The organism is Niastella sp. sgz303648 (genome assembly GCF_059587045.1).
This window is the reverse complement of the sequence record NZ_JCAPSW010000016.1, coordinates 57,672-115,342: the sequence shown is the minus strand read 5'-3', so window position 1 is coordinate 115,342 and position 57,671 is coordinate 57,672. Positions and strand designations below refer to the sequence as shown.

Here is a 57,671-nt window from a genome sequence, read left to right as displayed (position 1 = left end):
AAATGATGTGCTACTGGTAAAGCCCGGCGAAAAAATACCAGTCGACGGCACTGTAGTATATGGCGAATCGTATGTTGACGAAAGCATGATCACGGGTGAACCGGTACCTGTTTTAAAGAAAAACGGTGAGTCGGTTTTTGCTGGTACTATTAACCAGAAGGGCAGCTTTCATTTCAGGGCCGATAAAGTAGGTGCTGATACGTTGCTGGCACAGATCATTAAAATGGTGCAGGAAGCGCAGGGCAGTAAGGCGCCCGTGCAAAAACTGGTTGATAAAATTGCCGGCATTTTTGTTCCGGTGGTGATTGGTATTGCCTTGCTAACATTCATCATGTGGATGATTTCAGGTGCTGATAATGCGTTTACCCACGCCTTGCTTACATCGGTTACGGTGCTGGTAATAGCCTGTCCATGTGCGCTGGGCCTGGCTACGCCTACAGCTATTATGGTTGGGGTAGGAAAGGGCGCTGAAAATAATATTCTTATAAAAGATGCAGAAAGTCTTGAACTGGCACATAAGGTGAATGCCATCATATTAGATAAAACAGGTACCATAACAGAAGGCAAACCGGTTGTAACCGATATAGTTTGGAATGTGAAAGAAGAGGAGCAACCCTTATTAAAGGCAATTTTATATGCGCTCGAACAGCAATCAGAACATCCGCTGGCCGCAGCGATAGTGAATCATCTGAACAACAGGGGTGCTGCAAACCTGAGTCTGCAGTCGTTTGAAAGCATTACCGGTAAAGGTGTGAAAGGAATGTTTAACGGCAGCCTTTTTTGGGTAGGCAATAAAACTTTAATGGATGAAAACAATGTCAACATCAACAGACAATTAGCTGCAAAAGCGTCGTTGTTGCAGGAAGATGCAAAAACAGTGATCTGGTTTGCAGCAGGCAACAGTGTACTGGCCATTATTGCCATTGCCGATAAAATAAAAGAAACATCCCGTACAGCCATTGAAACCCTGCAGCGAAACGGCATTGAGGTATACATGCTTACGGGCGACAATAAACATACCGCTGCCGCTGTAGCGCGAAAAGTTGGTATAAAAAACTATAAGGCCGAAGTAATGCCATCGTACAAAGCTGCTTTTGCCAAACAATTACAACAAGCCGGCAAAGTGGTTGCCATGGTAGGAGATGGCATCAACGATTCACAGGCGCTTGCACAGGCCGATGTAAGTATTGCCATGGGTAAAGGATCGGATATTGCTATGGATGTGGCTAAAATGACGCTCATAACTTCTGATTTAAACAGCATACCAAAAGCATTAAAGCTTTCGCAGAAAACAGTAAGAGCCATTCGTCAGAATCTTTTCTGGGCCTTTATTTATAATGTTATTGGTATTCCCATTGCGGCAGGTATTTTATACCCTGTAAACGGCTTTTTGTTAGATCCTATGATCGCAGGTGCGGCTATGGCTTTGAGTTCGGTTTCGGTGGTGAGTAATAGCTTGCGGTTAAAGGTGGCAAAATTGTAATGAACAATGTAATCATTTTAAGTGTATTATTACCGCTTGTAAAGAACGGGCGTTTAGTAATCAGAACCCTATAAAATGAATATCAGAAAAAACAGCTATGTATGGCGTACCCGCCAGGTGATTTGGGAAACCAGCGATACGGTGACGATTGTATTTGATACAGATCTGCCATTTGACTATGAACCGGGACAATTTGTAAATGTAAGCGTGCCGGTGAACGGAGAAAAAGTAACCCGTTCTTACTCATTGTCTTCATTGCCAACAGATGCATATCCCGCCATTACTGTAAAACGGGTAAGCGGCGGCCGTATGAGCAATCACATTTTAGATAATGCGCAGCAAATACCTGAGTGGGAGATTGAGGGGCCGCATGGTTCCTTTGTTCCTTTAATAACTACCTATCAATGCAGGCATATTGTATTGCTTGCTGGTGGCAGCGGAATAACACCCTTGTTTTCTATAGCGCGTTCAGTTTTAGAGCGATCACCCGATACGATGGTTACATTAATTTATTCGGTCCGCACAAAAAACGATATTATATTCAGATCTGCGATTGCAAATTGGCAACTGCAGTATAAAAGCAGGTTACATGTTGTATATGCAGTTTCTCAACCTGCACAGGCCGGTGATCCGTTGCCGGAGCCGTTTATTAAAGGCAGGATGAACAGTTTAACTGCCCGGAAACTGATGAAACAATACGTTCAGGACCCGGCGTCGGGTGTGCAATATTTTATATGCGGCCCGGTGGAACTCATGAACATGTACAGGGAACTGTTGACATCTATGCAAATAGCTGCGGATAACATTTTTATGGAATGGTTTGCAGCCCGGGAGCAGCCAAACGAAGTGATATTGCCCAATAGTGAGCAGGAAGTATTACTGCATTATTATGAACAAACCAACCTGCTTGAAGTAAAGCCCGGTCAGTCGATTTTAGCCGCTGCGCTGGAAGACAGAATACCATTGCCTTATTCCTGCAAGAGCGGAACCTGTGGTAAGTGTGTGGCAAAGCTGTTTTCCGGAGAGGTAATCATGGTCAATAATTATTCATTAAGAAAAGAGGATGTCGATAACCGGTTCATTCTTTTATGTCAGAGTTATCCGTTAAACAATGAAGTAACGGTTGAAATTGGCATATAAATTATGTAAAACACACCCTTAATTGTATAACAGTACCACCGTTACCTGACTGTAATTTTACAACAGTAAATAAACAATATTCAAAAAGAATCAGTCATGGAAACAGTACAATTTAAAACGAACATTAAATGTTCTGGATGTGTTGCCGGTGTTACGCCTGCATTAAATGAAGTTGCGGGGGAAGATAATTGGGAAGTTAATTTACAGTCACCCGATAAATTATTAACGGTATCAACAGAAAAGGCCGATGAAGAGCAGATTAAACAGGCCATTGAAAAGGCGGGTTATCGCGCTGAAATAATAAAACACTAAGGGTTTTGATATGAGTAGGGTGGGCCAACTGCCAGTTGATGGATGGCTCACCCTTTGCATAAAGAACTGCTGTTAAAACTGTAATTCCTTCTTCAATGCATCAGCCCGAAAACCCGCCACGTGTGTAGTATCCTTCATACTTTTTTTAAAAAAGATCGCTAAGAATAATATTGATCCGGGAGCGGTGATCATCCAGGGAGAACCGAGCATTAATATGGGAATTGAAAAATGCGGATAAACATATACAAAGGTAATTACAGGAACCATGAATCCATTGGCCAAAAAGAACCAGCGGGGCCATTTTTCAAAACCTTGTTTCGCAAATACAAAAGCGCCCAGGAAAGTCGACAGGCCCATTAAAATATACCCAAGTCCATCGAGCGTCCAAAACAATGAGTGTTCTGTCATCAACAGCACTTTTATGTCCTGCGTTTCTCCCCCTAACTTCTGTGGAATAACAACCTCCAGTTGCACAACGTAAACAAGCGTTACATATACCGTATACATGATCGCCAGCAGGAGTGCCGAATGGCTCCATATCTTTTTTTCGGCTGGTGCCGAATAATGAAGCGCCAGCAACGCCAGCATAAAAGGTATGGCTATACAAAGAGAAAATCCGTATATCGTGATTTCATCCCACGGAAAACCAATTACGCCTGCTATTTGAAGAAGTTGGGCCACACAATATCCAACTGCCGCAATGAACGCAATAACAGCTGAATAAAAACCAAATTTTGCAGTAATGGTGTTCATAGTAACCTCCTTTCATTTTAAGAAAATCACCATTAAAATCAACCATAGAAGTTATTTATTATTTAATTGCTGTACAATGATAACGGGCAGCAGGGGCAGTGATTTTTATCAAATCCGAAAATGCAGGTACGATGCGCGGATGGGAATAATGCAAGCGAACGATTAAAGTGTCAGGTAATTTTAGGAAGGGGCACTTAGCGTAATTTCATTATCGTATCGAAGAATTAAGCGATGATTTTGAAGAATTAAATGAGCGCAAAATTCTTTAAATCTACAATTTGATCCTTGAAATGGGTCATTTGAAGAATTGAATCATCGTTTAAAGATTCAAATCGGCGATTTTAATTATTAAATGGCTGATTTAATCCTTGAAATCGATCATTTGAAGAATGAAGCCACCGATTAAAGATTCAAATCGGCGATTTGAGATTAAAAATTGGTGATTTATAATTTAAATAGCTTTATTGAAGAATTAAATGACCGATTTAATCCTTTAAATCATCAATTTGAAGAAATAAATGGGGGCTAAAAGCTTCAAATGCCGTAATTAAAGGTTTAAATGATCAATTTGAAGAATTAAATGATGGCAAAGAGCCTCAAATGACATATTTAAAAGATTAAATAACCGATTTGAAGACGTAGGCCCCGAAGCCCTAATACAATTGAATACTTATTTTGTGAAGCACAGAAAGTCGCAAAAATCCTGGTCTATCATTGATTTGTAAATGTATTATCTGAGGTCTGAAGTCAGAAGCCTGATGTCAGCTATTGATGCTCTTCTGACTTCAGACCTCTGACCTCCGACTTCTGACTTCCGACTTCGGGCTTACTTCAACTTTCCCAGTGCCGCCACAATACGCTCATTGGTTTCTTCATCACTCAATTCCTGCGGATTAAATTTTTCGCCGATCACTTTTTCGTATAATTCAATATATCGTTGCGAAATGGTATTTACCCATTCGTCGCTCATTTCGGGAACGGTTTGCCCTTCTTTTCCCATAAAATTGTTGGCAATAAGCCATTCGCGCACAAATTCCTTACTCAGCTGTTTCTGGCGTTCGCCGGTTTTTTGCCTTTCTTCGAACCCATCGGCATAAAAATACCGGCTCGAATCGGGGGTATGAATTTCATCCATCAGGTAAATATCGTCGCCGATCTTTCCAAACTCATATTTGGTATCAACTAATATTAATCCCTGTTTGGCGGCAATTTCTTTTCCGCGGGCGAATAATTTCAGCGCATAGGCTGCCAGTATAGCCCATTCGCTTTCCGTTGCCAGCCCTGAAGCAATAATGGCTTCTTTTGAAATATCTTCATCATGACCTTCTTCGGCCTTAGTGCTGGGCGTTATGATGGGGGTGGGGAATAAATCGTTTTCTTTCATACCTTCGGGCAAGGGTACGCCGCATAATTCGCGTTTACCGCTGGCGTAAGTACGCCACGCATGCCCTGTTAAATTGCCGCGAACAACCATTTCGATTTTAAACGGCACACATTTTTTCCCGATTGATACGTTCGGCGCCGGAACATCGGTTAACCAATTGGCGCAAATGTCGCTTGTGGCGTTCAGCATATAAGCAGCAATCTGATTTAATACTTGTCCTTTATAAGGGATGGGGCGGGGAAGTATTACGTCGAATGCTGAAATGCGGTTACTGGCCACCATTACCAGCCATTGATCGGCAATGGTATACACATCACGTACTTTACCTTTATAGAACCTCGTTTGCTGTGGAAATTGAAAGGATTTCATGGGCCGAAGTTACCAGAGCTGCGAAAAACTAAGAAAAAAAAGAATTCCCGAAATATCAACAAAATCAATAAGATGTGATTAAATAAAATTTTCTGTTCAAAATTACAAGTCGTATTTTGCTCTATAACCATAAAAACTCCATGCTATGAGTAATTGCTCTCGTTGCCTGGCAGCTTTATCCTTTCTATTATTGTTAACTATTGCTGCCAGCGCTCAAACCACTGTTTCGGGTTCTATTCGAAATAGTGTTTCCAAAGAAACCGTACCCTCTGTTTCAATTACTATTAAGGGAACGGGTACAGGAACCTTCACCGATGAAAAAGGGAATTTTAAATTAACGACCTCACATCCGCTTCCTTTCACACTTGTTATTACGTCTATCGGATTTACAACACAGGAAGTTGCTGTAAACAGTTCGGGTCAATCGCTGCAAATCGATTTTGTACCGGGTTCCAGCCTGGGCACAGAAGTGGTAGTCTCTGCCAGCCGCGTGCCGGAAAGGATACTGGAGTCGCCGGTTTCTATTGAACGGATGAATGTGGGCGCTATCCGCGCAGCGGCGGCGCCTAATTATTACGATCAGGTGGCCAACCTGAAAGGGGTTGACCTTACCACATCGAGTTTAACTTTCAGAACGATCAGCACACGGGGTTTTAACGGTAGTGGTAACCTGCGCTTCAACCAGCTGGTTGATGGTATAGACAACCAGGCGCCGGGTTTAAATTTTTCAGTGGGTAATATCGTTGGTATGACGGAGCTGGATGTTGATAACCTTGAGTTGCTGCAGGGCGCTTCATCTGCGTTGTATGGTTCGGGTGGTATGAATGGTACATTACTTATGACCAGCAAAAGTCCTTTTAAATATCAGGGCTTAAGCGCACAGGTAAAGTATGGGCTTATGCATTTCAATGATCCCAATAAAGACAATGCCACACCTTATTACGATGTTAGTTTGCGTTATGCCAAAAAGGTCGGCGAACGCTTTGCCTTTAAATTTTCGGGACAATTTGTTAAAGCCGATGACTGGCAGGCCGCCGATTACCGCAACCTGCAACGTAATAATGTGTTCAGTTCATTAAAAGGTGGCGACCGTACATCTGACCCGAATTATGATGGCGTGAATGTGTTTGGTGATGAAGCCAGCGCCAGTATGTACGCTTTTGCTCAGGCTGTACGAGCCACTGTTGCTGCCGGCGGTCCTTCAAGTACAGCTGCTTTGGCCGGACTTGACCAACAGATTCAACTGGGTTGGAATGCTCAGCAAATTGCTGCCTATTGGGCAAGTGCAAGCCCCGCATTTGCACAGGCTCTGCCTTTTCTGATGCCAACCAGCACTGTTAACGGCAACCCTTACAAGGGCACCTTTAATTCGCAACTCGGGCAAAATGTAAGCCGTACGGGATATAATGAAAATACCCTCGTTAATTATAATACCTACAATGTAAAACTATCGGGCGGATTATATTATAAACTTAGCGATGATGTTGAAGCCTCTTTGGTGGGATACTGGGGCACCGGTACAACGGTATATACAGGGGCCGACCGATACAGCATCAAAAACCTGCAAATGGGTCAATATAAGCTGGAGTTTAAAGCCAAAAACTGGTTCCTCAGGGCTTATACCATTCAGGAAAATTCAGGCGATGCCTATACGGCAACTACCGCTGCTGTAGCCATTAACAGAACCTGGAAAAGCGATCAAAACTGGTTTCAGCAATATGCCGGAACCTATGGCGCCGCCGTATTGGGAATACTGCCTCTGGCCGGTGGCGGAGGCTTTCAGCCTGCTTACAGCGATGCCAACGCACATGCTGCAGCGCGGACTGTTGCAGATCAGAATCGGCTTTTACCAGGCTCGGCAGGCTTTAACCATGCTTTCGATTCTGTAACAAATGTTTCTATCAGTAAAGGCGGGGCCAAATTCGAAGATGCTACCGATTTGTGGCACTTTGAAGGCCAATATAATTTAACCGATTATGTAAAGTTTGCCGAAGTGCTGGTGGGCGCTAATTTCCGCCGGTATGTACTGAAGTCGCATGGTACCATATTCGCCGATACCAGCGGCGCTATTGGCATTAATGAATATGGCGGCTATTTGCAGGTACAGAAATGGGTTATTGCCGATCGGTTAAAGTTAACCGTTTCGGGCCGCTACGATAAAAACGAAAACTTCAATGGACGCTTTACGCCACGTGCTACAGCATTAATAAAAGTGGCTAAAGACAACAGCATTCGCTTATCTTTTCAACAGGCTTATCGCTTCCCTTCTACACAGGACCAATGGATCAACCTGAGAACGCCGGCCAGTATACTTATCGGCGGGTTGCCTGATTTTTATACATTCTACAAATTTGGCACAAGCCCTGCTTATACTGCCGAAAGCATAGTGGCCTATCGTACTTCGGTAATTAATGGTACACCCAATCCCTCGTTGTTGAAAGTGGCCGATTTTGGTAAACTGAAACCCGAGATTGCCAATTCATACGAAATAGGATATCGCGGTCTCGCTACGAAAGACCTGCTGATCGACGGTTATGTGTACTACAGTCTTTATAAAGACTTCCTGGGTCGTAAAGCGGTGGGCCGGGGCGCAAGCGCCGATCCTACCAAAACCTATACTGAGCTTGCAAGTCCGTTTACTACTACCAACTACTCGTTTATCTCCAATTCTGAAAATACGGTTAAAGCCATTGGCTGGGGCATCAGCGCCAACTATCGTTTAATAAAAGGGTATGAAGTAGGTGTTAACGTTTCGGGTGATAAATTACGTGATGTTGATTCGGGTTTGGTTACCTTTTTCAACACGCCTAAAGTACGTTTCAATATAACGTTTGGCAATGAGCGCGTAAACGGTTCAAACTGGGGCTTTAATATTCTGTATCGCTGGCAGGATAAAATGTATTGGGAAGGCACCTTTGGTACCGGTGAAGTTAATTCATTCGGAACCCTTGATGCGCAGGTTAGCTACCGGCTGCAAAAAGTTAAAAGTCTTATCAAGATCGGCGCCACCAATTTGCTCAATAAGTATTATACCAGCGCCTTTGGTAATCCCAGCGTAGGCGGCTTGTTTTACGTGAGCTTAGGCTATAATGTTTTTTAATAGTATTTTGATGTTTGTTTTTTGCAGAAATGCCACACCGTTAAAGTGTGGCATTTCTGTTATTTTAATTCTGCAACCACCGGTTGCAAAATTTAACTAAGGAGTTGGAGTTACGACTTCAACATCATATCCTTGATCATCTGCACACATTCCAGGTGCTGCCCGGTAAAACAATCCTGCCAGGCAAGACCCATTTGTTTCAGGTCGAAATGTTTTAATATGGTGCCAACGGAGCCCTGTTGTCCGTTCTCTTCCTGTTTGTACCCGAGAATATATATCGAATCGGCCAGTTCTACAGCCAGCTCAATATCGTGCGTGCTGAAGATGATCGTATTCAGCTCATTGCTTTCGTTGATCATCTGAAAAGCCTTTTTAACGTTCACGATGTTGCCGATATCGAGGCCCGAAAAGGGTTCATCCAAAACCATATAATGACCTGAGCTGAGCAATTGTTCAAGGATAGCTGTACGTTGCCGTTGACCGCCCGATAAAAAATCCGGGTACTGGTCTTTACAGGCATCAAGGCCCCAGTCGCTCAGGTATTGCATGATCTTTTCATGCTTTTCCTGTTTCGATAAAGTGGTTTTGCGTAAGGCAAACAGCAACGTGTTGTAAACTGTTTTATGCCTGAACAGGGTATACTTCTGGTTTACAAAACCCACATCGCCTTCCTGTACCTGCTTGGCCGGTTGCTGGCCATTGGTTACGGGTTTCGATAAATCGGGGATCAGCACACGGCCGGTGGCTGGTTTTTCCAAACCGGTCAGCGCCCTGAACAAGGTCGATTTTCCGCGGCCCGATCTGCCCAGAAATGCAATGATCTGTCCCTGTTGCCGGTTAGGGCGCACGGTATCTTTCTCATTAAAATTTATATCGCGAATAATCTCTTTATCGCCATAGGAAACGCTCAGGTTCTCTACATGCAAAATGATGCCCTTTTGATCATATGCCAATGCCGTAGTTGCCATTTATTAAAAGGTTGAGTACTTGAATAATGATTTACGGGTTGCGCGCAACAGCCAGTCGAGCAGCAGCCCTACCATCAGAATCACTAACTGAAGCGCTACAATGCGGCCGTGGTTCATGAATTTGTCGCTGTTCTTGATCAGCACGCCCAGGCCACCTGCTGCTACCAGTATCGATTCAACGGTAACCAGCATCATCCAGGTCATGGCCAGGTTCTGGCGCAGTACATCGATCACATAATCGAGCCGCCCCTTTATGATCACTTCCCACAATACTTCCCAGCGGCTGCATTTGAGCGAACGGGCATGATCAATTTCTTCGGCAGGCACATCTTTGAGCACCGCCAGCAGCGAAGTAATAAAATATAAACTCATGAATATAACCAGCACGCTTACCTGCATGGTGCGGGCATTGCTTACCAGCATGGCTAAATAAAAGGTAATACCGGTAAGCGGCAGGTAACGTAATTTACTCAGGGTGTTGGCAAGGGGTTGTAAAGCGGGCAGGGGAGAGCTATATACGAGTATTAAGGATACAATTATTGAAAAAACAGTGGCCTGAAAGCACAACGCCAGCGAACTGCCGATATGTACCACCAGTCCTTCCTGATACAATGAAAGAAATCCGTCCCATACCTGACCCGGTGTAGGAAATAAATGTTTGGTGCCTGAAGTTGTAATTACCCAATAAGCTATGAGTAAAGCGATCCAAACAGCGAATATGATATATCGCTCTGTTTTGGCAATTGTTTCAAATGGCCTGAACCAGTTTTTCGGATTCATTTAAGGTTTTTTTAAATGAAAAATTAAAAATGAAGAATGAAGAATGAAAAAGTAAGAAAACCATATTCCGGAGTTCCCTACTTTCTCATTTCTCATTTTTTATTTTACATTTTTAATTTCTATTTCAGCAGCGTAATCACCACCCGGCGGTTTTGCGCTTTTCCGGCTGGTGTGCTGTTATCGGCTACTGGCTCATCCTGCCCTTTTCCATCAATTTTCTGGAAACGTGTTGCAGGAATGCCTTTCTGTATCAGGAAATTCTTCACTGCTTCGGCACGGGCAGTTGATAAGGCATAATTGCTTTCCTGTGTGCCCGAATTATCGGTATGACCAACCAGCTCCAGTTTCGAATCTTCGGCCTGTATCAACAGATTATAGATTTGCTCCAGCACATCTTTTGCTTCGGGGCGGATGCTTGCGCGGCCAACATCAAAATTAATGCGCCATTCGCCTGATGCCATTACACTGGTTGCTTTTTTCGAATAGTCGGTGGTATAGGTAGTACCGGCATCGATGTCGGTAACCAGCTTCAGGAACGAAGTATTCACCGCTTCTTCAAAAGGTACAATACGCTTTACATTCTGATTAAAGCCGCCGGGGTTCAGTTCTTTCAGGTAACGCGATACCTGGTCGTATACGGCTTTATAGCGGTTGGTTCCGTCGGTTATACCATAATACTGATTACAATCGGCGAGGTTGAATACACGCGAACCTCCCATGTTATACGAAATACCGTTCTTTTCGCCTTTCTGTCCTTTGAACATATCGTACCAGTACTGGCCGTTTTCCTGTTTAAAGTTTTCGGCTGCTGCATCGCCTGCTTTTTTGCGCCAGGTATCGTACTGCTTCATTTGGTTAGTGGCCTGGAAGGTGGCTTTAAAAATATTACTTACCAGGTCTTTGTTGGCTTCGGCCCATTGCTTCAGAACAATTACCGCAACCGACATCTGGTTATTGAACTCTTTGGTAGATACCACATCTGTTAACCCGCTGAGCGCATCAAATATCATTTTGTCGCCGGGAGTCCACGTAGCGCAACCGTCAATTTTCTTATTAATGGTTTTGCCTGTGAGCTTTCCGTTCTTTACTTCTTTCAGCGGAACAGCATAACCCTGGCTTTGTGATTTGATAAGGGCTTTTGCCGATTCAATGTAATCATCGTTTTCGGCAGGCAGGAAGTTCACGGCCTCGGCATCATAAGTAGCCGGATCGGGATTTACTTTCAAACCATTGGCAAATGCATAATTCACGGCTACAACCCAGTCGCCATCGCCGATCACTGTGGCAATCAAAGCGCCTTTCATGCTCTGCGGATTCATTTTCCAGCTTGGGGGGCCGATCACTTTGTCTTCGCCATAGCTAAGACCGATTGATCCGATCACCTGCAACTGGTATTTGCCGGCGCCGTATTTATCGTTCAACGCCTGTTGGGCCGAACTGATATAAAACGGACAACCATCACCCATGATCATAATGGCGGCTACACCTTCTTTGGGGGTGTTATTGCCTTTGTCGAACTCATCAATAAATTTCATTTGCTGGTTACGCAATTCCGTTAACCAGTCCTGGCGAATCAGTTCAAGATTAACGCCGTTTTTTTCCATCAGAGAACCTTTGGTAGTTTTTGAACCGCCATTGGCTACAATGATGCCCGATTGTGCGTTCCACGCATAACCGGCTATGCGTATCAGTGGTTTTGAGGCCACATCCGAAGAGGCTTCTGTTTGCGGCAAAGGCATTTCGGCCGATGTAGAAACGTTGTTTACATCTTTGTCAGACACATCCAGTTTGTCGAGTTTTTTGGATTCGTCTACCCGCAAACCAGGGCTCAAAAAGTATACAGCACTACCTATAGCACCGGCTACCAGTAATGTGATCAGGGCCTTTGAAAAAAAGGTGAGGTTACTCCATTTCATGGGTTGTTCAAATGTTGGTTAAATTAATTGAAAATATCCCCGAAGCCTTTGCTTTCGATCTTATCTTCCTGTGATAATTTGTAATTAGGGTTGCTGTATTTCTTCGATTCGGGAATTGTATAATTATCTGTTTTGATCTGGTCGGCCAGTTTGTCGAGCTTCGAATACAGTTCATCGCTATCCATTGAATATTGGCTGGTGAGCGAATCAAGGTCGAGCAGGTTTTCGCGGGTATTGGCCAGATCCATTTCAATGGTATTGGTCACTACATCGAGCGCATATTCCAGTTCCCATCCTTTGGTAAACAGCATGGCCGATTTTGCCTGTTCGGTGGCGTCGCGGGCCGCCTGTGCAAAGGCGTATTCTTTTTTCAGCATATCGATGCTCACTTCAAAATCGGCGATCTTTATTTCCATGGCCGTGTCTACCATATTCAGCTTGCGATCTAACTTGCCAATCACATGGGCCCTGCTGCCGTATTTGCGCACCAGACCGGTGCTTTGGTTCAGCATTTGGCTAACGCGTTGCGCTTCGCTCAGCGTTTTCATGATGTTGGTTTGCAGATCAACGTACTCATCAGAATCTTTGGCGGCTTCACCCATTCTTACTTCAATTTCCTGCATTTTGGTTTTGGTAGCTTCGGCTTTCGACTGCAGCACCAGTACTTTATCCTGGTATTCCTTGGCTTCTTTTTCGGCCTTTATCGATTCGCTTTCCATATTCGATTTAATGGCCTTGATCTTTGCTTTGGCTTCTTTAAAACGCATACGGTTTTGAACCATCTTTTCTTTTTGCTCTTCCAGTTCGCCAAACGGATCGTATTTGATCAGCAGCTTATGAAAGGCTCTTGCTACTTTTTTCAGCGCTTTAATGATCACCGGCAACATGATGAAAAAAGCGATCACCAGCACGGCTGCTGCAATGGCGCCCAATACCTGACCTACCCACGTAAATACAATGGGCAGAATGTATTGGTATAACCCCCATGCAATAGTGCCGAGCAATACAAGAGCTATTACAGCAGCGATTCCTTTTTCACCTTTGCGCCAGTTTTTAGGATTGAATGTGATCTGGCTTTGTTCGAAATGCTTGAGTATAGGAAGTTCAAGCACCTTGCTTGATTCGGTTGGCATTCTTATTAATTTAAAAATTGATTAAATTCTCTTTTTACTCTTTTGAGTCCCGCTTGCGGGACTTCTCTTTTTAGCTAAGAGTGTAAAGGAGTAAAAAAAGAAAAAAGAGATATTTGTTTTTTTAAAGTTCATTGTTTATACAGGCAATCGAAAATTTTAAATAAAATCAGCTCTTTTTTTCTCCTTTTCTCTTTTATGCTCTTAGCGCCACTGCATAAGGGCGCTGGCGCCCGTTAGGCTTTAATGTATTTCAGTATTCCTTCTTTGATTGTATTGAGCTTGTCGATGCTTATTTTGCGTGCCATGTCGTTGGCCTGTAATTTTTCGCGTATGGCTTTTTCCTGGGGATAAAAACCTTCATCTGTTTTGGCAAGCACTCCTCTTTTTTGATTCACCTCGGCTTCGAGCTGCTGCAATTCGGCACGTAGCTGCGTTATACGCGCTGCTGCTGCATCTATATCGCGTTGCAGTTTATCTTTATCGCCATTCTTTTTTTCCTGAAGCGAATTCAGCTTTTGCTGCCCCTGGCTTACATACTGGCCATGTACTTCATTTATTTTGCTGATATAAAATTCTGCATCGGTCATCAGCTTTTGGGGGGTGATGGTTTTGTCGAGCGACTTCGCCATCTGGTAAGCTAAATGATAGGTATTCTCGTTTACTGATGCAATGCTGCTGATGGCTTTGTAAAATTCGTAGAAGTCGTAGCCAGGCATGTTAATGGAGTCGAGGCCCGATTCATATACGTCAAGTACTTCTTTTACTACAGGGTCGATAGACGGCTGTGGAGCGGTACCCGAACCGGTTAACGTGACGGGGGTATCACTTGCGGGAAATGAAAAAGATTCTGTAGTATCTTTTTTTTCTTTTTTCTCAGTTTCGGATTCGATATCCTTTACGAAAAGGCTTTTCCAATTTTTCATAACGGGACGATCAGGGTTTCCTTAACCTGCTTAAAAGGATTACAATTGGGGTTTACTCAATTGTAATTTGGTTGTTTAATAAAAATAATACCAATGGCTGTTAATAAGTGCTACACTTATTAACAGCATTTTTCCCAATTAAATTATCGCCTTTTCCTGGTTAATTTTGCAACTTAAATATATGGCAAATATACGGGATGCGTGCTCAAAACGCATTGAATTATGGTTTATTGTAATGTGTCTGAGTTCTAAGTGGTAAGTTCTAAGTGGTAAAGTAATGCCGGGCTCATGAATTCCCTGAAAATCACCAACTACCTGTTACTTTAGGTTACTTAATACTTATAACTTATTACTTACTACTTTACTCCATACTCGCCGCTACCAGCTCTGCCACATCCAGCACTTTTACACTGTCTTCTTTTTCTTCGGCTTTTACACCATCGGTAAGCATGGTATTGCAAAACGGACAGGCTGCTGCCACAATGCGCGCATTGGTATCAATTGCTTCGTGAATACGTTCGTGGTTTATGCGGCGGGTGCCTTTTTCTTCTTCTTTAAACATTTGCGCTCCACCGGCGCCACAGCACAATCCCTTGCTGCCGCAGCGTTTCATTTCAACCAGCTCGGCATCCAGCGCTTCGAGCACTTTACGCGGCGCTTCATAAATGCCGTTGGCGCGGCCAAGGTAACAGCTGTCGTGATAGGTAATGCGCTGGCCTTTAAACGAGCCGCCATCTTTTAACCTGATCTTTCCTTCATTGATCAGCTGCTGCAAAAATGTAGTGTGATGTATTACCTCATAGTTACCGCCCAGTTCGGCGTATTCGTTCTTTAAAATATTGAAGCAATGCGGACAGGCGGTAACGATTTTTTTAATACCGTAATTATTCAGTGTTTGAATATTCTGATAGGCCATCATCTGGAACATAAATTCGTTGCCTGCCCTGCGGGCCGGGTCGCCGGTGCATAGTTCTTCTTTTCCCAGAATGGCAAAATTGATCCCTACTTTTTGAAGAATAGTGGCAAAAGCTTTCGTAATTTTTTGCGCCCGCTGATCGAAACTGCCCGAACAACCTACCCAAAATAAAATTTCCGGTGAAGTGCCGGCGGCAGTCATTTCAGCAACGGTTTGTATTTGCATGTGGTATACCGGTTTACTGGCCTCAAATGTAATAATTAAATAGGTTGGCATCTGTCTCAAAAAAAATAATATCTTGCCCAACTGCTCAACCAACAAATTATGAATAAGAAACTACTGATCGGTATTCCCTTATTCTGCTTTATCCTGGCTGCCCGGGCACAGAAAAAAGCAGATACAGAACCGGTGCCACCCTCCGTTGTGAAACCGGCCCCAACGGGCAACACTGTACGCCTGGCGCTCGATTCATCTGTTACTACTTCAAATGCCATCGTCATAAAAGGACAGCGCGTTCCCTATAATGTCATTGCCGGTTCGATACCGGTTTGGGACGAAAACGGCAAACCGCTGGCCGGCGTGTTTTATACCTACTACGAACGAGCTGATGTAAAGGACCGTGCAACCCGGCCGTTGGTTATTTCATTCAACGGCGGACCCGGCACTTCATCGGTTTGGATGGAGATCGGTTATACGGGGCCGAGAATTTTACAAATAGACGATGAAGGATATCCCATACAACCATATGGATTGAGAGATAATCCGCATTCAATACTCGATGTGGCAGATATTGTTTATGTTGACCCGGTGAACACCGGTTTTTCGCGAATGGCCGATAAGGATATTCCGGCTTCTACATTCTTCGGTGTTAATGCCGATATCAAATACCTCGCAGGATGGATCAGCACATTTGTAAGCCGTTATAAACGCTGGGCATCGCCTAAATTTCTGATTGGCGAAAGTTATGGTACCACCCGCGTATCGGGCCTGGCGCTTGAATTACAAAACAACCAGTGGATGTACCTCAACGGCGTGATACTTGTTTCGCCCACCGAACTGGGAATTGATCGCAGCGGCCCGGTAGATGCAGCGCTTAACTTACCTTATTATGCTGCTACAGCCTGGTATCATAAAAAATTACCGGCCGATTTACAAAGCAAAGATCTTAGTGCTGTATTGCCCGAAGTAGAAACCTTTACGGTGAACGAACTGATACCTGCATTGTCGAAAGGGGGTAGTTTAAGCGAGGCCGACAGAAAAGCTACCGCCGATAAAATTGCCCGTTACAGCAGTTTATCATCGCAGTTTATTTTGCAAAACAATCTCGATGTAACGCCACAGGCTTTCTGGAAAGAATTATTGCGCGATAAGGGTTTTACTGTTGGCCGTTTAGATAGCCGTTATCTTGGTATCGATCGCAAAGATGCAGGGCAAACACCCGATTACAATGCCGAACTCACCTCATGGCTGCATGCGTTTACGCCTGCCATGAATATTTATCTGCGCGATGAGCTGAAATATAAAACCGATCTTAAATACAATATGTTTGGTCCTGTGTATCCCTGGGACCGTTCGAATGATAATACCGGTGAAAATTTACGGCAGGCAATGGCGCAAAATCCGTACTTGCATGTGCTGGTGCAATCGGGTTATTTTGATGGCGCCTGCCAGTATTTTAATGCCAAATACAGTTTGTGGCAACTGGATGCCGGTGGTAAATTGAAAGGCCGTTTATCGTGGGAAGGCTACCGCAGCGGACATATGATGTACCTGCGTAAAGAAGATCTGGCCACTGCCAACCAGCACCTGCGCGAATTTATTCAGAATGCGATTCCGGCGTCGGGTCAACCGGCGAAGTATTAGATATAGTTTCGGGTTTGTGGTTTGTAGTTTGTGGTTCTTTCAATCGAACAGGCCTTTGCTGTTTAAGGCACTACGCGGTTTAAACAGGAAATGCTATATTTAAAGAAGGCCCGATTATAATAAACAATGATCAAATCGCGGCAGCAACCACAAACCATAAACCACAAACTACAAACCAATATGTTCAGCCATTAGTTTTCTGCGCATCTTTTCAATGCCGTGGCGTAAATTCTTTTTTGCGTCGCCAATGATCACATCTCTGTTGGGGTTTAGTTTTATCGTAGCATATTTATCCGACCACAGCCCTATGCAAAGGATCACCGGCAACAGGTCGATGCCTTTTTCGGTAAGACTATAAATGATCTTTTGCTTGTGCGAATTGTCTTTATCTTTCTTTATTATTTTTTCTTTTTCCAGCATCGAAAGCCTGTCGGCCAGAACATTGGTGGCTATGCCTTCGGCTGAACTTAAAAATTCATTGTAATACCGTTTGCCGAAGAACATAAGGTCGCGGATGATAAGAAGTGTCCACTTATCGCCGAATATCTCGATGCCAAAATTCAGGGGGCAATTTGAGCGCATGCGTTATCGGTTTAAAATTCTTTTTTAATGAGTTTCATGTATTCATAGTACCGCCAGGCGCAATCTGTCGGTAGAAAAAATCATTGTTTTTTATCGCCCGCCAACTGGCGGGCGAAACCTTCATCCACCTCACACGTCCGGTTACGTCCGGGACGGTTTACCTGATTTATCATCTTTCTACCGGCATCACGTCCCTGACGGGAGAAATCCTTTCATGTTATTATCAACCGCTTGCAAAAATAAAGCAGTTTTCTGTATATTTGCAACTGCTTGCAATTTGCAAGTTGTGAATTAATATTATATGAACAGAGTAGTCATAACCGGCATGGGCGCCTTAACGCCTATAGGCAATGATGTTGAATCGTTTAAAAAAAGTTTATTGGCAGGAGTGAGCGGAGCGGCGCCCATTACCCGTTTCAATGCAGGTCGTTTCAGAACGAAGTTTGCCTGTGAGCTGAAAGATTTTAATGCGGCCGGTTTGCTCGACAAAAATGAACTGCGCAAAACTGATCTGTTCACTCAGTATGCATTGGTGGCGGCTGATCAGGCCATCAAAGATTCGGGCATTGATTTTTCGACTATGGATCCTTTCGATACCGGGGTTATATGGGGTTCGGGTCAGGGTGGTATGCAAACATTCGAAGAGCAGGTGACTGAGTATGTGCAGAATGATCGCAATCCGCGGTTCAATCCTTTTTTTGTTCCTAAACTGATTGTGAACATGGCTTCGGGTATGATATCCATTAAATACCGTTTAATGGGCATCAATTATACAACGGTATCGGCCTGCGCTACATCCAACACGGCCATTATGGATGCGCTCACTTATATAAGGCTGGGTAAAGCTAAAGTCATGATCACCGGTGGTTCCGAAGCGCCGATAACCGAAGCATCTGTTGGAGGTTTTTGTGCCATGAAAGCGATGTCGGTACGAAATGATGATCCTGCTACAGCGTCACGCCCGTTCGATGTTAATCGCGATGGATTTGTAATGGGCGAGGGGGCAGGCGCCCTGGTGCTGGAAGATTATGAACATGCCCGCAGGCGTGGCGCCCGTATTTATGCCGAAGTAGCCGGCGCTGCTATGACGGCCGATGCCTGGCATATGACCGCTACTCATCCCGAAGGCCTGGGCGCTCTTCATGCCATGAGGCTGGCTCTGAAAGATGCCGCTTTGAATACCAGTGATGTTGATTACGTGAATGTACATGCTACGTCGACACCGGTGGGTGATTTAAGTGAAATGGCAGCCGTCAGCAAATTGTTTGGCAACGATCTGCAATCGGTTCAAATAAGCGCCACCAAATCAATGACCGGACATTTACTGGGAGCAGCGGGTGCTATTGAGGCCATTGCATGTGTATTGAGCATAAACGAAGGCGTTATTCCTCCAACCATCAACACCCAACAACCCGATCCGCAATTACCGGCAGGCGTTCGCATTATATTGAAGCATGCGGTAGAAAAAAATGTACAGGTGGCAATGAGTAATACATTCGGTTTTGGGGGACATAATGGGATAGTAGTTTTTAAAAAAATTTAGTTTGTGGTTTGTAGTTTGAAGTTTGTGGTTCTTAAAATTCTGTTAGCGCAATTATAAATTAGCTCTCAAAGTTTTTAAAAATTAAAGAGTGCTTGCTTATATAATGATTGATCAAATCGCGACAGCAACCACAAACCACAAACCTCAAACCAGAAACAAATTCATATCAATCGATTGCACAATTTTAGTTTTTCAAATCATCAGTATGGTTTAATTTTTCGGCTTCGTTTAATATAAAATTGAAGCGGCCTTATTGTATGAATTCTCTAACAGTTCCTTTTTTGAGCAGCGTTGATCAGCATTCAGGTATGCACGAAATTTCTGTTGTGCTCGATAAAGTTCCCATTCAAAAATTGTTGTTTGCTCCATGGGAGGCTTATCCATATCATCCTGAAGTACAGTTTGCCATTGCCCATGGGCATGATGCTGTTTTCATAAAATATTTTGTAAAAGAAAAAGCGATCAGGGCCGTTAACTATACGCTTAATTCACCTGTGCATAAAGACAGCTGTGTAGAATTTTTTATTGGGTTCAATGATGAACCTGCCTATTACAATTTTGAATTCAATTGCATCGGCACCCATTTATCGGGTTATGGTGAAAATAAAACAGGGCGCAAAATATTGCCCGAACATATTACCCGGCAAATCAGGTACAAGTCGGTACTCACCAATGACGATAATAATGAAACCATCGGCTGGCAACTGACCCTGCTTATTCCGTTTTCTGCATTTTATTATCACAGCATAAGGTCGCTGAAAGGAAAAAGCTGTGCGGCCAATTTTTATAAATGCGGCGATGAATTGCCCGAACCCCATTTTGTTTCCTGGTCAGATATTCAATGGCCGCAACCCAATTTTCACCTCCGCCAGTTTTTCGGCACGCTTTGTTTTGAGTAAGGTTGATAAGTTGATATGTTAATAAGTTGACAAGTTAATATGTTGATAAGTTAACTGGTTGATCAGTTAACAGGTTAATAAGTTGATAGGTAAAAGACTGGTTACAAGGTTACAGGTTTCAGGTTGCAAGGAGTTCCCACTAACATGGACCCTGTAACCTGAAACAGACTCTTTGCCGTTTGCCGCATCACGTTTCACCATTGACCCCGTCCGACCGTCATCCGGGCGGGCATACACCAATCACTTTTTTGGCTCGAATCTTGCGTACCAACCCCCTGTTCTTAATCACCGTATCTACTCTTTGCCACGATTGACATGCAGTCCGTTATCCCCTGAAAACTCCCTTAAAATTTTACATTAAAAAAAACAGGCATGCGAAAACTTTTGCTTTTGAGTATTCTATGTCCGGTAGTAGCTGTATCCCAGCAACGTTTACACGTTACTTTATTTGGTGGACTTTCTAATTATTCAGGCGATCTGCAGGCGCATCAGTTTACCTTACAACAATCTAATTTTGCTTTTGGCGCAGGTTTAAAGTATGATATTACGCCCAACATTGGTGTTCGTTTGGCTTTGAACCGTGGAACTATTGAAGCAGATGATAAAAAGAACCCTGATCCGCTGTTTCAGGCACGTAACCTCAGTTTTATTTCAAAAATTACAGAAGGAAGTCTTTTGCTCGAGTATACAGTACTGAATCTGGAAGAGAAAAGAATATCACCATTCATTTACAGTGGTATAACCGTATTTCATTTCAATCCTTATTCATACGACTCGAGCGGCAACAAAATATACCTGAAGCCGCTGAGCACCGAAGGAGAGGGGTTGCCGCAATATCCCGATCGAAAACCATACAACCTTACGCAGATAGCCGTACCGGTTGGCGTTGGTATTAAATTCCGCATTAGTCCCAATACCGTACTTGCTTACGAAGTAAGCTTACGTAAAACATTTACCGATCATCTCGATGATGTTAGCACCACCTATGTTGATCGGTTTACGTTGGGGCAGGAACGAGGTTTAAAAGCAGTTGAAATGGCATATCGGGGCGATGAAGCCAAGAATGGTAATCCCACTTATCCCGACGATGGCTCGGTGCGCGGCGGTCGTAAATATAAAGACTGGTATTATTTCACCGGCTTCACTTTATATATTGGAATCGGCGGCAGCGGTGGCAGTTCTCTTGGCCGTGGTGTTCGTGGAGGAAGAAACCAGTTGGGATGCCCGAATGTATTGTAAAGTTGTAAGTAATATTTTATAGGTAACATAAGTGGCGGGCAGATTTTCTACCCGCCACTACTATTTTTACTTATAACTTAATACTTACAACTTAAAACTTATTACTTAATTCCTGCAAGCAACTCATCGAGATTTCCATGTGCAGCAGCAAAACCTTCTTTGAAGCCCATTTCAATGATCTTTTCCAGATCGGCTTCTGAGGCAAAAGTAATTTCCACTGTTACTCTGGTTCCATTTCCCGTTTCGCTGAACTCATTTTTCCAGCTCATGTTCGGCATTTCATTATTAACGTTGCCCTGCTCGTCGGTGAAAGCATCCTGGGCAGTAAACGATTTATTAGGTACAATGGTTTTGTAATCAAGCCGGCAATAATGGCGCGAGCCATCGGGACCTTCCATATAGTAAAGCCAGGTGCCGCCATTGCGAAAGTCCATCGATTTGCTAACGGCTTTCCAGGGTTTCGGCGCCCACCACTGCTCTAATAATTTGCTGTCGGTCCAGGCTTTCCAAACTTTTTCCAGCGGAGCATCAAAATCTCTGACTACCGTAATCTTTTTGTTCGATACATCTTTTGTGAAGATGGTTTCTTTTGTCGCAATCATGATTTTTTGTTTTTAATGTTTTTTAATAGTGTATCCAACTGGGTAAATCTTGTTTCCCACATGGCACGGAATGGCTGAAGCCAGTTATCTACTTCTTTTAGTTTTTTAGAGTTGATATGATAATAAATTTCTCTGCCCGATTCTTCCTGTTTTACCAGCTGACATTCGGTTAAAATTTTTATATGCTTCGATATCGCCTGCCGGCTGCTGTCGAAATGTTCGGCAAGGGTATTGGGCGTCATCGCCTTCAGGGCCAGCAGGGTCAATATGCTCCGGCGGGTTGGGTCGGCAATAGCCTGAAAAACATCACGTCTCATATTGATATAATTTTGCAACCAATCGGTTGCAAATATACCTGCAACTGATCAGTTGCGCAAATTTATTTTTCAGTCTTCGGAATAATTGTAGATGCAATAAATAAGCCTTCACCAGGTTTGTGTGTCGCCGCAACTTTACGCGTCTGCACCAAAGCTTTAAGTGCCGGTGCATAGCGGAGTAAGATTTAGCAAAAGTGAATTGCGAACCTTATTACTGTCCGTGTGTTACCGCAGCTTTAGGAACCTGCCTCAAAGCCTTAAACACGGGAACACGGACGCAAAAGTTAAGCGAAAACAGATCGTCAACTTTGCACATAGTTCACTTATCGTCGCAGCTTTAACGCCGGAGCATAAATGCTCAGCCTTTAGCAAAAGCCTACTGCCTATTGCCTACTGCCCATTGCCTTTTACTCATTGCCCATTGCCTGGTGCTTATTGACTGCTAACTGCTTACATTTGCACCATGGCATACAGAAATCAGCAACATTTTATCGACACATTGGAACAGGAAGGTGAACTGGTTCGTATAAAAACCTATGTTAATCCCAAATTAGAGATCGCAGAAATTACCGACCGCATCAGCAAAACACCGGGCGGCGGCAAAGCCCTGCTGTTTGAAAATACCGGTTACGATTTTCCCGTATTAATGAATGCTTATGGTAGCGAACGCCGCATGTGCCTGGCGCTGGGAGTGCAGCATTTAGACGATGTGGCAAAAGAAATTGAAAAATTGTTTCAGTTGCTGGCTTCGCCCAAAGAAAATATCATCGATAAATTAAAAATATTACCAAAGCTGAGCCAGTTTGCATCGTGGATGCCAAAGGTAAAAAGCGGCAAAGGCGCCTGTCAGGAAGTGATCATGGCACAGCCCGATATTAGCAAATTGCCTGTAATCACCTGTTGGCCTAAAGACGGTGGCCCTTTTGTAACCCTGCCTGTAATTCATACCAAAGATCCCAATACTCACACACGCAATGTAGGTATGTACCGCATGCAGGTATTTGAACCAACCCTTACCGGTATGCACTGGCATAAACATAAAGTAAGCGCCAAACATTTTAACGAATACAAAAAGCTCGGCAAAAGAATGCCGGTGGCGGTGGCGCTGGGCGGCGATCCCGTATATGCCTATTCGGCTACTGCTCCCTTACCCGAAAATGTAGACGAATACATGCTCGCCGGTTTTTTACGTAAGAAAAAAGTAGAGCTGGTAAAATGTATTACACAACCCGAAATAGAAGTTCCTGCCGATGCCGATTTTGTGATTGAAGGCTATGTTGAGCCTAACGACGAGCTGATATGGGAAGGTCCGTTTGGAGATCATACCGGTTATTATTCATTGCCCGATTGGTACCCGTGTTTTCATATTACAGCCATAACTCATAAAAAGAATGCTGTTTATCCCGCTACCATTGTGGGTATTCCGCCACAGGAAGATGCATGGCTGGGCAAGGCCACAGAACGTATTTTTCTGGCGCCTATTAAAATGACCATGGTGCCTGAAATTATTGATATGGATATGCCGGTTGAAGGCGTTTTTCACAACCTCGTTATCACAAAAATCAAAAAAGAATATGCAGGCCAGGGGCAAAAGGTGATGAATGCCATGTGGGGGGCCGGACAAATGATGTTTAATAAAATTCTGGTGCTGGCCGACGAAGGCGTAAAAATTCAGGAATATCAGAAACTGGCTGAATATGTATTCGCTAATTTAAATCCGGCTACGGATATTTATTTATCGCAGGGCCCCATGGATGTGCTCGATCACAGTTGCAGCAAACTGGGTTTTGGCGGTAAAATGTGTATCGACGGAACAAAAAAATTCGACGAAGAAACCGATGCCGGCTTTGAGTTTGAAGTATTAAGCACGCAGTTCGATAAGAACAGGTTAATGCATCAGTTCCCTGAAATTAAAGTGATTAACGATGCGTTGCCCGCTATTCATATTCCCTGTTTGATTATTTCGGTTGAAAAGAACCGCAAAGCGCATATACGCGAACTGCATCAGCAATTATGCGCTACCGGTATGATAGAAGGCATTAAAATGGTATTGTATGTTGAACATACCGTAAATGCCAACGACCTGCCGGTTGCTCTGTGGCGTTTTTGCAATAACCTCGATCCGCGCAGAGACAGCATTTTAGTACAACAACCTTCGAAACAGATACCCGGTAAAACCTGGGCCTGTATGGGCTTCGACGGAACGATTAAAACCAAAGCGCTCGACGATTTTCAGCGCGACTGGCCCAACATCATCGTAGCCGACGATGAAACCATTGCCTCTGTTGATGAAAAATGGGCTCAATTGGGTTTGGGTGAATTTCTTCCATCGCCGTCTTTAAAATTCAAAGACCAGATGTATGGGGAGGAAGCTGTGGTGAAAAGTTGACAAGTTAATAAGTTAACGTGTTGAAAAGTTGATTAGTTAACCTGTTAACTGGTCAACTTATTAACTTTTCAACTTACCTAAACTGAATTGCCTTTATCGGCCGCACTCTTTTTACAATAATAGTAGGAATCAACAGCACCAGAAAACATACGATAAAGGTGCCGATATTAACGGCCAGTATCTGCCACCATACAATGTCAACGGCCGCTTTTGAAATATAATAGGCGTCTTCGGGCAAACGAATAAATCCAAACTTTTGCTGCAGAAAAGCGATCAGCAGGGCAGCTACATTTCCAAAAAATAATCCAACGAAGGTGATAACGGCCCCATGATACAGGAATATACGGCGCACGGTATAATTGCGCGCCCCAAGCGCTTTCAGTACGCCGATCATACGCGTGCGCTCAAGCACCAGTATCAGCAAACAGGTAATTAAATTTAATATAGCAATGCCGATCATAATGGCCAGCACAATAAAAATGGTTTTGTTTTGCAGCGCCAGCCAGTCGAATATACTGGGATAGATATCTTTTATGGTATTGCTTTGCAACCCTACAGGTATTTCAGGCACTATCTGCTCGCTTACTTCGTGCATGCGGTTAAAATCGTGCAGAAATATTTCATAACCGCCAATCTGGTTTTCATCCCAGTCGTTTAAGCGTTGAATCAGTTTCAGGTCGCCAATGGCGATCAGTTTATCATATTCTTCAATACCGGTTTTATAAATACCGGCAACGGTAAGCTTGCGGGGGCGGGGAGGAGCGCCGGGTTGTATAAAATAGATCAACACCTGGTCGTTCACTTTCAGTTTTAACAAACCCGCTGTATAGGCCGACAGGTTTATTTCGTTACTATACCCGCTGTCGGTAAACGACAGCCAGCGGCCTTCTATCAGAAATTGCTGCAGGTTGTTGAAGTCGTAGTCTTTTTCGACCCCTTTAAACAAAATGCCTTCGATCGATTCGGCCGTTTTAAGAATGGCATTTTTAGTAGCAAATGCCTGAACCGATTTAATAGCCGGGTTAATTTGTTTTAGTCCGGTTACCGAATCGCTGCGGTGAATGGGCGTTTCTTCGGCAATAGCTACACGGGCCGAATAATAGCTTTGAATGCGTATATGCCCCCAGAAGCTGAAAACTTTATGGCTGATGGTTTTTTGAAATCCGCTCGCAAACGTAAGCGTAAGTATCATTACCGTAACGCTGATAATGGTAGCCGCTATGGATAAACGGATAACAAATCGTGAAAATGACTTCTGTTGGTTAAATGCAATACGACGGGCTATAAAAGCGGCAATATTCAACCGGCATGATTTTTAGTTCATCAAAAGTAACCCGTAGGAACAAAAACCACCAAACTTTTTACGATTTTATGGTAACATTGTAAGTTTATCTTACGAAATGCTCAACATGAAAAATATTTTTGTAGTATTTATAACCGGACTGTTGTTTTCTGTTAATGGATTTGCCCAGATGACAGATGCGATTTATGCCCCTTCAATAAAAACTGCTCAGTTGTACCCCTCGGGCAACCAGCTGGCATATCCCGTGCTAAGCCTGAATGGTTCCGACAAGCTGGAGCTGCATTTCGACGATCTCGATGGTAATGTTAAAAGTATCTACTATACATACCAGTTGTGTAATGCCGACTGGACACCGGCCATACTGAGCACCTTTGATTATATAAAAGGATTTTCAGAGCAACGCATCAATACCTATCGTATTTCTTCGATAGCATTTACCCGGTACACGCATTATTCAGCCGTTGTACCCGATAATAACTGCGCCCCGTCGCGGTCGGGAAATTATATACTGAAGGTGTACCTGAATGGCGATACTTCAAAACTTCTTTTTACCAAACGTATGCTGGTGCTCGATAACGAGGCAGGCATCACCGCACAGATTCAACAACCTTTTAACGGCGACATTTTTCGCACGTACCAGAAAATTCCTTTTCAGGTTACGCTGAGCGACAAATTGCAGGTGATGAATTACCTGCAGCAAATAAAAGTGGTGATATTGCAAAATAACCGGTGGGACAATGCGCTGGTGAACGTGCGGCCAACCTTTTTCTCAGGAAAAAAGCTTGACTTCAATACCGAAAATGAAATTGTAATGCCCGGTGGTAAAGAATGGCGCTGGCTCGACCTGCGTAGCTTTCGTTTGCAAAGCGACCGCGTTGCAAAGGCCAATTACAACACCCGGTCAACCGAAATTTTTGTAAAGCCCGATATAGAAAGAGCCAACCAGCGTTTTGTGTATTATCGCGATATCAATGGCATGTATTCCATCGAAACTACCGAAAGCATCAATCCTTTTTGGCAAACCGATTACGCTACCGTACATTTTACGTACATACCTCCCGATAATGTACCTTTTGCCAATAAAGATTTGTTCCTGATCGGCGCACTTAACGGTTACAATATCACCGATACTGCAAAAATGGTTTACAATAATGACACACGTGTTTACGAAAAAACGCTTTTTTTAAAACAGGGCTATTACAATTATAATTACGTTACCATCGATCCAAACGATCCAAATCGAAAAGCCACCTACGAATTCACCGAAGGAGATTACTGGGATACCGAAAATGATTATACGATCCTTGTTTATTACCACGCATTGGCCGGCCGCGCCGATGAGCTCGTTGGAATTACCCATGTAAATTCACTCAGCGGACGAAAAGGGATTGGACAATAGGCAATAGACAATTGGCAATAAGCAATGAACAATAGACAATTAGAATAAATCATTTGTAATTTTTTGTCAGTTGCTAATTGTTAATTGCCAATTGGTTCTTACATTTGCACCCGGCAGGTCTTACACGACCAGCTCCTGCTGAACCCCCCCAGGGCCGGAAGGCAGCAAGGGTAGGTGGTTGAGCGGTGCGATGTAAATCGCCTGCCTTTTTTTATTTTTTTTCGGGTTCCTTAAGGTAACAAAAACTACACGCGAAGACCTTAGATAAGTACTGCCTACCATCAATTACTTCAGGTTAGCCTCAATATAGCTGGAAGTTTGTAAATTTGCATTTGCAATCATAAATTTATAATAATCATGAAGTTTTTTATTGATACAGCGAATCTTGCCCAGATTAAAGAAGCCCACGACTTAGGAATTCTGGATGGTGTTACCACCAATCCCTCTCTGATGGCCAAAGAAGGCATTAAAGGAGAAGATGCTGTTATGCAGCATTACCTTACAATTTGCGAACTGGTTGATGGCGATGTAAGTGCCGAGGTTTTGTCGACCACGCTGGATGAAATTATTGAAGAAGGAAAGAAACTGGCCGCTATACACCCCAACATTGTTGTAAAAGTGCCGATGATCAAAGACGGCGTGAAAGCATTAAAATGGTTTTCTGATAACGGTATAAAAACAAATTGTACACTGGTATTTTCTGCCGGTCAGGCTATTCTGGCTGCCAAAGCAGGCGCTAATTATGTGTCGCCCTTTATTGGCCGTATCGACGACAGCAATTGGGATGGTGTTGAATTAATTGCCCAGATAGCTCAGATTTACAGCCTGCAGGGATATAAAACTGAAATACTCGCGGCCTCTATCCGTAGTGCTTTGCATATTGTAAAATGTGCCGAAGCCGGAGCTGATGTGGTTACTTCACCGCTGGAACCCATTATGGGTCTGTTAAAGCATCCGTTAACCGATATCGGACTGGCTAAATTCCTCGACGACGCAAAGAAAATGCGCGCTGAACTCGCGAAAGTGTAAGGCACAAGTATAAAAGAATCAAGGCACAAGGCTTCCTAATTGAACCTTGTGCCTTTTTTATTTTACTTTCTACAACCTGCAACCTGAAACCTGTAACCTGTACCTTACCTAACCTCTTCCATTTCTTTTGTTCCGCCGGGAAGACGGCGAATTCATGATCTCATCAACCGTTCTCAACCTTTCCACCACTTCCACTTTTTTAATATAGATCGTGGTTTCTTTCCATACAGCGGGGTTATTTTTCAAAACGGCTTTCACGGTGACCTTTTCGGCTTTAAAGCCGGTGTCGATAACCAGACAATTTCCCTCAAAGCGACCGCCCGAAGCGGTAAAATTTAGCTCTTTGGTGGTTAATGGCAGCCACCGGCCATCTGACAATTTTGCATCCACATTAATGTAATTGTATACCCCCTTTTTAAGACTATCGGTATATAAGTTGAAAAATATACTGTCAACCTGCTGAGCATGGCCAATAAAAGGGAAGCCCGAAACAAAAAGAACAAAAAATAATGTTTTGAAGCGTTGAACCATTTTGTGTTTTTGGCTAATTATTACAAGGTCGTTAAGTTCACTGAGGTTTTTCAAATTCCGGGAAAACCACAAACCCCAAACTTCAAACCACAAACCGGCGGATCTTTTCATTATATACTGATTTGTAAAGCTATAGGGCATCTCAGTAAAGTTGGTATTCAAAAAAACGGCCATATCTGCCGCCTGGTAATCAGACCATAAAATACCCGCCCGGGTTGTATTGTGTATTGTTAAATCGCAAATAAGGCTTTAAAACTCAGGTTGGCAGTTGTTCCTGTTTTGATTCGAATTAATTTCAAACTGCTAAACTGCTATTCCAACCTGTTCAGGTATTAATCGGCGTGTTTAAACCGGAGCTATTGCATACCGCCCATTGCCTACTGCCTTCACTCAACAGGTACCAAAGTAAACGTTTCTTTATAATGCCTTACCACCGGATCGTACCGAACCATCATTTCCTGGGCAACCTGCGGCACTACTGCTATATCGGCATTAACCCCGGCAAATTCCTGAATGGCTTCCATATTTTCCCATTCGGTAATTACTAAAAATTCAACACCATCAGTTACTTCCCTTTGCAGGATACTCGCATTAATAAAACCTTTAATGGAAGATAGTTTTTTAAAGGTGTCGTTCTGCAGGTGAGCGATGTAGTCATGAGTACGATCATGCTTTACAACGCCTGTCCAGTTTCGGGTAATCATAGTTTAAATGGTATTTTTTAGTTTAGGTAAAACATTTCATTATTCAATATTTTTATCTAAATCTTTTGCCATGCATATACTGGTATCCATACCAATATAAGGGCCATAATTTTCAATGAGCTTATATCCCATTTTTTTATACAGGTGAATAGCTTCGGGCTGATTGGTGCCGGTTTCCAGAACAGCGCGGGTATACGATAATTCAAGCGCCCATTCTTCCAGCTCGCTCAAAATGGCGATGGCAATACCCTGTTCGCGATGCTCCGGATCCACAAACATCCTTTTTATCTCTACAGTTGTTTCATCAAGCGCCTTAAAACAACCGCAGCCTACCGGGTGTTTTTTATTATAGGCAATGATCACGGTTGAATTGTTTTCAATTTTATTATGTGGGGCGTATTCGGCCTGTAAAACCGGGTACCTGTCCCATAATTCTTTATCAAGCTGCGAAATCAGGCTATGAAAATCAGGATGCGAACTGTTTGTTCGCAACAATTCGATCATATGGCGTTGTTTACCGGTAAGTTACGAAGAAAGATGAAAAGACAAGAATGCAGGTTACCGGTTTCCTGTTCCCGGCCACCGGCAATGAAGAAATGCAGGTTCCAGGTATCATGTCACAGGAAAAAAACGTGGCGAGCCGGGAACCCTGTAACCTGTGCCTTGTAACCTGCAACTGGCAACAGGTAGCTGGTAACCGGCAACCTGCAACTGGTAACCAAATACTTCTGTAAATTTTCCCCAAAAGTGTACAACTTTTAATCTGTATTACTCTATCCGGCACTAATTTGGACTGGTATTCTTATTTTTGTCGTTTCCTAAAATAAATCCAACAAGTGCGCTTAAAAAGCTTAGAAATCAAAGGATTCAAGAGTTTCGCCGACAAAACCGTACTCCACTTCGATGAGGGCATTACCGGTGTTATCGGACCTAACGGCTGTGGTAAGAGCAATATTATCGACAGTATCCGGTGGGTTATCGGGGAGCAGAAGATCAGCCATCTTCGTAGTGAAAATCTCGAAAGCCTCGTGTTTAACGGGTCAAAAACCCGTTCTGCCAGCGGACTGGCCGAGGTGAGTCTCACTTTCGAAAACACGCGCAATCTTTTACCTACCGAGTTCAGCACCATTACGGTTACCCGCAAATTCTACAAAAGCGGGGAAAGTGAATACAGGCTCAACGATGTGCAGTGCCGTTTGAGAGATATCCAGAACCTGTTCATGGATACCGGTGTAAGTACCGACAGCTATGCCATCATTGAACTGGGTATGGTCGATGAGATCATTAAAGACAAAGAGAACAGCCGCCGCCGCATGCTTGAACAGGCTGCCGGCATTACCATATACAAAACCCGTAAAAAAGAGGCAAAATCAAAACTGGATGCCACCGAACAGGACCTGGCGCGTATTGAAGACCTGCTGTTCGAGATCAACAACCAGTTGAAAACCCTCGAAAACCAGGCGAAGAAAGCTGAAAAATATTACGAAATAAAGAAGGAGTACCGCGAGCTGAGTATCGAACTGGCCAAAGCGGCCCTCGAAGGCTTTAACCTTACGTATCGCGATCTCAATACACAATCAGAAGTTGAAACCGATAAAAAAGTAAGGCTCGATGCTGAAATTGCCAATGAAGAAGCGGTGATTGAGCAGGAAAAAGTGGGCTTTATTGAAAAAGAACGCGCCCTGCAAAGCATGCAGCACGAATTTAACGACATGCTGCAAACGCTGCGAACAAAGGAAAATGAAAAGAACCTTGCTTCGCAACGCCTGAACTTTTTAAAAGAACGCGAAAACAGTTTACAGGAATTTTTAACTAAGAGCGAAGGCCAGCTGAAGGGGCTCGAAGAAAGCATTGAGTTTACCCGTATTCAGGTAGGTGAGGAGCAGTCAAAGCTCGAAGGACTTGAACAACAGGTCGAAGATAACAAAGATGCGGTAGAAAGCAGCCGCGCTGTATTTGATGAAAAACGCGTACATGTTGATAGTCTGCGTGCCGAAAACCTCAGCTTACAACGCAACCAGTTCGAAGCCGAGAAAAAAGTAGCGGTGGCCGATACATCGATCCAGAACGTACAAAAAGCCATTTACCAGATCGAGGAAGAACGCGAAGCGCGTTATAGCCAGTTAAAACAGCTGGAAGAAGATCGGATGGTTAAAGAGCAGGAACTGGAAAAACGCCAAAGGGACCTGCGCAACTTACAGGAACAACACGAAAGAACCAAAGAACAGATACTACAGGCACAGGGCGAATTGGAAGTGTTACGCCAAAAGTTAGCCGAAGAAAGCCGTAAGCTCGATGCCAAAAAAAACGAGCACGATCTGCTGAAAAGCCTTATCGACTCCATGGAAGGCTATCCCGAAAGTGTGAAGTTCCTGCATAAAAATCCAAACTGGAACCATACTGCCCCCATTTTGTCGGATATTATTTATGTAAAACAGGATTTTCGTGCAGCCGTTGAAAATGTACTGGAGCCATACCTGAACTATTATGTGGTGAATAACCTGCAGGAGGGTTTACAGGCAGTGCATTTGCTCGATCAAAATAAAAAAGGTAAAGCCAATTTCTTTTTACTCGATAAACTGAACGAAGGCGCATTTGGCACTGCCGAAGCAAAAAGCCATGCACCTGCAGGTACTATTGCGGCTATGGATGTAATTGAGGTTGATGCCCAATTCCGCCAGCTGGCCGAATATTTACTCGGTAATGTATTTATTGCTGAAAGTGAAGATGCGCTGGCCAGCTCAAATGGATCGGTAGTGCTGGAGAAAACCGGTAAATATGTAAAAGGAAAATATTCATTAACCGGTGGCAGTGTTGGTTTGTTTGAGGGTAAAAAGATCGGTCGTGCCAAGAACCTCGAAAAGCTGCACGAAGAGATCATTGCGCTCGAAGAAGTGGTGCACGGATTAAAAAATGCCATTCAGGAAAAACACAACGAAGTAATCGGCTATAACGAGCAACTGAAAGAAACTGCCATTAAACAGGCGCAGGAAGATATCAACACGCTTACCAACCAGGTATTTTCACTTGAAAATAAAATGGAAAACCTGCATGGTATGCAAAGCTCGTCACAAAACAGGCTCGAAGAACTGCAAATGAACCTCGAGCAAACATCCTCTTCCATCGCCGGCACCCGCGAACAATGGAATGAGCTGGTGAACCAGTTAAACGAGCTGCGCGAGCAATTGAAAAGCGTTGAAGACGAGTATAAAGACGCCGAAAGCCGGTATAACAACGCGCAGGCTGTTTTCAATGAATATAATCTGCAGTTAACGCGTCAAACGAGTAAGATCAACTCGCTTACTCAGGAACTGCAATTCAAGAGCAAACAGCTTACCGACCTGCGCAATCAGATCGAAGCCAATGCATCGCAGTTAAAACAAACACTTGAAAATATTACCGAAAGCGCAGATCAGCTAACAACAGCCGAGAACGGATTGATTGATATGATGCGCCGCAAAGAGGAAGAGGAGAAAACGCTGAATGAAGCCGACCAGGCTTATTATAATCTGCGCAATGCGCTGCAGGAAAAAGAAAGCGAGTTGCGTCATAAAACAAAAGAAAGAGAGCAAACCGAGCATTTGCTGGGCGAAATCAAAGACAAGCTGAACGAACTGAAGCTGCAGCTGGCCGGTATGAAAGAGCGCTTAAGCGTTGAGTTTAAGATTAATCTCGATGATATAATCGATCAACCGCGTACAGGCGAAGTGCCTGTTGAAGAGTTGCAGGAAAAAAGCGACCGCATGAAAAAGCGGCTCGAAAACCTGGGTGAGGTGAATCCCACGGCCATCGAAGCGTTTCAGGAAATGAAAAAACGGTACGAGTTTATTCTTGAACAGAAGAACGACCTCGTAACGGCCAAGGATAGCCTGTTGCAAACCATTCAGGAAGTAGAAGCTACTGCCAATCAGCAGTTCCTCGATACATTCAATAAAGTGCGCGAGAACTTCCAGAAGGTATTCAAGGCTTTGTTCACCGAAGATGACTCGGCAGATATGATCCTCGAAAATCCCGAGAATCTGGCCGAAACCAGTATCGACATTGTGGCCAAGCCCAAGGGTAAGCGTCCGTCGTCGATCACGCAGCTAAGTGGTGGAGAAAAAACATTAACGGCAACGGCCCTGCTGTTTGCGATCTATTTAATTAAGCCGGCGCCATTCTGTATCCTCGATGAGGTTGATGCGCCGCTTGATGATGCCAACGTAGGCAAGTTCACGCAAATGATCCGCAAGTTCAGCCAGGAAAGCCAGTTCATCATTGTAACGCACAACAAGCAAACCATGAGCGCTGTAGACGTAATTTACGGTGTTACCATGCAGGAGCCCGGCGTTAGCAAGCTGGTGCCCGTGGATTTCAGAGGTTTGAATTAATACAATCCTGAGCGTAGTCGAAGGATGATATATTATAAAGTTCTGAGCGTAGTCGAAGAACTGTTTAATAATAATATGTAGTCCCGCAGGAAACTGCGGGACTTTTTATATTTTATCAAAAAAAGCTATATTTATATAAATTGTGTGGTATGAAAAAGAAAAAACTGAAAGAGAAAATCTACGATATAGTTGACAAAATGGATGATGAACTGGCGTTGCAAATGGTTCATGAAGCAGCCGTGGAATATGCTACGAAAAGAAGTGATAATCTTACCAAAGAACAATGGCAGCAATTGGAAACAGCATTACATGAAGTTAAGCAAGGCAATTTTTCAACCCATGACGCTGTAATGCAACGCATAAAAGAATGGCGTACGAAATAGTTTATTCAAGAGCTGCAGAAAACCAACTTGTTGCAGTAATTGCATATCTTGAAATTGAATGGTCCGACAGTATAGCAGATAGTTTTTTAGCGCTGTTTAATGAAAAGCTGGAATTATTGCGGACAAACCCTCAGTTAGGCAGGCCCCTTCTACATAATGCTTCAATAAGAAAAATAAGCATTACCAAACATAATCTTCTTTATTATACGTTTGATACATCCAAAATTTATTTACTTACAATTTTTGACACACGTCAGGATCCCGATAAAAACCCCTTAGAGTAAATGTTCCGAAAGTCAGCTTTTCCCACTGCACGTAGTAGCAACTGGTAACTGCCAACTGCAAACCCTCCCTGCACGTTTATCCCCCAAAACTGCACGCTTATTGCCTAAAATCGCGCGGATATCAATTGCCGTAGCAACTTAAATAAACGAGTTCTAATTTCGCGGGCACATACAGCAACTCTCCATAGCCATGAACTTAAATTGCTGTAGATACCATTTTGCTGTTACCTGTTCATGCTAACTGAAGAATGGTTTACATTGAAAAAGCCCCGATGCGTACCACCCGGGGCTTTTCCATTATATAAACCTTTTTGAATTATTTCATTGGCCGGCAGGCATTTGAAATTTTCAAATCTTCAAATTTTCAAATTAATCAATGCCTTCCTTTCTTCTCTCCCTGTCCCGTCATAGTAGCCAGATCCCTGTCGAACAGGTACATGCCGCCTTTATCTTCACCAATCAGGTTCAGTTTATCGAGTACCTGGCGCGCCAGACTTTCTTCTTCGATCTGTTCGGTTACATACCACTGTAAAAAGTTATGCGTAGTATAATCTTTTTCCTGAATGCATAATTCAACCAGCGCATTGATTTCGTTCGAAACCTTTACTTCGTGCGAATGTACAATGTCGAATATTTCCCTGATGCTTTTAAAATCTTTCTGAGGCGCCGCAAAAGCCGGAACAATAGCATGTCCGCCGCGGTCGTTAATATAATGGAACAACTTCAACATGTGCATTCTTTCTTCATCTGAATGGTGGTAAAGAAACTGCGCCACGCCATTGTATCCTTTTACTTCGCACCATGAACCCATGGCCAGGTAATACATCGAAGAATAGCCTTCCAGGTCGATCTGCCGGTTTAATGCGGCTTCAATTTTACCTGATATCATATGCCGGTAATTTAATTCAAAATACACGATTTTTATCAGTTGGTATAATTATCTTACGGGCTTCTGGTTGCCAGTTGCCTGTTGCAAGTTACCGGGTAACTGGTATCTGATATCCGGTAACTAAATTTAAAGTGAATGCGAACAATTCTTTTACTGCTGTGCTCTAATGTATTTATGACCATCGCGTGGTATGGACATTTAAAACAACAGGGAATGCCCTTATGGAAAGCGGTGCTGATTAGCTGGGGAATTGCCTTTTTTGAATATTGTTTAATGGTTCCGGCCAATCGCTGGGGCTTCACCAACGGGTTTAACGGCTTTCAATTAAAAATGACGCAGGAAGTAATAACCCTCGTTGTATTTACCGTGTTTGCCATGATTTATCTGCACGAACCATTTCAATGGCGTTACCTTGTAAGCTTTGCATTTTTGCTGGGGGCAGTTTACTTTATGTTTAAGAAGTAGTTACCAGATCAGCTTTGCAATTTTGCCTTTGCCTCCCGCAAGAAAAACTGCTTTACCATTTTTCGCCTTCTGGCATACATGGAACCCTTCGGTGCTCACTGGTTTCCAGGTCATGCCGCCGTCGGATGAAACATCAACGCCCGATGTACCGCAACACAACAGCTTTTTATTGCTTAAATAAATTACGCAGCTGCGGTAGCCATGGGGCGGGGTAGTGGGGTGAATCCAGGTTTGGCCGCCATCGTGAGTAAGCACACAATTGAGGGTGGTGTCTTTATCATTGGTAAAATCGCCTCCGGTTATAATAAAATCGTTGCTCACCCGGGTTGTGTTGTGCAATACAGCGATAGAATTGGCGCCGGTGCTTTCTTTACCCTGTATAATCGGAACCTGGTGTCCGCCGGCATCATCGTGCAGCCGGCTTTGCGTGCCTCCGCTTACAAACAAAAAGTCTTTATTTCTGAAATAATGAATGTTGGTGCCGCTGCTGGCAAAACAGGCTTCACCTGTGGCGGATTTGGAACGCATTACAGCGGGTGTTGTACGCCAGGTGTTTCCGCCGTTAGTTGTTTTGGTAATAAAGAATTTTGAGTCGATAGGATCGCCTACCACTACACCATGTTTATTATCATAAAAATCCATGGCGTCGAGAAACATGCCTTTGGTTGAATCGGTGAATACTGTTTTCCAGCTAACACCGCCATCGGTAGTTTTTAGTATATAGGCAGGTTCAGCAATGGCCATGATAATGGCAGTTTGGGCATTGAAAGCCTCTATATCCCTGAAATCGGTTTTTTCGAAACCTTTTACATTGATCCATTGCCAGGTTTTACCTCCATTGACCGACCGGCCAACTTTGCCATTGCTGCCGCTAACCCAAACTACCGCATCATTTACCACGCTTAAGCCCCGAATCGAAACCTCTGTGCCGCTTGTAAGCGTTTCAATGACCTGTGCCGTACAAAAAAACGAGAATAAGATAAGTGATAGAAGAAAAGTGTAACGAAGGAGCATTGTTTTGGTTTAAGATTTTTTAATTGTTACCAGCTACCTGTTTCCTGTTTCCGGTATCCGGTAACTGGTACCTGGTAACCGGTATCAGGTACCCGGTATCTGCTTATTGCTTATTAATCTCCCGCTTCAGTTCGTCAAGCTCCACAATTCCCTGCTTTCGCCACACCTCTTTTCCGCTTTTATATAAAATGAAGGTCGGAAATTCGTTTGCCTGCAGCTGTTTAACCACGTCGGTATGTACCCCGGCGTCGATCCTCAGCAGGGTAAATTTTCCTGATAACTCCTGCTGCAACTGGTTTAAAACCGGTTCCATTTTACGGCATGGGGGGCACCAGTTAGCGCCCACATCAACGAGCGTAATGCCTGTACCGGATACGGCAGTTGTGAACTCCTGTATAGTCATTGGTTTTACAGCCGGCATGCCTTCAACAGGTTTGCCATCGGTTTTCCATTTAATAAAACCGCCCGTAAGCTCATAAACGCTGGTATAGCCATTACTGCGAAACCATTCGGCAGCAGCTTTACTGCGAACCCCTGAGCCGCAATACACGTACAATGGCTTTGCTTTATCAAGATGCTGAACGCGGTTTGTAAATTCCTGTTTATTGTTCCAGTTGGCCTGAAGCGAATGGGCAATATGGCCTGCTTTATATTCATCGGCAGTGCGTACATCGAGCAACTGGATATTATTACCTGCAATGGCCTGTTCAAATTCGCCGGGTGTAAGCTGGGTATTTTGACTAAATGCCTGGCAGCAGAGCAGGGTAGCGGCCAGCAGGGTCAGTAACCGGGAGTAACTGCAATGTTTCATAGGATCAAATTTAGGGAAACCTACGCCTAAAAAAATCTGAGGATATACGAAGGGGGCACTTTCTCAAAAATGGCTCACCTGTTGCCTTCTTAAAAGCAAGGGTGAGCGGTACACTCATCCTGGAAAAAGTAAAAAGCCCTTGCTGAAACAGCAAAGGCTTTTAAATTATTTCAGTCGACCTACCAAATGCGTAATGTTTTCAATGGTATCGGATTTCATTCAGAGGTGAAACACGTTTTGGCTGCGGGTTTTCAGGATATCGACTGGGTTCTTCACGGATTTAACTGGATTTCGGTTCTAAATTCGGATTTGGATTTTGTGTTCAGGTTTTCCAGGATACGATCTACATAATATTGAAATTGAAATTACCGGATAAAGTTCTTTGGTTAGTTTGAACCAAGGGTTGATCTTTCACGTGATATTGGAACGGACATTGGATTTTGAAACCTCTTATAAAACTTACTACTATTTACTTGTTTGAATCAGTAAATCAAAAATATATGTTAACAATTGAATTTCATAGAGCAAATCTGCTCGTTTTAGCGTCTTCGGTTATTACGTTGTATATGGTTGAAATGACATATGTGATATGTAAATAACCAGTTAGTGGTATAGTAGTTTTACTAATATGAACGGCTCAATGTTGCACCAATTAATTTAGATAGTCGTTTCATGCGCAACTAATGTTTAAACGATAATTGCTTTTCAGGGTACAAAATGTCGTATAATCTACATGCCTGTACATTTTAATTGGCAAATATCCTCACAGCCCGGAGAATTGGCCGGCTGGAAAAGCGGTTATTTACTACTGATATAACTACGTGGTTCAAACGATTATTGCTAAATCGATAACAAGCATAATATGTTCTACTTAAATGAGTGGCCTGAAATTCCGTTATGCAATCGATTGTGTAGATTTTATTTATGTATAGTATTTTATGCAAGTCGTCGAAAAAGTACAATTACTGAATTAAACGCAGGATGCAATATTTCAGCGTTTTTTAGCGATTTTAGAGCGTAATATAGTTCCTGAAAGTGAAAAGCGTAATATATCAGATCGTTTCTATTGTGGCTGTTGGTTTGTACTTTGTTCCCATGCTTTTAGTAATTGGAAAAAAGCTTTGGTCGCAGGTGCCCTTCAGGTTATTTGCCTTGTTTTGGCTGGTTAGCGCCATTATAAATGTGATTGAATTTTTCCCCCTCTCAAAAAGCGCTAATGAAATGTTCACGGTTTTTTATAATCTGTTAGATGTACCATTCATTCTTACCATAGTTTATTTTACAACAGGCTCGCCTGTAATAAAAAAAATTACACGGCTGGCAGTTCCTGTTTTAATAGCAACCGGTTTGGTAAACTGCCTCATACGCGGATTTGAATATGATTCGTTGAAATTTATACTGGGGGGCGAGTTAATAATTGTGTTAAGTATTATTATCGGTGAAATTATTCTGAAGCTGCAGAAAATAAAACATACGCCCCAGGAGCGGGCTTTGCTGCTGATTTATGCAGCGCTGTTGTTCGAATACGGAACTTATATCGTTATTTATATCTTCGATTATTTTCTTCCCGGTGCATCCTCAACCACGGATAATTTTCTGGTGTATTATTTATCATCGCTCGTGGCGCTTACCGTTGGCATCTGCGGATTTTTAACCAAAGGCCTCAATGCACCAGCCGCACCTGCCGGTGTGTTTGAAAATAGTTATAGTAAAAATTTGCCGGATTTTGTGTTGTGGGAGGAGTAGTAGGCACAGGTTTCAGGTTACAAGGTACAAGGCGCAGGAAGTAAGAAGTTGAGAAGTTTACAAGTTGATAGGTTAACAGGGGGCTTAAATCAAAGTTTTGGGCCGGTGGAAGGATACTGCATAAGCATGGATTTAAAAATAATCACAATAAATTCGCTGCTTCGGGATCTTCAGGGCACTGTTTCAACATCAAACATTCGATATCTACCTTTTTTAGCGAGCTTTTCCGGCTCATGCGCTCATGGCTTAGGGGAAGGCACCATTCACGATGCCATTTGCCTGGTCACTATTCACCTTTAATGCGAATGCTTCTTCGGGTAATTGACTATTGCCCATTCACCATTCACCTATAAATTAATGATTGCATAAGCGGTTTCGCTCACGTACGGACCGCCGGGGTAGCGGGCTGTATAATCGAGGTTGATCCAGTATTGGCCGTTTTGCTCGTGGTAATACATATTGTCGATGGCCTCGTTACCAAACAAATGAATAACGGCCTGCTGCATCATTTCGAACTGTTTTTCATCGCCGCAAAGCAGTTCGGGATACAGGTGTCCATCGGTTAAAATCATGCGGCAATGGGCGCCTATCGCTTTCATACACGACACCATCAGAATGGTATGATCGTCGCAATCGCCTCCCAGTCCGTTCAGAATGGTTTCGTGGGCGGTGGCGAAGTATTCATCTCTTTCTGAATCGGATACATATTTGAAGTGGCTGTTGATGTGTTTGAATAGCGACAGCAACCGCACCTGTGAGCCGTATTTGGGATAATATTCGTCGAAAAAATCCAGTGAATGCAGTACTGAATAATTGCGCACCAGCGAATCATTGGCGATCACTTTCGATTGCAGCGTTTTTACGGTTTTGGTAAGCGGACCGTCAAAAAACGTAGGACGCAGCACCAGGTCGATTTCCTTCTGCTCTTTACGGCCCCAGTTGGTTTGCACCATGGTTTTGTAATCCCTGATCATATTGCCAAAGCCGTATCCGTTGGTAAGCTGGTTGTAAATCAATACCAGCACCAGTAACCCTACTGCCGGAAGCAGTAAAAAGCGAAACAGGCGTAATGTAAGAAATGTAAGGGTGGCGGCCAGCAGAATTGAAACGGTAAGGTCAAGGTTCCAGCTGCCGATAACTAATGGCGGAATATAGCGATTGATTAGCGGCGCTAAAGGAATTACTGCCAGTATACTTATTAAAACCAGCAGCACTTTACGGGTGTGGCTATATTTATCCTGGACTTGACTCATATCACACTTAATTTACAGAAAACGTAAATTGAACCATTTTTATTTGTATGGCAATTGTTAAAGCTTCTGTATTTAAAACAGTAATGATTTTACCTGATAGCGTAGTAAAAAATTATATGGATGATATCAGGCCCTCATTGGCATTTACCGGCAATGAATCCCCATTCATGGTGCGGTAACCGCTAAAGCAAACTTAACGAAAAAAGCTAAGAGCGTAAAGCGGAAAACGAATTTGAAAATATGCTAATTTAAAAGTGAAACCAATGGTTTTAAAATAGCAAAAAGAGCAAAAAAGAAAATCGGGAGATCTTTTTTGCTCTTTTTCAGTTCCTGGCAATACAATACCCAGGTTCATGCTGAACCTGTATGCAGTTGCTTAATCAGGCTTTTTCATTTTCAAATTTGTACATTTCATTCTGCCTGCGGCGGAACAAATTACTCATCATCCTCCTCTTCGTAATAAGCATCCTGGTTGTCATTGTAAACTGCTTCCCATTCTTTAACTTTTTCATCGCTCAGCAGTTCCAGGATGTCGAAAATAGGATCAGCTTTCTTTTTCCAAAGTAGTACCGGCATATCTTCATACTGTGTGATATACAGGCACTGATCTGTTTCCACCGTTATTTTGATTAGTGTTACAGGTTCGTCTTCTTTTTCCTGTATCAGATAATAACAGCCGGGCTCTAATAATGCATACGAATACATACTAATATCCTCCACCTTTTTTTAAGTTTCAAAAAAGAAGAATCAACAGGCAGCAAACAGAATATAATGGGTAGTGTACGTTCTCGTTCTACTGAATTTAATGGGCCGGGTAGTGTAGTATAATGGGATGTGTAAGTAAAGTTTGTTCGTTCGATTACCGTACGTATCAAAATTAGGATAAATAATGACATCCGCCGTATTCGCCCGGCCCCGCGGCCGGAATTTATAAAATATTCAAAGTTGTTTATTGAAAATCAGTGTTTTATGTGTTTTTGGCAAAACACCCGGGATTATTTGATTGATGAAATTTAATTTTTTCAACTTTCTATTCACAAGTGAACTTTTGCTCAACTTTAGCTGCCGGAGGCAACAAATGAGCATTAAAAATGTTCGTAAACTTATTAAATTAATTCTCAGGGTTTGACCTTCAATTGGTCAGTGGAGCAAAATTGATAGTACAAGGGCGTACAGGTGACGGCCTGCCTTAATAACATACCTGCGCCCTGGTTCGCATCAGCTGAATACCTCTGAACTTTTGGTTTTTTACGGTGTGAACCGAAATGCGTAATCGCCGGGCAATTTGCTGGTTGCTCATACCCCCGATAAAGCTCATCAACACAATTTTGCGGCATTCCACCGGTAACGATTCAACAATGCAGTATACCTGACGCATCACCTCGGTGCGCGTAATGTGGTTCAATACGTGATCGTCGAAATGATCTGATAATACAAGCAGGTCGGCTTTTGTAGCAGCCTCGTATCGCCGGTGGTGTAAATGGTTCAAACAGGCGTTGCGGGTACTGATGTACAGATACGATTTCACGGCAGGCAGCGAATTGAAATGCTTTTGTTTCTTCCAGTACCTGAGAAATATCTCCGTTACAATATCTTCGGCCGCGAATTCATCACGGATCAGTTTTCGCGCAAAAAACACCAGCGAACGATAAAAATGATTAAAGGTAGTTGCAAAGGCGACGGATTCATCCACATGCCATTGGCCCACGCCATTGCCGGATTTTGATATGTGCATACAAAAGGTTTATTCTTCTGAACAGAACCTCAAATTGCACTGTGGTTGGGTAGTTTAATAAAAGGGAAATCCATTTGTTGGTTAACCCCATAGCTGATTACGCTAAGGTTTAAGCGACAAATAGTGAACAGCCCTGAAAAAATTCTGGCGTGAGACTCACCATATCTGGTTATCAGGTACTGGCATACCCTTGCGCGCAGATAAGTGAGCTCACGCCAAAAGACGTGAGCTATTCACTTATCATCCTGCGCTTTGTGAAAATCGCCAGATTTTGATAACAGGATGAAAGCGAATGCTATAAAATGCGATCTGTTTGTGAAATTACTTTCTATAGCACCGCTGTTGTTGTTGTGAAAGGAATAGTATAGTTATACTATCGTATGTGTCAAGAACTGTATGATGATACTTGTGTGTGTAAAATAGTATCACCACACTATAAAAGGCAAAGATAAGGAAAAAGTATAATGTAGGGTTATTAACCCACAACAATTAGATGATTTTCGGTGATATTACCCCGTTTTTTAATTCCGTATAATGGGTAAAGCGGAAGACAAAGAGTTGTTAAAGAAAATAGGCGATACTTTAAAAAAAATCAGATTGGGCAAAGGCTTAAGCTTGCGCGATCTGGCCGCTAATTGCTCTATCGATTACAGCGATATTGGCAAAATTGAGCGTGGCGAGGTCAATGCTACCATGCTTACCATGCATCAGCTTGCCCAGGGCCTCGATGTGCCGTTGTACATGTTGTTTATGTATGAAGAACGGCAATCGTGAATCGGCAAACGCGAAACGTAAAACGGCAAAATCCCTCTAACTCCTGCCATCACTGTTAACTAATCAACCTGTTAACGTTTCAACTCATCAACGGGTTAACTTTCTTACTTCCTGCTTCCTGAGCCTTGAGCCTTGTGCCTTGTGCTTTAAGCAGTATATCTTTCCAAAATCAAATCCACAATAGCCTTGGCCGATTGTACCTACGGGCAGGTCATTTTTTAAATAATTATAATTTGACATAAATCATTTCTGTGCAAAAAAATACCCATTTTGCAGCGTTTTACCGGGAAAAATGGCCTTAGAAGTATTGAAGAGACAGGATTTAAACTACTCAGCCGAATTTGCATCAAACACCTGCTTGTTTTAGTTACTTTCAATTGGCATAAAAGTTTCAGCACTTTTAAAAAGACTATTATGCGAGCTATTTGGACGGGGGCCATCGGTTTTGGGTTGGTAAACATTCCCGTAAAACTATACAGCGCAACACAGGCCAGCGAGCTGGATCTTGATATGCTTGATAAAAAAGATCATGAAAGAATTCGTTTTCATCGTGTAAATGAAAAAACAGGAAAGCAGGTGGCCTGGGAAAATATCGTTCGTGGATACAATTTAGACGGCCAATATGTGGTATTGACAGACGAAGATTTTCAGAAAGTACGACCCGAAAAAAATAAGATCATTACCATCAATGAATTTGTTGATGAAAAAGAGATCGATACCATTCATTACGAAAGTCCGTATTACCTGGCGCCTGAAAAGAATGGTGTAAAAGCGTATAATCTGTTGCGTGAGGCACTCGAAGAAACCGGTAAAGTGGGATTAGGTACTTACGTATTGCGTAATAAAGAAAGCTTAGGACTGATAAAACCGCATGAAGATATCATCGTACTAAATAAGATCCGTTTTGCCGAAGAAATACGCGATACATCGGAACTGGATGTAAAACCCTCAAAAAGTAATCCGCAGGAATTAAAGATGGCTATCGCGCTGATCAACCAGTTAACCGGTGATTTTGATATTAAGCAATATAAAGACACTTATTCAACCGAACTGTTAAAGCTGATTAAGAACAAGGCAAAAGGCAAAAAAATACCTGCTCCTTCAATGCGCGTAGTGCATTCGCGCTCAAAAGACCTTATGGAACAACTGAAAGCGAGCCTGGAGAAAAAAGGGCGTAAAGCCGCCTCGTAAAGGCCCGACCAATATACTACTCATTCAAGGGATAGGCAACTATCTTTGTTGACCGTATTTTTACTAACGTTGCTTGTTAATGATTTACTAAACGGTGTGCCATATTCGCCAGCCGGTGAACTATTCAACGTCTGTTACAATATAGGGAATGATTTTTTATGTACAAAACAAAACTTCACGCTTGTGGAATATCAACAAATAGCAGAAATTTTAAATGACCTGGCAACTATTAACCGCGAACGGGCTAAGGCTTATGAAGAAGCATCTTTTCTGAATTTCATATTCAACCTTGAATTGCGGGGCACTTTTGCATTGCTTGCCAATCAAAGCCGGCAAAACAATTTTGCATTGCGTCAGTATATGGAGCAAATGCCTATACGAAACAATAATTCGAATGCAAAAAAGCCTTTGCCACAGCTCACTTTTGGCGATTTGTATAATCAGTGGAAAGACCTGGGTGTTTCTTTTTCGGGCCCTAATATTTACGATATGCTTTCAAGCAGTGAGCAGGGCGAAGAGGGCATTCAGATCATTTACAATAAGGCCATTGAGCAATTGCCTTCCGGCGATTTGCAAAACATGCTCGAAAACCAGTTACGCGGATTACAAAACTCGCATAGCATTGTGAAAGGTATTTTGAACAACCCGCAAAAAATGCCGCAGAAGATTAAGAAGTCTTCTTAGTAAATATCGAATGTTGAATATTAAATGTAGAATGTTGAAGTGCAAAACAACTTCATCATTTATTATTGGATATTCAGTATTCGATATTTATAGAGTTTTTGCGGGAAATTATCCTTTGAGCCCCAACTTAGTCAGTACTTTTTTCAATTGAATGCCTTTACCAAGCACCGGTTTGAAAATATCGCCTACTTCTTTGGCGCGGTCGTACATGTTGTTTATAGTAAAATCCTTTATATGTAATCCTTTCTTTACTTCATCCCAATGCAACGGGGCCGAGGCAGTGGCGCCCGGTTTGGGACGCAACGAGTAGGGCGCCGCTATGGTTTGAATAGACCGGTTCTGCAAATAATCGAGGTATATTTTATTTTTTCTTTTAGCCGGACTGCGTTCAAGACTTGTAAACGTTGGAATTTCCTGGTGAACAAATGTTACCATTAATTCGGCCAGTTGTTTCGACTGATCGTAATCGTAGGCTGCGTTCAGCGGAATATAAATATGCAACCCGGTTGAACCGGATGTTTTACAATACGTATCTATCTCCAGCTCATCGGCCAGTTGTTTTACTACCAGCGCTGCTTCAATCACTTTGTCGAAACTTATGTTACCGGGGTCAAGATCTATCACGCACCAGGATGGATTATCGGGTTTATGTATGGTGCTGTGCCAGGGGTTCATTTCAATGCAACCGAGGTTGGCCATGTATAGCAGGGTAGCTTCGTCGGTACATACCAGATATTGTTTTTGCTGACCTTCGGTTTCATAATCATGCCTCTTGATCCAGTCGGCCACTTTGCCGGTTACATCTTTCTGATAGAATCCCGGCTTTTTTATTCCATTCGGAAAACGGTTCATCGATTGCGGACGGTCTTTCATATAAGGCATAATGTATGGGGCCATCTGGTAATAATAATTCAGCATATCACGCTTCGTTATCTTTTCATCGGGCCAGTATATTTTATCGAGATTGGTAAAAGTGAGTTCTTCTTTGTTGATGATCACCACCTGTTCTTTAACCGTATCATCCAAAAAGCCTTGTTTTGAAACTTTTGTTTTTGAAACTGCGGCGGATGCTGTTCCTTTTGAAGGGGATTTCTTTTTGACGGTTTTTGTTTGCATTGTAGCGGAAGTTTTTTTGTTAGCAGATGGGCTTTCTTTTTCAATGGCATCGGGATCGGCATGAATGGCTTTTTCGCGATGCACCTCCATGGCATCTTTATCTTCCCGCAGCCCCATAAAAATGGGCTGCCGCAGTATGTTATCTTTCGTCCATTCAGAAAATTTTACCTCGCAAACCAGCACAGGTTTTACCCAGGTAACGGGCATGTTGGTTTTGGGTTTGGTGGCAAAAGGCGATTGCTGAGTAATGAGGGGCTTAAGCTTTTTATAAATATCACCGAGTGATTTTTCGGTAAAGCCCGAGCCGGTGTGCCCAGTATATTTCAGTTCATTGTTTTCATAAACGCCCAGCACAAGCGCTCCGAAATGGGTACGGCTGCCACGCGTGGCGGTAAACCCCGCGATCACTACTTCCTGCCGTTGGGTTGCTTTGATCTTTAACCATTGACGGGTTCGTACCGCAGGCGTATAAGCGCTATCTACATTTTTTGCCATGATGCCTTCGAGTCCCTGCTTCGAAGCAGCTTCAAAAAAATTACGGCCGTTGGTTGTTACATGATCGCTGAAACGGATCATATCGTGTTCGGGTAATATATGCTGCAATATTTCCTTGCGCTCATGTAGCGGCAGGTGCATTACATTGTACCCATCGATCCATAAAATATCAAATACATAATACACCAGCTCGCCGGCGCCTGTTTTTTGCCATTGCTGCAGTAACTGAAAATCGCCTTTGCCATCTTCGTTCAGGGCAACGATTTCGCCATCGAGCAGGGCGTTCAGCTGCAGTGTGCCCAGTGCCTCTGCCACAGGGGCAAACTTGCTGTTAAAAGAAAGGTTCTTGCGCGACATAATGGTTACATCGCTTTCTTCAATATAGGCGAGCGCCCGGTAGCCATCCCATTTAATTTCGAATAACCAGTCTTTATCATTGAATGGCGCTGAGCTTAGGGTCGATAGCATAGGAATAACATCAGCGGGCATTGTGCTGTGTTTGCCTTTTTTTATAAGGCTTTCTATTTCGGGCGGGACTTTTTTTTTAACACGTTTCTTTTTCGCTGATGATGCTTTGGTAGAAGCCTTTTTGGGAGCGGCTTTTTTAGCTGATTTTTTATCCCGCGCTCCCGCGGAACTTTTTTTGTTGCTGATCCATTCGTTATTGCTTTCTTTGGCAACCTGTTCGATCTTCATGCCCGATACAACCGATTTATCTTTTTTGGTGATATCTTCTTTGGTAGCGTACTCGTCGTTTTTCTTGATCAGCAGCCAGGCATTCTCTTCGCGGCCTTTCACCTGTACAAGGGCGAAGGAGCCTTTTAATTTTTTGCCGTGCAGGGTAATTTTAAGTGATCCGTTTTTTAACTGGCTTAATAAATCTTTCGTGTATTTTTTCCCTTTTTCTTCCCAATCCATTGCTTCATAGGTGCCTTCGTCCCAAACAATAACGGTTCCGGCGCCATAGTTGCCGGGTGGTATAATACCTTCAAAGTCTTTGTAATCGTAAGGGTGATCTTCCACCATCATGGCAAGCCGTTTATCTTCAGGGTTCATGGAAGGACCTTTGGGAACGGCCCATGATTTTAATACCCCTTCCATTTCAAGGCGAAAGTCGTAATGCAGGCGCGATGCGTCGTGTTTCTGAACAACAAAATGAAGGTTTCCGCCGGAAGCCTTTTTTTTCCCTTCCGGCTCAGGTGTTTTTTTAAACGACCGTTTCTTTTTATATGTGGCGAGACTCATATAGCAGCATGCATAAAAGTTATGCCATCTCTATTGTTACCGGTTTCCTGTTCCCGGTATCCGGTATCTGGTACCTGGTAACTACTTAATGAAGGTAAGCAGAATCTGCTGAAACTGTTGCAGGTCCTGGATGTGCGGTATATGGCCGATGCCGGGTAATTCAACCAGCAGGGCATTGGGAATTTGTTCTTTTGTTTTTTTGGCCAGCGCGGGATATTGGCCGTATCTTTTTTTATCGTCGTCGCTCAACAGGGCTTTACCTACCACGGTGCGGTCTTCGGTACCGATCATTAACAGTGTAGGAGCCGAAATGTGGTCCCATTCATAACAAACCGGTTGTTCGTAAATCATTTGATAAGTAACTGCATTTATCCAGGCAATGCGGGTAAATTCGGTGCTTTTCAAGGCATCGGCCTGTGCCTGTACATACTGTTCGTATTCGGGTTTCCATTGCGGGTAATATGTTTGCTGGTATTTTTTGTACGATTCGTAGTTGGCTGATTTTTCTTTTTCGAATAGTTGCTCTGTTGTTTGATACGGCACAAACTTTCTATAATCTTCGAGCCCGATGGGGTCTTCGAGTATTAATCTTTCTACTTTGCCGGGATACAGCATGGCAAAGCGGGCTGCCAGCATACCACCCATGGAATGCCCAACCACATAAACTTTTTGAACCTGCAGCGAATCGAGCAGCTGGTTCATGGCATACGACAGTAAATGAAAGCTGTAATGTAAATCGGTTTTATCTGACCGCCCCCAGCCGGGTTGATCGGGTACAATTACCCGGTAGCCTGCTTTTACCAAAAAAGCCATTACATCTTTCCAGTAATAGCCGTTGAAATTTTTTCCGTGCAGCAGTATAACGGTTTTGTGCCAGGCCGAATCGGGTTTCGCGTCCATGTAGGCTATCTGTACCGGTTTGTTTTCAAGCGAAATACTGAATTTTTGCACAGGGTATGGATATTCTACCTGTGCCTGCGAATAAGCGGTGGGAAGCAGGCACATCACAACGATTAAAAATTTTGGATAATGTTTATATAGCATAGGTATTTTATAGTTCCGGGCATAAAATTACGGGTGTTGAGTTAAGTTGATAAGTTAAAAAGTTGAAAAGTTAACCAGTTAACAAGTCAACTGATTAACTTTTCAACTAATCCTGATCTGAAATAATCATTTCTTTAATCATATCAATCAATTCATTCAGCTGCCGGGGATCCATAATTGCTTTTTTTTGTGTCATTTCCGCTTCATTAAACAATACATCTCCCTGCTGTGTAAGGGTAAACAAATAATTGCCATCACTTAACACATCAAAAACAATCAGGTCGCCGTAATCTTTTTCCTGGATCTGGCAGGACATGGTTTTACCGCTTACCGATACCTGCAGCGTTTTTGTTTGCAATTCTTCCATAACCTGCGTTTTTAGTTAAGAATGTAAGACAAGCAGATAATGTTCCAGGCATCCGATGAGTAACCATCGGATGCTTTACTTATTAATGAAATATCTCCTGTTCTTCACGTTCCTGAACGGGAAGCTTTTTTATAAGATCGTCGTAATTACCATCATCCTGCGTACTATAGGCGCCATAGGCATCCATGGTATATCCAATAGTGCCGTCTTTGGCCTGTATGAGGTAAACAATAGATGAGTCGCCGGGATCTGAAGCGCCTTCAAAACGATAGGTTTTGATAATAGTCAGATCTTCGACCTTATAGGTTTTACCATTTACGGTAAAGCCATCTTCAGTAATCATAAATTCATTATCCTGATGCTGTTGCCTGAGTTTTTCAAGAACAGCTGTTAATGTTGTCATTTCGGATGGTTTTGTTTCCATAACTGTGGGCTTTTAGGTGAATGAATCAAAATGCAATCGTCAATAAGCAATTGGCAAATTGAAACCTGTATGCTGTTATTGCCTATTGCTTGTTGCCAATTGCTTATTGGACCAGTATTCAAATAACATACCCTCTTTACCAAATACAGGGTCTGTATCGGGCAAGGGCACCTGTTTTATGTTTTCATCTACATGCGGATGTTCATCGGGCGTTCCATAATTAATGTCGTAATCTGCTCCACCCGGATAACCGCCTGCACAACTAAAATCTTCCGACGCGCCTACATTTTTATGTGTTACACCCGCGGGTAATATCAGCACATCTCCCTTTGTAACTTTAACTATCTGTCCGTTTTCACCACCGAGCATTACATTACAATGCCCGCTGATAATGCCAAGGGCTTCGTGTGTAATGCTGTGATAATGGTGGTACGAATAAATGCCGTCGGTCCAGGTATTGCCCCAGTTGTTTTGCTCAAATAATTTCTGAACAAATTTCCCGCCTTTTTCATTGGGCACCTGCAGCACATTTTTATACAACAATACCGGCAATAGGGCATTGTTGGGAAAACCATCGTTCTTCTTCAATATAAATTGTTCAATTTCCACGATCGTATCATTTTAGCTTGAAAAAATCATTTGTTCATTGAATTATAAAGTGTGGCTTGCAGCGTAGTTTTCGATTGTAATAAAGTGCTTTTGTATATATTCAAAAACCTGTACCACGCTAAAACACTGAATCAGAGTTTATTTTAGGGGGCAGTTTATATTGATGAAATATTTCTACACCAAAATTGTCTGAGGCACGGGCTAATTAACAATAAAGGGCAGTTAAAGGAAAACCGGCATGGCACGGGTTTTTCAGTTTATATAGTAGTCGATAATTTTTTCCCTCAGGTAGTTTAATTTGTCAGAAGAATTGAACGATCCTGTATACGATCAGTAACGGGAAAAAAATATCACAGCCCCGGGTAAAACCGGGGTTTTTTATTTAAACAGGTTGAAAATGATGTAGAAGCATTTCCCCGGAAACAGGCACGGCATTTATAGAAATTTTTAGATTGAAATATTACCTGATTTTACCGCTAAAAATTTTTTTATGAAAGAAGAACTAACCTGGTATTCGCAGTATATAACTTATGCGGGACCCCGCCAGCCTAAGCCATCTTCGGGCGATGATGAAAAAGACGTATCTGAAGAAGAAGATGATGATGAATATACCGAAGAGGTTTGGGGTGATGAAGATGATGAAGGCGATGAATATGAAGATGAAGATGAGTGGGAAGAAGATGAACAGGAACACACTGAAAGCATTTATACAGAAGAAGATGATGATGCCGAATAACACCGTAACGGAAAAAGAATTACCGGAAATAGTAAACAGGGAATGGTGGAAAGAAGTAATCGTTTACCAGCTTTATCCGCGAAGTTTTAAAGACAGTGATGGTGATGGCGTAGGCGATTTGAAAGGTATTTTGTCGAAGCTGGATTATTTAAAAAGTCTGGGCATTGGCGCCATTTGGTTAAATCCCATCTATGCTTCTCCCAACGATGATAATGGCTACGACATCAGCAATTATTACGACATAATGAAGGAGTTCGGCTCCATGGAAGATTTCGATGCCCTGCTGAAAGGATTGCACGATTGCGGAATTCGTTTGATCATGGACCTTGTGGTGAACCATACCAGCGATGAACATCCGTGGTTTGTTGAAGCCCGTAAATCGCGCGATAACCCTTTCCGCGATTATTATCACTGGTGGCCGGCCGAAAAAGGCAATCCGCCTTCACGGTTCAGCTTCTTTGATCCGCATGGCAGTGGCTGGGCCTACGACGAAACAACCGATTCTTATTATCTGCATATCTTCTCAAAAAAACAACCCGATCTGAACTGGGAATGCGAAGCAGTACGGAAAGAAATTTATAAAATGATGCGTTTCTGGTTCGATAAAGGCGTAGATGGTTTCCGGCTCGATGCTATTTCGTATATATCAAAAGATCATAGCTACCCGGCGGTGAACAAAAAAGATCTGAAAGAAAAATACCGCGGCGACTGGTCTTATTTCTATGCTAAAGGCCCGCATTTGCATGAGTACCTTAAAGAAATGCATTGCGAAACGTTTAACCATTACGATGTGGTGACCATTGCCGAAATTCCCGGTATTCAAAAAAACGAAGCATTGTTGTTTGTGCATGCCGATCGTAAGGAATTGCATATGATGTATCACTTCGAAGGAATGGGTATCGATAGGGCCAGCAAAGGTTTTAAAAGTCCGAACCCCGATGGATATAAGCTCACCGATTTTAAAAGGGTATATACCGAATGGGACCATGTATTTGAGCGCGAAGGCTGGGGCACCATTTATCTTGGCAACCACGATCAGCCGCGAATGCTGACACGTTGGGGGAATGATAGCCCTGAGTTCAGGGCCATATCTGCCAAAATGCTGATAACTTTTTTACTTACCATGCGCGCAACACCTATTTTTTATAATGGTGATGAGCTGGGCATGCGCAATATCGGGTTCGATAAAATAGAAGATTACCGTGATGTTGAAACCATCGCCATGTATAATTACATTAAGAATAAGAAATCGAATCCCAAACGGTTTTTGCAGGATATGAAATTAACGGCCCGCGATAACAGCCGAACACCATTTCAATGGAATGCAACGCCTAATGCCGGATTCACTACAGGAAAACCCTGGATTGCCATCAATGAAGATCATGTATTCGTAAACCAGGAAGCACAGGAGGCCGATGAAAATTCGGTATTGAATTATTTCAGAAAACTGGCCCGTTTGCGTCAAAGCGAACTGGTGTTTATTTACGGATATTATACTTTGTATGATGACGGTCATCAGCAGGTATATGCGTATACACGCACGCTTGGAAAACAGGGCCTGCTTATTGTTTTAAATTTTTCGAAAGAACCTGTTACCTGGCATATTCCCGATCCATTGATGGTAAAAGAAACGCCCCTGATAAACAACGAAACCTCCCTGCAATTCAATCATCAGGCCAGTGATTTAACCCTGTTGCCGTACCAGGCGCTGATATTTGAACTCACACCTTAAGGCACAAAAAAAGCAATAAACAACAGGCAATTGGCAATTGACAAAAATAGTACAGCAGTGTTGCTATTTGCCTATTACTCATTGTCAATTGCCCATTGCTTGTTGCCAGTTGCCTATTGATTATTGGCTTCCTGCTGGCATATATGTTGAATTAATGCATTAAAACAATGTATGGGCGAATTTAAATGGGGCATTATCGGCCCGGGACAAATTGCAACGGAGTTTGCCGATGATTTAAAGCTCACGGAAAATAAAGGGCAGGTTATTCAATCTGTTTTAGGTCATACATTAAATCAGGCAAGGGCATTTGCCGAAGAAAAAAAGGCGCCGCAATATTTCGATAAGCCCGATGCATTTTTACAGCAAAGCAATTTAAATGCAGTGTACGTTGCTACCCCGCATACGCTTCATCACGATGAAGTATTACAATGCCTTGCCCATAAAATTCCGGTGCTATGCGAAAAGCCGCTGGCCATTAACAGGCAGCAGGTAAAAGAAATGATCGACGCTTCGGAAAAGAACAAAACCTTTTTAATGGAAGGTATGTGGATACGTTTCTTGCCCAGCATTAAAAAAGTTTTATCTCTCATAGATGAAGACGCTATTGGTAACATACAATGTGTTAAAGCCGACATGAGTTACCGGGCGCCGCATGATCCCGATAACCGGTTTTTTGATCCTGAAAAGGGTGGTGGTTCTTTGCTCGATCTGGGCATTTATCCGGTGTATCTGGCTCACCTGTTGCTCGGCAGGCCCAACAGTATTCAGGCATGGGCGCGGTTAACCAATAAATTTATCGATGAAGGTTGTGCAGCGTTGTTTCATTATGCCAATGGCGCCTATGCAGTTATTGAATCATCGCTGGTTATGCAAACTGAGTGGGAAGCCACCATTTATGGCGACAAAGGAAAGATTCGCATCCTGCGACCCTGGAATGAAATGCCTTCGGCTATTGAAGTTGAAGTATATGATGGAAAAAAAACAACGCATCATTGTAAGTGGGAGGGAAGGGGATTGCAATATGAAATCGACGAAGTGTATGCATGTATACAAAAAGGAAAAATTGAAAGCGAACATTTTTGTCATCATTTCAGTCTTGACCTGATGGATACCATGGATGAAATAAGACGGCAAACGGGAATTCAATATGCAGAAGACAGTTTATAGTTTGAAGTTTGTGGTGTATCTTGATAACATGAAAAAAGTCATTGGCACATTTCTTCTTTTGCTGGTTAACGGTCTGTTAATTGCTCAAACCGATAGTACTTCGGGTTATTATACTTCTTTCGACAATTCAAAGATCTGGTATGAAGTGAAGGGAACCGGTGCTCCTGTGGTACTGGTGCATGGCTTTATTGTTAATGGCGATACCTGGAAGAAGACTGCCTTGTATACCGATCTGCTAAAAGCGGGTTATAAGGTGATATCGTTCGATATGCGTGGCAATGGGAAATCAGATAAGCCGCATGATGCTGCCGCCTATGCCAATGATGCAGAAGCAAAGGATATTATGGGATTACTGAACATGTTGAACATAAAAAAGTACGATGTGATCGGTTATTCGAGGGGATCGATCATCACCAGCCGTTTGCTGGTGCTCGATGAAAGAGTTAATAAAGCCGTATTAGGTGGCATGGGAACCGATTTTACCGATCCTGAATGGCCGCGCCGCAAATTATTTTACAGGGCATTATCGGGCGATACAGTTGCCGAGCTGGCGCCGGTGGTTAATTATGTAAAAAAATCGGGGCTCGATCAACAGGCGCTGGCCTTATTGCAAAAAGAACAGCCATCAACCTCAAAGGAAACTTTGCGAACCATAAAGCAACCGGTACTGGTTGTTTGCGGCAGTGAAGATAGTGATAATGGTTCTGCCGCACAGCTGGCAAAACTTTTTAAACAGGGCGTTTATAAAACGGTTCCCGGCGATCATAACAATGCCGCCCGAACACCTGAATTTTCATCAGCCATTATTGGGTTTTTGAAGCAATAGCTTTTACCTGTAATGTTGCAGCCTGTGTTTCAAGTTACAGGGGGTAGAGGCAGGCATTCCCTGTAACATGCAACCTGGAACTTGTAGCGCCCTGAGCCATTCTCACTGCATCAACTCCAGCTTCAGATTCCGCAGTATCGTGAAAGGCATGGTTGTTTGGCAATTGGCGTATTGATCATCACAAAAAACTTTTACGTTAAGGGTCAGGCGGTTCACCATGGCAGCCTCTTTTATTTTTCCATCTTTTTGTTGAATGGTACTTTTTATTATAAAATGCTCTCTGCCATACATAATATTGACCCGGTTATTACCAACCGGCTGTACCATTTGAAAATTGTTCATAGTGTCGCCTGCTACCGGCTTTTTCATGTCTTCAGTTAAAAAGGATAAACAGCTGTTTGCCGGAGGCAGAAAGCTGGTTTCTAATAATGCGTTCTCTTTATTTATATCATTTAGAATGACCTGGATAGACAAACAATCATTTCCTTTCAGAATATTTTTTCCGTTTGAAAAATCGCCAATGGTCGTTTCTTTTTTTACATAAACATCTCCCGGCTTTTTTAATTCGCTGATGCCCAGTTTTGGGCTTACAGCTACAAAGAAGGTATTGAAATCGGTTATTTCGCCGGTCATGCTGCTAATATCAAGTTTGGGTATGTCGAGCCGGCCCTTTGCATGCAGCGAAATACGATAGGGCTTAACTTTTAACGCCTCGGCTGTTTCATCGGTAGTGTCTTTTGGGGTGATTACTTTTTTCGACAGCCAGCGCACTTCATCGTAGGGTATGCCGGCGCTGTCGGTAACTACCTGTAATTCGCACACCGCTATGATGGTCGATTGCCAGTCGCCATTATGTTCTACATGGGTGGTAAGCCGGTAGCGATAGCGTTCGCCCGTTTTGTATTTTCTTTCAGGAAAAATTCTTTCCGGGGCTTTTTTTGTTTGCGATAAACAGAATAACGGTTGGCCAAAACCGATAATTGTAAAGTATATCAGGCTTGTAAGGAAAGGCATCGTTCGCATAAACTAAATATAATTAAAACTGCCCGTATTATTAAACAGACAATCCAACAGTTCTTTTTAGTCAAATAGATTTAAGATGCCAACTGTTACCGGCTGGTATTAAGGTTGCATCATTTTTATAAAAATTATATATGTCAGCAGCAATAGCTAAAAAGAAGAAAAAAGCCACCACCGCACGTAAAAAAAGCGCTACAAAACGGGGCGCCAAAAAAACAGCCCCGGTAAAAAAATGGTCGCGCCGGGTAATGCAAACCAGTGATGCCTTAGACCTTGAATCGGGCGTATTCAAATCAAAAGACCCCAAAAAAATAGCCCGTTCTCTGAAGCGGTCGGCCGAAAAAAGCAAACGTAGAAAAGGCACACCGTTTCAGTCGGCCATGTCGATGCTTAATTTCTATATCAACAGGGCAGGAAAAACACTCAGCGCCAAAGAAAAGCAACCGCTTGAAAAGGCGAAGATGGAGTTACGTAAATTATTTGGGAAGGAAGAGTAGAGCGAACGAAATCAATGTCCGGTCCGAAAGAAGCACACCGTTAATGTAACTTTCTTTCTGGCTTTCAGTCTTTCGATCTTTTCAGCTAACACTTGTTAGTAAATCCATTATCTTTGTATCTGTATTAACTTAAAACCTATTACTTATAACTTAGAACTTACTATGAATAAACAGGAAGTATATATCATATCCGCTGTACGAACGCCCATGGGCAGCTTTGGAGGAACTTTAAAAGATTTTTCAGCTACCAAACTGGGCGCTATTGCCATTAAAGCCGCCCTGGAAAAAGCAGGCGTACAGCCGCAACAGGTGCAGGATGTGCTGATGGGTTGTGTAATACAATCCAACATAGGACAAGCCCCTGCACGACAGGCCGCAAAATTCGCCGGTTTGCCGAATGAGGTGAATTGTACTACGGTAAATAAAGTATGCGCAAGCGGCATGAAAGCCATTGCACAGGCGGCCCAAAGCATTGCATTGGGCGATGCCGACATCGTTGTGGCCGGTGGTATGGAAAGCATGAGCAACGTGCCTTTTTATGTTGATACGCTTCGCTGGGGAAACAAATACGGCAATACCAATTTAATTGATGGACTGGCAAAGGACGGTTTAACGGATGTATATAATGGTCAGGCGATGGGTAATGCGGCAGAGCTGTGCGCAAAGGAGTGCGGTATTACAAGAGAAGAACAGGATGCATTTGCCATTGAAAGCTATAAGCGCAGTCAGGCTGCATGGAACAACGGAAAATTTGCCGATGAAGTGATACCGGTTGAAATTCCGCAACGTAAAGGCGATCCGGTGCTGTTTTATAAAGATGAAGAGCCATTCAACGTAAAATTCGATAAGATACCCGAACTGAAACCGGCATTTCAAAAAGAAGGAACGGTCACTGCCGCCAATGCCAGTACCATGAACGACGGAGCGGCTGCCCTCGTTTTAATGAGTAAAGAAAAGGCCGATTCACTGGGGTTAAAACCCATTGCCAAAATAGTTTCCTATGCCGATGCCGAGCAGGCGCCTGAATGGTTCACTACTACGCCGGCCGTGGCTGTACCGAAAGCAGTAGCCAAAGCCGGATTAAAAATGACCGATATTGATTACTGGGAGCTCAATGAGGCATTTTCGGTGGTAGGTATTGAAAATACAAAGCGCATGAAACTCGATCCCGCCAAAGTAAATGTGCATGGGGGGGCTGTGTCGCTGGGACATCCGTT

General features: G+C 43.0%; 53 protein-coding genes and 1 other RNA gene (2 of these 54 cut by a window edge). 27 read left to right on the top strand and 27 right to left on the bottom strand.

What is annotated here, in order from left to right; genetic code table 11:
- The 3 genes from AC59IL_RS31870 to AC59IL_RS31860 form a co-directional block, all read left to right on the top strand.
- Positions 1 to 1,483, top strand: the 3' portion of a protein-coding gene (locus tag AC59IL_RS31870; protein WP_496556302.1) for a heavy metal translocating P-type ATPase. The gene continues 791 nt to the left of window position 1, outside the view; only the last 1,483 of its 2,274 coding nucleotides appear in the window; its start codon lies off the left edge, out of view; it ends in the stop codon at positions 1,481 to 1,483.
- A 75-nt stretch (positions 1,484 to 1,558) separates the two neighbouring features.
- On the top strand, positions 1,559 to 2,623 hold the full coding sequence (locus AC59IL_RS31865) for a 2Fe-2S iron-sulfur cluster-binding protein (RefSeq protein WP_496556301.1): 1,065 nt from the start codon (positions 1,559 to 1,561) through the stop codon (positions 2,621 to 2,623).
- Between the two features lie 96 nt (positions 2,624 to 2,719).
- Positions 2,720 to 2,935: a heavy-metal-associated domain-containing protein gene (locus AC59IL_RS31860; protein ID WP_496556300.1), complete on the top strand. Its 216-nt coding sequence runs from the start codon at positions 2,720 to 2,722 to the stop codon at positions 2,933 to 2,935.
- A 72-nt stretch (positions 2,936 to 3,007) separates the two neighbouring features.
- On the opposite strand, the gene AC59IL_RS31855 is transcribed toward AC59IL_RS31860, so the two are convergent.
- Entirely contained in the window at positions 3,008 to 3,688 is a 681-nt protein-coding gene (locus AC59IL_RS31855) for a hypothetical protein (protein WP_496556299.1), read from the bottom strand.
- Between the two features lie 826 nt (positions 3,689 to 4,514).
- A complete protein-coding gene (locus AC59IL_RS31850) occupies positions 4,515 to 5,441 on the bottom strand; it encodes a phosphoribosylaminoimidazolesuccinocarboxamide synthase (RefSeq protein ID WP_496556298.1) in 927 nt (308 codons plus the stop codon).
- Between the two features lie 145 nt (positions 5,442 to 5,586).
- On the opposite strand from AC59IL_RS31850, the gene AC59IL_RS31845 reads away from it, so the two are divergent.
- Entirely contained in the window at positions 5,587 to 8,541 is a 2,955-nt protein-coding gene (locus AC59IL_RS31845; protein ID WP_496556297.1) for a TonB-dependent receptor domain-containing protein, read from the top strand.
- A gap of 110 nt (positions 8,542 to 8,651) precedes the next feature.
- On the opposite strand, the gene AC59IL_RS31840 is transcribed toward AC59IL_RS31845, so the two are convergent.
- The 6 genes from AC59IL_RS31840 to AC59IL_RS31815 form a co-directional block, all read right to left on the bottom strand.
- Positions 8,652 to 9,509 (bottom strand): ATP-binding cassette domain-containing protein, encoded by an 858-nt coding sequence (locus tag AC59IL_RS31840; RefSeq protein WP_496556296.1) that lies wholly within the window; start codon positions 9,507 to 9,509, stop codon positions 8,652 to 8,654.
- Positions 9,510 to 9,512: 3 nt separating this feature from the next.
- On the bottom strand, positions 9,513 to 10,289 hold the full coding sequence (locus tag AC59IL_RS31835) for an ABC transporter permease (protein WP_496556295.1): 777 nt from the start codon (positions 10,287 to 10,289) through the stop codon (positions 9,513 to 9,515).
- 119 nt (positions 10,290 to 10,408) lie between these two features.
- Complete coding sequence (locus AC59IL_RS31830; protein ID WP_496556294.1) at positions 10,409 to 12,205, bottom strand: OmpA family protein; 1,797 nt, start codon at positions 12,203 to 12,205, stop codon at positions 10,409 to 10,411.
- A gap of 23 nt (positions 12,206 to 12,228) precedes the next feature.
- The gene (locus AC59IL_RS31825; RefSeq protein ID WP_496556293.1) at positions 12,229 to 13,338 is read right to left on the bottom strand and encodes a hypothetical protein; all 1,110 of its coding nucleotides are present in this window, start codon (positions 13,336 to 13,338) and stop codon (positions 12,229 to 12,231) included.
- A 233-nt stretch (positions 13,339 to 13,571) separates the two neighbouring features.
- Complete coding sequence (locus AC59IL_RS31820; RefSeq protein WP_496556292.1) at positions 13,572 to 14,261, bottom strand: hypothetical protein; 690 nt, start codon at positions 14,259 to 14,261, stop codon at positions 13,572 to 13,574.
- 361 nt (positions 14,262 to 14,622) lie between these two features.
- Positions 14,623 to 15,402 carry a (Fe-S)-binding protein gene (locus AC59IL_RS31815; protein WP_496556291.1) on the bottom strand — a complete coding sequence of 260 codons (780 nt, stop codon included), beginning with the start codon at positions 15,400 to 15,402 and terminating at the stop codon, positions 14,623 to 14,625.
- Positions 15,403 to 15,501: 99 nt separating this feature from the next.
- On the opposite strand from AC59IL_RS31815, the gene AC59IL_RS31810 reads away from it, so the two are divergent.
- Positions 15,502 to 17,040, top strand: a complete 1,539-nt coding sequence (locus AC59IL_RS31810) for a S10 family peptidase (RefSeq protein WP_496556290.1) — start codon at positions 15,502 to 15,504, stop codon at positions 17,038 to 17,040.
- A gap of 168 nt (positions 17,041 to 17,208) precedes the next feature.
- On the opposite strand, the gene AC59IL_RS31805 is transcribed toward AC59IL_RS31810, so the two are convergent.
- Positions 17,209 to 17,622: a winged helix-turn-helix transcriptional regulator gene (locus tag AC59IL_RS31805; RefSeq protein ID WP_496556289.1), complete on the bottom strand. Its 414-nt coding sequence runs from the start codon at positions 17,620 to 17,622 to the stop codon at positions 17,209 to 17,211.
- A 301-nt stretch (positions 17,623 to 17,923) separates the two neighbouring features.
- On the opposite strand from AC59IL_RS31805, the gene fabF reads away from it, so the two are divergent.
- The 3 genes from fabF to AC59IL_RS31790 all read left to right on the top strand — a co-directional run bounded on the left by fabF (position 17,924) and on the right by AC59IL_RS31790 (position 21,303).
- A complete protein-coding gene (fabF, locus tag AC59IL_RS31800; RefSeq protein ID WP_496556288.1) occupies positions 17,924 to 19,165 on the top strand; it encodes a beta-ketoacyl-ACP synthase II in 1,242 nt (413 codons plus the stop codon).
- A gap of 257 nt (positions 19,166 to 19,422) precedes the next feature.
- A complete protein-coding gene (locus AC59IL_RS31795) occupies positions 19,423 to 20,064 on the top strand; it encodes a carbohydrate-binding family 9-like protein (RefSeq protein WP_496556287.1) in 642 nt (213 codons plus the stop codon).
- 372 nt (positions 20,065 to 20,436) lie between these two features.
- Entirely contained in the window at positions 20,437 to 21,303 is an 867-nt protein-coding gene (locus AC59IL_RS31790) for a DUF6089 family protein (RefSeq protein ID WP_496556286.1), read from the top strand.
- A 101-nt stretch (positions 21,304 to 21,404) separates the two neighbouring features.
- Here the strand turns inward: AC59IL_RS31790 and AC59IL_RS31785 are convergent, their stop codons facing one another.
- Entirely contained in the window at positions 21,405 to 21,905 is a 501-nt protein-coding gene (locus AC59IL_RS31785) for an SRPBCC family protein (RefSeq protein WP_496556285.1), read from the bottom strand.
- Positions 21,902 to 22,222, bottom strand: coding sequence for an ArsR/SmtB family transcription factor (locus tag AC59IL_RS31780; RefSeq protein ID WP_496556284.1), 321 nt, complete (start codon positions 22,220 to 22,222; stop codon positions 21,902 to 21,904). Before AC59IL_RS31780 ends, AC59IL_RS31785 begins: the two co-directional genes overlap by 4 nt.
- Positions 22,223 to 22,685: 463 nt before the next feature.
- Between AC59IL_RS31780 and AC59IL_RS31775 the strand changes: the two genes are divergently transcribed.
- On the top strand, positions 22,686 to 24,611 hold the full coding sequence (locus tag AC59IL_RS31775) for a menaquinone biosynthesis decarboxylase (RefSeq protein WP_496556283.1): 1,926 nt from the start codon (positions 22,686 to 22,688) through the stop codon (positions 24,609 to 24,611).
- Between the two features lie 73 nt (positions 24,612 to 24,684).
- On the opposite strand, the gene AC59IL_RS31770 is transcribed toward AC59IL_RS31775, so the two are convergent.
- Positions 24,685 to 25,914, bottom strand: coding sequence for an ABC transporter permease (locus tag AC59IL_RS31770; protein WP_496556282.1), 1,230 nt, complete (start codon positions 25,912 to 25,914; stop codon positions 24,685 to 24,687).
- Between the two features lie 106 nt (positions 25,915 to 26,020).
- Here AC59IL_RS31770 and AC59IL_RS31765 point away from each other — a divergent pair, with 106 nt between their 5' ends.
- The 3 genes from AC59IL_RS31765 (at position 26,021) to fsa (ending at position 28,342) form a co-directional block, all read left to right on the top strand.
- Positions 26,021 to 27,313 carry a type IX secretion system plug protein gene (locus AC59IL_RS31765; protein ID WP_496556281.1) on the top strand — a complete coding sequence of 431 codons (1,293 nt, stop codon included), beginning with the start codon at positions 26,021 to 26,023 and terminating at the stop codon, positions 27,311 to 27,313.
- 111 nt (positions 27,314 to 27,424) lie between these two features.
- An RNA gene (ffs, locus tag AC59IL_RS31760) (signal recognition particle sRNA small type) lies at positions 27,425 to 27,523 on the top strand.
- Positions 27,524 to 27,670: 147 nt separating this feature from the next.
- Complete coding sequence (gene fsa / locus AC59IL_RS31755; RefSeq protein WP_496556280.1) at positions 27,671 to 28,342, top strand: fructose-6-phosphate aldolase; 672 nt, start codon at positions 27,671 to 27,673, stop codon at positions 28,340 to 28,342.
- Between the two features lie 108 nt (positions 28,343 to 28,450).
- Here fsa and AC59IL_RS31750 read toward each other — a convergent pair whose 3' ends face one another.
- From AC59IL_RS31750 to AC59IL_RS31740, 3 genes are all read right to left on the bottom strand, one after another.
- Positions 28,451 to 28,984, bottom strand: a complete 534-nt coding sequence (locus AC59IL_RS31750) for a hypothetical protein (protein WP_496556279.1) — start codon at positions 28,982 to 28,984, stop codon at positions 28,451 to 28,453.
- A 275-nt stretch (positions 28,985 to 29,259) separates the two neighbouring features.
- Positions 29,260 to 29,577 (bottom strand): antibiotic biosynthesis monooxygenase family protein, encoded by a 318-nt coding sequence (locus AC59IL_RS31745; protein ID WP_496556278.1) that lies wholly within the window; start codon positions 29,575 to 29,577, stop codon positions 29,260 to 29,262.
- 39 nt (positions 29,578 to 29,616) lie between these two features.
- Complete coding sequence (locus tag AC59IL_RS31740; RefSeq protein WP_496556277.1) at positions 29,617 to 30,081, bottom strand: GNAT family N-acetyltransferase; 465 nt, start codon at positions 30,079 to 30,081, stop codon at positions 29,617 to 29,619.
- Between the two features lie 47 nt (positions 30,082 to 30,128).
- Here AC59IL_RS31740 and AC59IL_RS31735 point away from each other — a divergent pair, with 47 nt between their 5' ends.
- The 4 genes from AC59IL_RS31735 (at position 30,129) to AC59IL_RS31720 (ending at position 34,614) form a co-directional block, all read left to right on the top strand.
- Positions 30,129 to 30,311, top strand: coding sequence for a hypothetical protein (locus AC59IL_RS31735; RefSeq protein ID WP_496556276.1), 183 nt, complete (start codon positions 30,129 to 30,131; stop codon positions 30,309 to 30,311).
- A 102-nt stretch (positions 30,312 to 30,413) separates the two neighbouring features.
- Complete coding sequence (gene smc, locus AC59IL_RS31730; protein WP_496556275.1) at positions 30,414 to 33,947, top strand: chromosome segregation protein SMC; 3,534 nt, start codon at positions 30,414 to 30,416, stop codon at positions 33,945 to 33,947.
- Positions 33,948 to 34,096: 149 nt separating this feature from the next.
- Positions 34,097 to 34,330, top strand: a complete 234-nt coding sequence (locus AC59IL_RS31725; protein WP_496556274.1) for a hypothetical protein — start codon at positions 34,097 to 34,099, stop codon at positions 34,328 to 34,330.
- The gene (locus AC59IL_RS31720) at positions 34,315 to 34,614 is read left to right on the top strand and encodes a type II toxin-antitoxin system RelE/ParE family toxin (RefSeq protein WP_496556273.1); all 300 of its coding nucleotides are present in this window, start codon (positions 34,315 to 34,317) and stop codon (positions 34,612 to 34,614) included. The genes AC59IL_RS31725 and AC59IL_RS31720 overlap by 16 nt, the downstream gene beginning before the upstream one ends.
- A 373-nt stretch (positions 34,615 to 34,987) precedes the next feature.
- On the opposite strand, the gene AC59IL_RS31715 is transcribed toward AC59IL_RS31720, so the two are convergent.
- Positions 34,988 to 35,503, bottom strand: a complete 516-nt coding sequence (locus tag AC59IL_RS31715; RefSeq protein WP_496556272.1) for a ferritin — start codon at positions 35,501 to 35,503, stop codon at positions 34,988 to 34,990.
- 135 nt (positions 35,504 to 35,638) lie between these two features.
- On the opposite strand from AC59IL_RS31715, the gene AC59IL_RS31710 reads away from it, so the two are divergent.
- Entirely contained in the window at positions 35,639 to 35,968 is a 330-nt protein-coding gene (locus AC59IL_RS31710) for a DMT family protein (protein ID WP_496556271.1), read from the top strand.
- On the opposite strand, the gene AC59IL_RS31705 is transcribed toward AC59IL_RS31710, so the two are convergent.
- Positions 35,969 to 36,982, bottom strand: coding sequence for a WD40/YVTN/BNR-like repeat-containing protein (locus tag AC59IL_RS31705; protein WP_496556270.1), 1,014 nt, complete (start codon positions 36,980 to 36,982; stop codon positions 35,969 to 35,971).
- A gap of 103 nt (positions 36,983 to 37,085) precedes the next feature.
- Positions 37,086 to 37,793 (bottom strand): rhodanese-like domain-containing protein, encoded by a 708-nt coding sequence (locus AC59IL_RS31700; protein WP_496556269.1) that lies wholly within the window; start codon positions 37,791 to 37,793, stop codon positions 37,086 to 37,088.
- 1,035 nt (positions 37,794 to 38,828) lie between these two features.
- On the opposite strand from AC59IL_RS31700, the gene AC59IL_RS31695 reads away from it, so the two are divergent.
- Positions 38,829 to 39,539 carry a hypothetical protein gene (locus AC59IL_RS31695; RefSeq protein ID WP_496556268.1) on the top strand — a complete coding sequence of 237 codons (711 nt, stop codon included), beginning with the start codon at positions 38,829 to 38,831 and terminating at the stop codon, positions 39,537 to 39,539.
- A gap of 347 nt (positions 39,540 to 39,886) precedes the next feature.
- Here AC59IL_RS31695 and AC59IL_RS31690 read toward each other — a convergent pair whose 3' ends face one another.
- From AC59IL_RS31690 to AC59IL_RS31680, 3 genes are all read right to left on the bottom strand, one after another.
- Positions 39,887 to 40,792, bottom strand: a complete 906-nt coding sequence (locus tag AC59IL_RS31690; RefSeq protein WP_496556267.1) for a transglutaminase domain-containing protein — start codon at positions 40,790 to 40,792, stop codon at positions 39,887 to 39,889.
- Positions 40,793 to 41,227: 435 nt separating this feature from the next.
- On the bottom strand, positions 41,228 to 41,512 hold the full coding sequence (locus AC59IL_RS31685; RefSeq protein ID WP_496556266.1) for a hypothetical protein: 285 nt from the start codon (positions 41,510 to 41,512) through the stop codon (positions 41,228 to 41,230).
- A gap of 469 nt (positions 41,513 to 41,981) precedes the next feature.
- A complete protein-coding gene (locus tag AC59IL_RS31680) occupies positions 41,982 to 42,527 on the bottom strand; it encodes an RNA polymerase sigma-70 factor (protein WP_496556265.1) in 546 nt (181 codons plus the stop codon).
- Between the two features lie 534 nt (positions 42,528 to 43,061).
- On the opposite strand from AC59IL_RS31680, the gene AC59IL_RS31675 reads away from it, so the two are divergent.
- The 3 genes from AC59IL_RS31675 to AC59IL_RS31665 all read left to right on the top strand — a co-directional run bounded on the left by AC59IL_RS31675 (position 43,062) and on the right by AC59IL_RS31665 (position 45,176).
- Entirely contained in the window at positions 43,062 to 43,301 is a 240-nt protein-coding gene (locus AC59IL_RS31675; RefSeq protein ID WP_496556264.1) for a helix-turn-helix domain-containing protein, read from the top strand.
- A 414-nt stretch (positions 43,302 to 43,715) separates the two neighbouring features.
- Entirely contained in the window at positions 43,716 to 44,492 is a 777-nt protein-coding gene (ku, locus tag AC59IL_RS31670) for a non-homologous end joining protein Ku (RefSeq protein WP_496556263.1), read from the top strand.
- Between the two features lie 183 nt (positions 44,493 to 44,675).
- The gene (locus tag AC59IL_RS31665) at positions 44,676 to 45,176 is read left to right on the top strand and encodes a ferritin family protein (RefSeq protein ID WP_496556262.1); all 501 of its coding nucleotides are present in this window, start codon (positions 44,676 to 44,678) and stop codon (positions 45,174 to 45,176) included.
- A 108-nt stretch (positions 45,177 to 45,284) separates the two neighbouring features.
- Here the strand turns inward: AC59IL_RS31665 and ligD are convergent, their stop codons facing one another.
- The 5 genes from ligD to AC59IL_RS31640 form a co-directional block, all read right to left on the bottom strand.
- Complete coding sequence (gene ligD / locus AC59IL_RS31660) at positions 45,285 to 48,032, bottom strand: DNA ligase D (protein ID WP_496556261.1); 2,748 nt, start codon at positions 48,030 to 48,032, stop codon at positions 45,285 to 45,287.
- Positions 48,033 to 48,113: 81 nt separating this feature from the next.
- Entirely contained in the window at positions 48,114 to 49,076 is a 963-nt protein-coding gene (locus AC59IL_RS31655) for an alpha/beta fold hydrolase (protein WP_496556260.1), read from the bottom strand.
- 106 nt (positions 49,077 to 49,182) lie between these two features.
- Positions 49,183 to 49,443, bottom strand: a complete 261-nt coding sequence (locus AC59IL_RS31650) for a hypothetical protein (RefSeq protein ID WP_496556259.1) — start codon at positions 49,441 to 49,443, stop codon at positions 49,183 to 49,185.
- Between the two features lie 82 nt (positions 49,444 to 49,525).
- Complete coding sequence (locus tag AC59IL_RS31645; protein ID WP_496556258.1) at positions 49,526 to 49,846, bottom strand: hypothetical protein; 321 nt, start codon at positions 49,844 to 49,846, stop codon at positions 49,526 to 49,528.
- Between the two features lie 96 nt (positions 49,847 to 49,942).
- On the bottom strand, positions 49,943 to 50,476 hold the full coding sequence (locus tag AC59IL_RS31640) for a cupin (RefSeq protein ID WP_496556257.1): 534 nt from the start codon (positions 50,474 to 50,476) through the stop codon (positions 49,943 to 49,945).
- Positions 50,477 to 50,966: 490 nt separating this feature from the next.
- Between AC59IL_RS31640 and AC59IL_RS31635 the strand changes: the two genes are divergently transcribed.
- From AC59IL_RS31635 to AC59IL_RS31620, 4 genes are all read left to right on the top strand, one after another.
- A complete protein-coding gene (locus AC59IL_RS31635; RefSeq protein WP_496556256.1) occupies positions 50,967 to 51,212 on the top strand; it encodes a hypothetical protein in 246 nt (81 codons plus the stop codon).
- Positions 51,196 to 52,944 (top strand): glycoside hydrolase family 13 protein, encoded by a 1,749-nt coding sequence (locus AC59IL_RS31630; protein ID WP_496556255.1) that lies wholly within the window; start codon positions 51,196 to 51,198, stop codon positions 52,942 to 52,944. The genes AC59IL_RS31635 and AC59IL_RS31630 overlap by 17 nt, the downstream gene beginning before the upstream one ends.
- A gap of 171 nt (positions 52,945 to 53,115) precedes the next feature.
- Positions 53,116 to 54,111, top strand: coding sequence for a Gfo/Idh/MocA family protein (locus tag AC59IL_RS31625; protein ID WP_496556254.1), 996 nt, complete (start codon positions 53,116 to 53,118; stop codon positions 54,109 to 54,111).
- A complete protein-coding gene (locus AC59IL_RS31620) occupies positions 54,092 to 54,937 on the top strand; it encodes an alpha/beta fold hydrolase (RefSeq protein WP_496556253.1) in 846 nt (281 codons plus the stop codon). The genes AC59IL_RS31625 and AC59IL_RS31620 overlap by 20 nt, the downstream gene beginning before the upstream one ends.
- A gap of 102 nt (positions 54,938 to 55,039) precedes the next feature.
- Here the strand turns inward: AC59IL_RS31620 and AC59IL_RS31615 are convergent, their stop codons facing one another.
- A complete protein-coding gene (locus tag AC59IL_RS31615; protein ID WP_496556252.1) occupies positions 55,040 to 55,960 on the bottom strand; it encodes a hypothetical protein in 921 nt (306 codons plus the stop codon).
- A 131-nt stretch (positions 55,961 to 56,091) separates the two neighbouring features.
- On the opposite strand from AC59IL_RS31615, the gene AC59IL_RS31610 reads away from it, so the two are divergent.
- A complete protein-coding gene (locus AC59IL_RS31610) occupies positions 56,092 to 56,454 on the top strand; it encodes a DUF3175 domain-containing protein (RefSeq protein ID WP_496556251.1) in 363 nt (120 codons plus the stop codon).
- A gap of 162 nt (positions 56,455 to 56,616) precedes the next feature.
- A protein-coding gene (locus AC59IL_RS31605) for an acetyl-CoA C-acyltransferase (protein WP_496556250.1) crosses the window boundary here: on the top strand, positions 56,617 to 57,671 show its 5' portion. 130 nt of this gene lie beyond the right edge of the window; the window shows 1,055 of its 1,185 coding nt (coding positions 1-1,055); its start codon is at positions 56,617 to 56,619; the stop codon falls past the right edge of the window.

Coding starts and splice junctions, on each gene's coding strand:
- AC59IL_RS31745 (WP_496556278.1), bottom strand. CDS start 29,577: ATGATTACCCGAAACTGGACAGGCGTTGTAAAGCATGATCGTACTCAT.
- AC59IL_RS31655 (WP_496556260.1), bottom strand. CDS start 49,076: ATGCTATATAAACATTATCCAAAATTTTTAATCGTTGTGATGTGCCTG.
- AC59IL_RS31780 (WP_496556284.1), bottom strand. CDS start 22,222: ATGAGACGTGATGTTTTTCAGGCTATTGCCGACCCAACCCGCCGGAGC.
- AC59IL_RS31815 (WP_496556291.1), bottom strand. CDS start 15,402: ATGCAAATACAAACCGTTGCTGAAATGACTGCCGCCGGCACTTCACCG.
- AC59IL_RS31740 (WP_496556277.1), bottom strand. CDS start 30,081: ATGATCGAATTGTTGCGAACAAACAGTTCGCATCCTGATTTTCATAGC.
- AC59IL_RS31805 (WP_496556289.1), bottom strand. CDS start 17,622: ATGCGCTCAAATTGCCCCCTGAATTTTGGCATCGAGATATTCGGCGAT.
- ku (WP_496556263.1), top strand. CDS start 43,716: ATGCGAGCTATTTGGACGGGGGCCATCGGTTTTGGGTTGGTAAACATT.
- AC59IL_RS31785 (WP_496556285.1), bottom strand. CDS start 21,905: ATGATTGCGACAAAAGAAACCATCTTCACAAAAGATGTATCGAACAAA.
- AC59IL_RS31700 (WP_496556269.1), bottom strand. CDS start 37,793: ATGAAACATTGCAGTTACTCCCGGTTACTGACCCTGCTGGCCGCTACC.
- AC59IL_RS31630 (WP_496556255.1), top strand. CDS start 51,196: ATGATGATGCCGAATAACACCGTAACGGAAAAAGAATTACCGGAAATA.
- AC59IL_RS31720 (WP_496556273.1), top strand. CDS start 34,315: ATGGCGTACGAAATAGTTTATTCAAGAGCTGCAGAAAACCAACTTGTT.
- AC59IL_RS31750 (WP_496556279.1), bottom strand. CDS start 28,984: ATGAAAAGATCCGCCGGTTTGTGGTTTGAAGTTTGGGGTTTGTGGTTT.
- AC59IL_RS31775 (WP_496556283.1), top strand. CDS start 22,686: ATGGCATACAGAAATCAGCAACATTTTATCGACACATTGGAACAGGAA.
- AC59IL_RS31820 (WP_496556292.1), bottom strand. CDS start 14,261: ATGAAAAATTGGAAAAGCCTTTTCGTAAAGGATATCGAATCCGAAACT.
- AC59IL_RS31810 (WP_496556290.1), top strand. CDS start 15,502: ATGAATAAGAAACTACTGATCGGTATTCCCTTATTCTGCTTTATCCTG.
- AC59IL_RS31825 (WP_496556293.1), bottom strand. CDS start 13,338: ATGCCAACCGAATCAAGCAAGGTGCTTGAACTTCCTATACTCAAGCAT.
- AC59IL_RS31680 (WP_496556265.1), bottom strand. CDS start 42,527: ATGCACATATCAAAATCCGGCAATGGCGTGGGCCAATGGCATGTGGAT.
- AC59IL_RS31645 (WP_496556258.1), bottom strand. CDS start 49,846: ATGACAACATTAACAGCTGTTCTTGAAAAACTCAGGCAACAGCATCAG.
- fsa (WP_496556280.1), top strand. CDS start 27,671: ATGAAGTTTTTTATTGATACAGCGAATCTTGCCCAGATTAAAGAAGCC.
- AC59IL_RS31865 (WP_496556301.1), top strand. CDS start 1,559: ATGAATATCAGAAAAAACAGCTATGTATGGCGTACCCGCCAGGTGATT.
- AC59IL_RS31705 (WP_496556270.1), bottom strand. CDS start 36,982: ATGCTCCTTCGTTACACTTTTCTTCTATCACTTATCTTATTCTCGTTT.
- AC59IL_RS31615 (WP_496556252.1), bottom strand. CDS start 55,960: ATGCGAACGATGCCTTTCCTTACAAGCCTGATATACTTTACAATTATC.
- AC59IL_RS31675 (WP_496556264.1), top strand. CDS start 43,062: ATGGGTAAAGCGGAAGACAAAGAGTTGTTAAAGAAAATAGGCGATACT.
- AC59IL_RS31765 (WP_496556281.1), top strand. CDS start 26,021: ATGAAAAATATTTTTGTAGTATTTATAACCGGACTGTTGTTTTCTGTT.
- AC59IL_RS31710 (WP_496556271.1), top strand. CDS start 35,639: ATGCGAACAATTCTTTTACTGCTGTGCTCTAATGTATTTATGACCATC.
- AC59IL_RS31850 (WP_496556298.1), bottom strand. CDS start 5,441: ATGAAATCCTTTCAATTTCCACAGCAAACGAGGTTCTATAAAGGTAAA.
- AC59IL_RS31620 (WP_496556253.1), top strand. CDS start 54,092: ATGCAGAAGACAGTTTATAGTTTGAAGTTTGTGGTGTATCTTGATAAC.
- AC59IL_RS31715 (WP_496556272.1), bottom strand. CDS start 35,503: ATGATATCAGGTAAAATTGAAGCCGCATTAAACCGGCAGATCGACCTG.
- AC59IL_RS31635 (WP_496556256.1), top strand. CDS start 50,967: ATGAAAGAAGAACTAACCTGGTATTCGCAGTATATAACTTATGCGGGA.
- AC59IL_RS31725 (WP_496556274.1), top strand. CDS start 34,097: ATGAAAAAGAAAAAACTGAAAGAGAAAATCTACGATATAGTTGACAAA.
- AC59IL_RS31860 (WP_496556300.1), top strand. CDS start 2,720: ATGGAAACAGTACAATTTAAAACGAACATTAAATGTTCTGGATGTGTT.
- AC59IL_RS31845 (WP_496556297.1), top strand. CDS start 5,587: ATGAGTAATTGCTCTCGTTGCCTGGCAGCTTTATCCTTTCTATTATTG.
- AC59IL_RS31650 (WP_496556259.1), bottom strand. CDS start 49,443: ATGGAAGAATTGCAAACAAAAACGCTGCAGGTATCGGTAAGCGGTAAA.
- AC59IL_RS31690 (WP_496556267.1), bottom strand. CDS start 40,792: ATGAGTCAAGTCCAGGATAAATATAGCCACACCCGTAAAGTGCTGCTG.
- AC59IL_RS31735 (WP_496556276.1), top strand. CDS start 30,129: ATGCAGGTTACCGGTTTCCTGTTCCCGGCCACCGGCAATGAAGAAATG.
- AC59IL_RS31830 (WP_496556294.1), bottom strand. CDS start 12,205: ATGAAATGGAGTAACCTCACCTTTTTTTCAAAGGCCCTGATCACATTA.
- fabF (WP_496556288.1), top strand. CDS start 17,924: ATGAACAGAGTAGTCATAACCGGCATGGGCGCCTTAACGCCTATAGGC.
- AC59IL_RS31795 (WP_496556287.1), top strand. CDS start 19,423: ATGAATTCTCTAACAGTTCCTTTTTTGAGCAGCGTTGATCAGCATTCA.
- AC59IL_RS31840 (WP_496556296.1), bottom strand. CDS start 9,509: ATGGCAACTACGGCATTGGCATATGATCAAAAGGGCATCATTTTGCAT.
- ligD (WP_496556261.1), bottom strand. CDS start 48,032: ATGAGTCTCGCCACATATAAAAAGAAACGGTCGTTTAAAAAAACACCT.
- AC59IL_RS31835 (WP_496556295.1), bottom strand. CDS start 10,289: ATGAATCCGAAAAACTGGTTCAGGCCATTTGAAACAATTGCCAAAACA.
- AC59IL_RS31610 (WP_496556251.1), top strand. CDS start 56,092: ATGTCAGCAGCAATAGCTAAAAAGAAGAAAAAAGCCACCACCGCACGT.
- AC59IL_RS31790 (WP_496556286.1), top strand. CDS start 20,437: ATGCGAAAACTTTTGCTTTTGAGTATTCTATGTCCGGTAGTAGCTGTA.
- AC59IL_RS31855 (WP_496556299.1), bottom strand. CDS start 3,688: ATGAACACCATTACTGCAAAATTTGGTTTTTATTCAGCTGTTATTGCG.
- AC59IL_RS31625 (WP_496556254.1), top strand. CDS start 53,116: ATGGGCGAATTTAAATGGGGCATTATCGGCCCGGGACAAATTGCAACG.